The following is a 57671-nucleotide window of genomic DNA, read 5'->3' on the forward strand; positions in this document are numbered from 1 at the left end:
GGACATCGTTGGCTTCTAGCGGTAGGCGCTCATCCTGCCTCGCCTTCTGCTGCGATCGCCTCGGCTGCGGATTCGGCGGTATCGGGGTCCAGGTAGTGACCTCCGCTGTGTTTGGACGTCAACATCTCGTCCAGGTCGTAGCAGAGCGGAATCCCGGTTGGGATATTGAGGCCAGCTACCTGCGCCGGGGAGAGTTGGTCGAGGTGCATCACCAGAGCGCGCAGCGAATTTCCGTGAGCGACGACCAGTGGTGTCCCTCCGTGGCGAAGCTCGGCTGCGATCTCGTCAATCCAGTACGGCAGTAGCCGGGTTAGGACGTCGGCCAGGCTCTCGCAGGCAGGGATTGTTCGATGGGGGAGGTCCGCATAGCGTGGGTCTGCTCGAAGGTTCTCGAGTTCGTCGGGCGGCATAGGCGGTGGCGGTGCTTCGAACGAGCGTCGCCACAGCCGGTACTGGTGCGTGCCCACTTGGAGCCGGACATGTGATTTTTTGCGGGTCGTGAGTGCGCCGTAGTGGCGCTCGTTCAGACGCCAGCTCCGGTGAACGGGAAGCCAGGACCGGCCAAGATCGTCTGCCACAATCTGAGCGGTGTGGATGCTGCGCCATAGGACGGACGTGTGGATGCTGTCGGGCAGAAGATCGGCGGAGTGCAGGAGCCGGGCCGCCTTGTGGGCTTCCAACTGCCTGATCTCGGTCAGTGCCGCATCAGTCCAGCCGGTGAATTCGCCTGCCGCGTTCGCGGTGCTCTGCCCGTGACGAAGCAAGATCAGTTTGCTCACGAAGTCTCCTTCTGATAGAGAAATTATGATTACTGTGCGCAACTCAGACAGCAGCCGAGCGGCACACTGAGCACATGCAGACCAGGACATGCAGCAGGTGTGCGGTCACGTCGCCGGACGGGCAGACCGGCAGGATCAGCAACAGCTCGGAGAGCCGGACGACCGGCCCATACCGATGCCTTCGAAATGCGGGCGTAGCGGCCGCTTCGCGCTGCGTCATTCGGCGCAATGGTCTAACGCTCGTCGAACCTGGGCTACCGATCGGTACGGCGGCCGGCCCAACGCTACCCAGAGCGGCACTGCAGAAGTGACCAGCGAGCACCGCATTCGAGCCTTGCGCCCCCGTCTTTCACCGTCCCGCGGCGGCGATGTGCCACCGACGGGTCGTGCGGAAAGTCTGATCACGATTGGCACATCGAGGACGGCCACCAGGAAGGCGGTCAGGTGGGTCGGCGACAACGCTGAGAACTGCCCATGAAGCTTGGCCTCGTCGAGTGACGACACGCCAGCGTGAGATGGCGACAGCGCAGGCACGGCCAGAATCTGCCAACTCACCGCTACTGCCATCGGTCGCTCCGCTCAGCGTGGTTTCGCACCGGAAGGTAGAAGCCATCAGCCGAGTCAGTCCTGCTCCCAGCGTTACGCGAGCCTCATCGCGAGTCTTACAGCAAGGACGCTACACGACGCCGCGACCGGCGACGACGGCCCCCGGATCCTCTGATTGTCTGGCAGAGCTTGTTCTGGCAGAGCTCGGTAACTCCGCCCTGCTTGATAACTCCGCATGGCGGTGGGAGACAATAGGCCCAATGGCGATGGGGCTCGCCCAGACCGCCGACGCCGTATTGGGTCGCGCTGATGGCTCCTTGGATCCAATCCTGCCGTGGGTCAGGACGGGGAAGAGGAGCAGACTTGTCATTGCAGGATTTCGCTGGACGGTCGCGATGACGGCTGCAGCTACACCATCAGATCTGCGGGACTACCAACATCGTCGACTGGCGTTGGCTGACATGATTCGAGCAGCGCTGTACGTGGCTCGCTCGCGTGCTGACGACTCGGTCGAGAGACATGCCCGAGCACTCTTGGCGCGGCTGGCCGAGGATCGCCTTCGGCTGGCTGTTGCCGGTCAGTTCAGCCGAGGGAAGACGACACTCATGAACGCCATCCTCGGCGCGGAATACCTGCCAACTGGAGCACTGCCGATGACATCGGTCGTGACGACCGTGACCTATGGCAGCGCCGCTCGCGCGACCGTCCGCCGCAGGGACGCAGCGCTACCGATCGATGTTCCACTAGATGAACTCGCCGACTATGTTGCGCGATCGGGCAGCCGCCGTTCCGTGCTGGAGGTGGTGAGCGCCGACGTTGAGGTACCGGCGAATTTGCTACGACTGGGATTCGCGTTTGTGGACACCCCCGGTGTCGGCTCAGAGGACGAGCTGAGCACGGCCACCACCCGACAGTACCTTCCGCAAGCTGATGCTGCGGTGTTCGTCACAGGGTTCGATTCACCGCTGACCGCTACGGAGCTGTCATTCGTATCCGAACTGCAGCAGCGCGTAGGACGCCTGTTCGTTGTGATCAATAAGCGCGACCTGGTGTCGTCAGATCAGGTCGCAGAAGTCGAGAGCTACGTCTCCGAGCGTCTGGCCGAACGGGACGTGAGCGGTCAGTCGGTCCACTCAGTGTCGGCCCTGAAAGCTCTGCAAGCCCGGACAGCCGGCGACCATCAAATGTTGGCAGAGAGCGGACTCCCGGCGCTCGAAAAGGACCTTCTTGGGTTCTTGACGCGGGAGAAGGCGCAGCTGTTGTTGGACCGTGCCGCACAGCGCGCCGAAGAGCTTGTCGCTGACCTTCAGCGGGATCTGCGACTAGGCGAGCTTGGGTCGGACGTCGAGACCGCGAACGAGATCACGCATCGGGTAGAGACCGAGGTCGCCGGGTTGAGGGCACAAGTGGCCGACACAGTCGTCCGGCTGGATCAGACAGCCTCCCAGGCACTGTCACGGCTACTGCGGGCCCGCCGAGCATCGTGGCGTGCCGAGTTGCACAGCGAACTGTCTCGGACAACAGATGACATGATCCGGATTGTGGATGAAGGTTCTCCAGAAGGCCGTGAGGGTAGTGATGTCAGCTCTGCAGACATCGCAACCCTGTTGACGCGTTCCACCCAACCGACCTATGAGGCCTGGTGGAACAAGCACGTGGCCGCGACACGAGAGGCGCTGACCACCGCCGCCGCGGAGCTGATCGGAGACCTCACCGGGACCGATGGCGCAGTGGTCGCAATGGGGCGGCGGGCGGCTGAACTGTCTGGCGATCGACCGTCGGACGACCAAGGGTGGTCGGTTGCCGATGTTCCGTGCTTCAGTATTGCGCCAGCCACCTGGACGATCCCAGTTGACTTCGGCCGCCGTGCACGTCGGCGCGGACCGACGACGGAGGAATTTCAGGCTGCGACAGCAACCGGCATCGAGCTGGCTTCTGATCGCGCTCTCGCCGAGCTACATGACCGGCTCGTTGCAGCCATCCCGCGCTGGGTCGAGCGGTTTGCCGATGTTGCCAGACATGACGTCGACCAAGCGGTAACCCGCTTCAGGCACCAACTCACCGTCCCTCCGAGCGACACTGACCGACAAGCTGTGGCGGATCTGGCGACTGGACTTCCCACGTTCCGCACGGGCCTCCGTGATCTTGTCGACGACACATCCCCCGTCGCGGTCGAGGCTGTTGATCCCAGAGGAGCGATGCCATCGCCTGCGACAACCAGGCAACTGCCCACCAACGGGGCGCTGACGTGTGTGATCTGCAGCCGCTTACAGCGCGCGCTGTCTGAGGTGCTGAGCCACGAACAATTTCGACTCGCGACGATGCAGCGAGCGCAGGCTGAACATGCGAGCGAAGGAGGGTTTTGCCGCCTTCACACCTGGGAGTACGCGGCGATGGCTTCCCCGGTCGGGATCTCGGCCGGCTACGCCCGCCTAGCGGAGACCCTCGCCGCGGCCCTCGATGAGGTGGCCGCGCAGCGGCCAGCAAGCCTGGATGTGCCGACAACCGGCAGGGAATTCGCGCCGGATCTTGCGAGGGCGGTCGGAGAGCAGGTCACGCGGACCGATAGCTGCCGTGTCTGCATCGAGCTCGCACGGGTCGAGGCCGAGCAAGCGGCAATCGTCGCGCACAGTCCGAACCCCGTGCAGGAAGCAGCAATGACGGGTGGTGATAGGACGCCGGTACTGTGCCTGCACCATCTTGCGGCGGTTCTTGCCGCCCGGCCTGATACCCACCGGGCGAGGACACTGACACGTGCGCTGGCCGCACAGCTCCATCGAGCCTCCGAAGACATGAGATCGTTCGTGCTGGCCCGAGAAGCAATCCGCCGTGGCCTCATCACCACCGAAGAGAACAAGGCCTACGAGGACGTGCTCCGGCTCATAGCGGGCCTACCAGCCCTGGCCCGCCCCTGGAAACAGTCCGAGGACTGAACTGATCGCCGCCGCGCTGCGAAGCCTCGCATCAGACTCGCCACCAGCGCGAGGAAAACTTATGTCGTGCGGCCCCTGTCTGACTGCGGTGTGCCGAGCGGGTGCTATCGGGCATTTCACGAGCGTCCGAAGCCGCTAGCAGACCCACACAAGGTCACGAAGTCTGCGGGCCGTGGACGAGCCGCACCCGGCCGGCACTGTCAGGGACCAGCAGCGATGGGATCGGCAGTGCGGGGTATGGCAGACGGAATCGTGATCCACGACGAACAGCAGCCCCGTGAATGCAGTGCCTGTCAGCGGCACCACGTCGATTGCTATCATGATCAACGACGGCGATGGAGTTCGCCTGGCACGCTCCAGGATCCAAGTTGAGATCTGAAGTGGCTCGCCGAACCGCAGCTTGCTGATAACTCCTACCTGGATAGACGCGTCACTGAACGTGTCAGCAGGAGGAGAAGTGCTGGGCGCAAAGAAAGCACGAGCATCCCGCCGACTTCACCGGTTGCTTTCTACCCCTCGTAGCGGCAGTGGCAGTCCTCGCGCTGACTCAGGAGCGATTGGCAACAGCCATCCCAATCGCCATGCCGGCAGTATTCGGCGCTGCATCTGCCATGTTCATCGCTTGCCGCCGGTAGGTCTGGGCGAGCGAGCTGTCGATCAGCGGACAAGCGCCTGCGGGCTCAGGCGTGTGGCTGTGGCTCAAGATCGTCTAGCGTCGTGTCACGCCAACCACCAGCCAGGGCCATGCCGCCTTCCGATCCGCTGAGCGACTACCGGATAGTCGTGCAACTCCAAGCGGGATCGGGCGAGGTCGCGAATATGCGCCTGCTGCTGGTGGCCGACCTACTTCGACGGTCGATCGAAGGCATCCGACGGCGCAACACAGCCTTGGTTCTCCTAACCAATGACAGACCTCCCACGACGCGGCGGTCTGAGCAGGGGATCTACCTCCCGCCTGGAGGATTCCAAGTCAAGTCCGCCCAGTTGTCCACCGGATCGGCCGAAGTTGCCATGGCATTCTCCAGTGGCTCCTTCGACACCATCATCACCTCGAGCCGGCCGGCCGACCAGCTGGCTGGACGACGAATACTTCGAGTCGGGGCAGTCTCGAGCCATGCCGGTTCCGCCCTCCACGAAATCGTGGCCGACCTCATCAACGAGGATCCGCTCGCTTTGAAACTTGCCCTCCTGCGGTTTCACCACGAAAGCCCGGCTGAACTGTCGAGAGCTCGTGCACACCGTGCCATCGAAACGTTGCAGCGCTGGCGGTTCAAAGTCGCCGGATGGCACGACATGCCCCGCACCAAACCGGCCCAGCAGCTCCTCACCATGCAGCGAGCGCTAGCTACCAATCTCGACAGCGCGACAGTTCTCAATCTGATGCACAGAATCGAAACCGACCCGAGACAACCATCCGGCTACAAGTACGCCGCCTTCCGCGACATCGACCGCATCCTCGCCCTCAATCTCGGCTACCTCATCGGCAAGCGGCGAGGCTAGCGATGCGACTGCACCAGTCAAAGCACTCAACTACATGGGGCCAACTACACTGGACATACATTGGCGATGGGACTCGCCAGGCCGGAACAGGCCGAATGCCACCTTGGCTGATGGTTCCTGCGAACAGGCAGGCGACAACCATGAGCAATAGCACCCAGTCCAGCTGTTTGAGGGTGCACGTGCAGGGTCTCGGGCGGCCGATCTGGCTACCACCGACCGGCCACGGCAACCACGTTCCCGACACTGCGTGGATAGCAATTCTCGACCTCAGTTGTGCCGAGGCGGCCGACGATCTGCTAGCCGAGTTTGCGCAGAGACGGGTCCCCGCCTACACCGCTCCGGTGCGGCCCACACGACCCGATACCCACCGGGTTTGGGTCGGCGCCGGCTCGTACGGAACGGCGGTCAATCTACTCGTCCAGATCCTGCCGGGACTCATCAGCCGGCGAGGACAGTCGGTGATCCGCTAATGGCTGTTGCAGAGCGCCGCCGACGCGGTTCAGTGGTGTTGAAGGTGTCCGGTCTGCGGCGCGCCTTCGGACCGGTGACCATTCTGGACAAGTTCAATCTCGAGGTGCGCGAGGGCGAGGCCGTCGCGCTCACCGGACGTAACGGCGCCGGCAAGTCCACCTTGCTGCGCTGCCTGGTGGGCGCCGACAAGCCCGACGACGGCACCATCGAGGTCAACGGAACCAAGCTCACCGAGTCCGCGGTCGAGATCCGCCGCGACATGGCCACCGTCATCGACGACCTGGACTTCTTCCCCGACCTGAGCGTCGTCGAGCACCTCGACCTGCTCGCGCGGGCGCACGGGCTGACCGATCCGGAGCCGGTCGTGGACGAGATCCTGCATGAGGTGCAGTTGATCCCGCAGTCCGGCCAGCTGCCGGGCACCCTGTCAACTGGCCAGCAACAGCGACTCGCCCTGGCGACCGCATTCGTACGCCCCCGCAAGCTGCTCATTCTCGACGAGCCCGAGGCCCGACTCGACAGCGAAGGCATCCGATGGCTTACAACCCGCCTACGACAGGAACGAAACAACGGGCTGGCAATCGTGTTCGCCAGTCACGATCTGTCGCTCGTCGACGGCGTCGCCACCCGGACTGTGCACCTGAGCGTGATTGGAGCGGAAGATGGCCACGAAGCGCTCGAGGGCCTGACCCAGTCCGGTCCGGGTCAGCCCACCGATTTCGCGAAGAAGGATCTGCGGCAACCGGTCAACAATCAACAGGCGAAGAAGCCAAAGCCAAGTCACGGTCGCCGTCCTAAAGGATCGCAGAGCCATCGCCGTCACCGGGGATGACGCGGCTCCGCGGAGATCCCCGCACCCGGAGTGACGTTCCGGCGGTGCGATCGACGGCCAGTGAGGTATTTTCCTGTCGGTGGTTTCGACGTCGCCTGCGGCGCGGAGATTGATCTCGTGATACCGCGTGGACGCCGACGGTGTGAATTGTGTCTTCGCCGATGATCACTCTCCGACGCGGCCTTCTGATCATCGACGGCGGTCTCTCATCCAGCACCCGAGACCGCAGCCATATTCGACCTGTGGCTCCTCAACGAACGACGCCGCCTCTCTGTGTGGAATGACTCTTTATGGGGCGTCGGCAGCCGGCGAGCTGCGCACGTTGACCCGACGCCATATCAGTGCCGGGCTCACCCCACAGACAGCAGCCAGCTCCCGGTAGGTTTCGCCTGCCGCGTGGCGATCACACAGCTCCACATCGGACAGGGGCAGCGCACGGGGGCGGTTTCTTCGCCGACCGGTCAGCTCGCCGTCGCGGAAATGCCTGAGGATAGGCTCCGGATCCAGATCTGAATCTGCTGCGATTTCGATCGCCATCTTGCGGCACGCGAACATGTCGGCCGGAGGTTGCCCAGACTCTTGGATACCGCCAGAGCGACACAGTGGTGCAGGGGTCGCGTTGGCGTGATGGCGTTGGGCCGTCGTCGAGGAAGCGCCGATGATCTCTGCAATCTCGGCCCAACTCAGATCGAGGTCATCGCGAAGCCGGAGGATTGCTAGCTCACGCTTCGGATCCGGTTGTCGGGTGGGACGACGCGCAATGCCTTCTTTAGCGAGTGCACGACGGACCAATGGCCTGGACACCTGATGCTTGTCGGCCACCTCCTTGATGGATAGTCCGGCCAGGTAGTCGCGCGCCAACGGTGCCGTTGGTTTGGCCGGTCGGCCGGTCCTCATCGACCTGTCGGGTCGGGACCGACTGGATGAAGCCCTCGGTGATCACCACGATCAGGTTGGCCCACACAGATTCTGTCGTTCTGGTTGCCCACCACCGTGCTCGAGCGCCAGCTATTACCCGGCCGCGCATGGTTGTGCGGGAACTCTCGCAGAGAACGAAATCCTCGCCAATATCGACTCAGCCTGGGCATCGTCTTCCTCGTCAGTCGCAGCACATTAGGTCTGCGCGACGACACGACGTGCGACGAGTTGTCGGGAGGGAGCCCGTCAACTCATGCCCCTACTCGTCGCGTCGCCGCGCAGGTAGGGACTGTTGGCCCAACGGCCACGTCGCTGTGGCCTTCGGACGGATATCGGCGAGCCCCACCGCCGTCTGCCCATCCTAAGCTGACCGGGCAACCGATCGCTAGGGTTCGGGGCCGATCCCGAGCGCGAGTTGAGGAAGCATTCACGTTGGGGAAGACGTGTGACAGGTGTTTGGGTGCCTGGAGGTCGGCCCAATTCTGCTGAGAACGACACTGTAGGAGTTCGAGCTGTTTCGCCGTCTGAAGCGTCACTGCTTGGGCCGTCATTGCGTTGAGCTATCCCGACCGTACAGCGGTCGGCAGAGGAAGGCCGAAACCCAGTGGTCCTCTGGATTTCGTGAGCGGGCCGTTGCCATGTACTCAGACGACGGGAGCTTTGGACCCGCCCGGGTGTCGACGACCCTCGGCGAGCCCCTGCGTGGACGTGCACGTGGGCGTGCATGTGGACGTGGACCTTGCAGTGGTTATGCCCAAGGCGTGGGCGGACAAGTTCTGTGCAGCCGCAGGTTCATAGGATGCTGCCGAGCCACAGGCCGGCTAATCCGACGAGGACCGTGGCCAAGATGACGCCGAAGCCGTTGACGACTGCCTGGGAGTATTCTCGCTGCTGGACAAGACGCATCGTCTCGACACTTGCGGTGCTGAACGTCGTATACCCGCCCATGATGCCGGTGCCGAGAATCAACTCCCAGCCCTGTGGCAGGACAGAGCCAAGCATGAGGCCGGTGAGCAGGCCGAGGATGAACGAGCCGGAGATGTTGATGATTGCGGTGCCGGCGGGAAACACTGTCCGGAAACGTGTCCGAACCAATCCGTCGACGACAAAACGCGATGCCGACCCGACGCCGCCAGCTGCGCATACCGCGAGGAATACGAGCGGCGTCATGATTCGTCTCGTTTCGGGGCGCGTCCCCACCGGTGTGCTTCAGCGGCGACTGCTATGCCAGCAAAACCGGCCGCGGCACCGGTTATGACTGAGACGAGAGCGTAGAAAGCTCCGATCCATGGATGCCCGCCGACGATCACCTGGGCAGTGCCGACGGCGAGGGTGCTGTAGGTGGTGTATCCGCCCATGAAGCCGGTGCCGATGAACAGGCGCAACCGGCGACGATGTCCTTCATCTGGGCCGAAATTGATCAGCAGCTCGAGGAGAACACCCAGGGCGAACGCACCGGTGACATTGATAACAAAAATTCCGAGCGGAAAGACATCTGACGGGATGATCATGCTGAGCGTGACTCGCGCAGCCGTCCCGATGGCACCGCCCAGGGCAACAAGGGCTACGTATCGCCACTGCAGATGGACCGGGCGTGGCGCCGTCGACGGTGTGATGTCGTCAACTTCGATGTCACTGTCGACTGGCAAGCTGCCATAGTTTGGGGATTCAACGGACGTCTCCTCTTTCTCTTCCAGTGCTCGAGCCTTTCTCCCTCGTGCAGTCTGGTAGGAGCCGTCAGCCATGCTGGCACTTCGAGCGCAGAGCACTCCGGCGGGATCCATCGCCTCTAGCCTGACGATACACCAGCGCCATGAGCGCGAATCACGCAGCCCCGGCGGGCGTGGGGTTCACTTCACAAGGTGGGGCAATCGCCTCTGGATCTTGGCGTGGCTGGCAGCTGGCGCCTGTGGGGAGTGGACGTGCAAGGCCTTGTTGTAAGGGATGCGCGTCGCGGAGGATCCGCAGCAAACCCAAACGAGGGACTGATGGGTTTGTTGGATCGAGCCGAGTTGCAGCGTGACTCGGCGAGGTCCACGGGCGACATTCACGAGAGGTTCATGAAGCCGACCGGCGGCGTCCCAGTATGCACGAGGCGAGCAGTAGCGCGTCGCGGCGGCAGAACCGGGCCGGCATGGCGTGGCGTCGTTTGCAGGCGACGGTCGAGGCTTGTGGCGTATTCCTTGAACGCAGACGGCCGCCGTGCAACGTATCAGCTTGATGAGACCTTGGTGATGGACCCCATATCAAGACCGATGCACGGTGGCCACTGCTGACGGTACCGCATACGACTATTCGATTCCATGCATCGATTCGATGCGCATGGCCGGGGGCGGGAACCCTGGACTGTTGCGCGGACCGCTTGGGTTGGCCGTTGGGTTGGCCGCTTGGGTTGGCCGCTTGTGTTGGCCGCTTGTGTGGGCACACAAAGGGAATGCCCGTCCAGTGCTGGGTGGCGAACTAACGGGTCTTCGGGCTCGCTCGTGGAGCCTTAGCGAGAACAACTCTGCCGTCGGCAACTTGGAGACTGCGGGCAGTCGACAGATTCGTCCCCGATTGGGACGTCAGGTTCCGGATTCCCAGGGCAGGGGGTGATCGGGGTGTGAGGGTGAGACGGGGACGACGACGACCGGACGCCATTGCCGGTGGGCGAGATGGACTGCTGGTGAGCCGCGGAAGAACTCTTGGATGCTGGTCCCGATCCCGCCGGTGCGGGTTCCGACGACGATGACTTCGGCGCCGAGTTTCTCAGCCTCTTCGGCGAGTGCGTGGGCAGTCTCGCCGGCAAGGTCACGGAAGACGACCGTGATACTGGGCGGAACGATGGAGGTGAGCTGCTCGCGCCACTGGCTGTCGAAGGCCGTGGTCGGATCCTCGACGATGTCGGGATCTAGCGGCTCCGATTGCATGGTGCCGTCGGCGTTGAGGCGCGTCTCGATGCGGCTTTCATCCACGTGGGCGCAGACCAGGGTGACGTTGAACAGTTCGGCAAGCTTGGCGGCGGTGGCGACCACGGCTTCTCGCTGGTTTGGTTTGACGCCGACCAGTACGCACGATGTGACAGGGCGGCCAGAGTCTTCGGGCATGACGTCTCCTCAACGCTGCTAGGTGTCATCAGCCCAATGCGGTTCGAGACAACGTTGTCTCCGGCGGACTCCATCGCCACGTCCGACCGTAGCATGATCACCTTGGCGAATGCGAGGATCGTTGGTGTGTGGAGTAGTGCTGATGTTGGGCCGGTGGGATTCATCGGAGCACGGCGATCGAGATGAGAATGATCAAGGCGCCGAGCATGTAGCCGAGGTAGGCGTCCAACCGTCCTGACTGGACACGGGTGACCGTGTGTGCCACCCGATCGAGCAATTTGAGCAGGGGCTGGTAACCGTAGCGGTCGAAGAGTTCGACGACATCGACTCGGTAGCCCAACCGCGGCGTCGGGTGCTCGTGAGCGCGAGGATCGATGTCGGTGCCGGCCTGCTCAGGGATGTTCTCCAGAGCCTGTACCGATGATCGGGTCAGCAGGACGCTGGCCAGCACCCGTCGGGTCGGGTTGGCGTAGCCGAAGGGCGTGTAGCGCATAGGGGTGGTCCGGCCGTCGGTTGCCGACCGCCAGGCCGGCACTCGCCGTACGTGGGCTAAGGTCCGACCGGACAGCAGCCAGGCGACGAACGCTGTTAGCACAGCGGCTGTGGGCAATTCGATCCACAGCCAGGTTGGTGACAGGACAGAGAAGTCCCGGAATACAGGCCCGAGCACCCATCCCGTCGACACTGCATGGTCGGTGATCATGGACGGCACTATTTCGGTCAGACCCCGGGCAAGATAATGGATCACCCAGGGTGCTGCGGCGGAAAGTGCCAGGCAGCTGCCGCCCAGCAGGATCAGCCCGATTCGGCCTGAGACGCCGGTGTCGCGGCGTTCCGCGGTCGGTTGGTCGGGGTCGGCTCCGAGAATGACCAGTCCGATGATCCGGACGAAGGCGACGGTCGCGAAGCCGGCGGTTAGTGCGAGTAAGGCGCCGGCGACTGCCAGCGCCAGCCGGAGGATCAGGCTGTCGACGCGGAACTGCTGGAGGAGGGCCTCGAGTAGGAACCACTCGGACACGAAGCCGGCGGTGGGCGGTAGCCCGGCCAGGGTGACGGCGCCGATGCCGAAGACGGCGCCCGATACGGGCATTCGACGCCCGAGTCCGCGTAGGTGGTCCAGCCACGTCGTTCCGGCACGGAGTTCGAAGGTGGCTGTCGCGCCGAACAGGGCCGACTTGGCGACCGCGTGGGTGATCATCTGCAGGGTGGCAGCGAGCATTCCCACCGCGGTGATCATGGGTGCGCCGACGAAGATGCCGGTCAAACCCACTCCGTAACCGGTGACGATCAGGCCTGCATTTTCGACGCTGGAGTAGCTGATCAGGCGGCGCAGGTCCTGTTGGATGGTGGTGTGCGCGATCCCCAGCAGGGCGGTGATTCCGGACATCACCAGGATGATCACGATCAGCCACAGTGGTGGCCGACCGAGGACCTGCGCGGTCCTCCAGAGACCGTAGAAGCCGACCAGGGTGGCAACTCCTGACATCAGCGCCCGGGCAGGGCCCGGCGCGGCGGCGTAGCCTTCCGGCATCCAGACGTGCAACGGCGCCAGGCCGACCTTCGCAGCGAAGGCGACGATCAACAGCAGGTATGGAAGGCCGTGTCGGGTGAAGCCTGAGGTTCCGCCCAGCTGCTGCCAACCAGTGGCGTGGTTGGTGGCGACCAGCAGCAACAAGCCCATCAGCAGTGCCGCGCCTCCGACCTTGCTGATCCCGACCGTCATCAGACTCGCGCGGGCCCGGCCAGGCCGATGCCGCGGATACCCCGCCAGCAGGTAGAACAGCAGTGTCAGGCCCTCCCAGCCGAGCACGAAGGTAAACACGTCGCGGGCCAGGACGATTGTGATCAAGACGGCAACGGTCGAGGCATGGAAGGTTGCCAGGCTTCGTCGCCGCAGCGCTCGGGTCATCCGCGCCCACGAGGCGAAGATCAGGGCGACCGGCACCTCGACGATCCCGATCAGGGTCAGAAACAAGCCCGACAGGTGATCCAGCCGGAGGCCCGAGCCCCATCCGGTGGACAGCCAGTCTGTTCCCCAGGACCATTGGTGTCCGCTGAGCACGGCCAGGATGCCTGCTACTACGCAGCAGGCTCCCGCCGCTGCGCAGAGCCAGTGTGGCAACGGGCGGCAGACACCATTGCGGACGCCGAGTATGAGATCGCTCAGCACGGCCAGCACGAGGCACACCGCCGCGACCAGGAGTGGTAACCAGGTCATGGTGTAGCCCCTGGATCGGAATGTGCCCCCAGCCGGCCGACCGCGAGCAAGAGGCCCGACAAGATCATGAACGGCGACGGCGGCGAGCCCGGAACCCACACGTCGACCGGGGCTAGTTCGCCGACACCGCCGACAACGGCATAACTTCCGTCTGGACCGGCAGCGATCATTCCGCCGCTGATCGCATCGGCGCCGACTGCCATGACCACGAACGGTCGGGCTATCGCCTCCAGCGTGCGTTGCAGCGGCCCGATCATGGAACGAGCTCCGGCCCCGGTGATCATCAACAGGTCCGCATGCCGTGGCGTCGTGGTGAAGAAGAGGCCCAACCGGTGGATGTCATAGACCGGATTGAGCAGGGCGGTAATCTCCCACTCCTCCGAGCCGTCCGAGCCGAGATCGATGTGGCGTAAATACAGTGAGCGTCGGAACCTGCGGGTCCGGGCGGACAGTGACCGGCGCAGCTCGTCCAGATCCCCGCCGGCGTTCCGGCCCGAATCCTGGCCGGGCCGCGGGACGAGGAGCTGACGCCGATCGACCACTGCGACCTCGGAACCCTGTCGCTGCGTGAAGCGGTCGGGCTGGTCTTCGACACAGCGGCCGCACAGTATGCACCGCCCGCGGTCGATCCGGGGCAGACTGTTGTCTCCCCAGCTGATCGCACCAGTCGGACACGGGGGGAGTGGCCGTTCGGCCAGCACCGTCTCCGAATCCGCCGGGACTGATCCCTGTGGATCATCTCTCGAGCCCGGTACAACAACGTCGACTGATCCCTGGAACTGGTCGGCGTACTCGTCCGGACGCCGCGGGTAGCGGGTGGTGAGGACTCCGTTGCGAAGGCCCCGGGTGATCCAGGCCATCGTGGTCCTTTCGGTGAGTGGGTTCGTTCGGGCCAATTCGGTGCTCATCAATTGTTCGAGCGGTTGTTCGAGCGGTTGTTCGAGCGGTTACTTAGGTGGCGGTGACGGACGAAGCGGAAGCATGCCTTACATGGCGACCCCTGCTGAGGACAGCCCGAAACTCGCTTCGATGAAGGGAAAATCGGTCAGGATGTCGGTGGTGAATACGGCATGGAACAGCGGCAGGTTGTGGAAGGAGGCCGTCCTGGGCTTGCACCGACGGATCCGGCCGCCGTCTAGTTGCAGCAGATAGATCAATTCGCCCTGGGGTGCCTCGACCCGGCCGATGCCGCTTCCTGTCAGATCGCGGGTGATCGGCACCGTCAACGGTCCATCGGGGTTACTGCGGTCCAGGTCGTGAATCGCTTCCAACAGATATCCCACTGACGTATTGATCTCCGACCATCGGATGGTCAATCTGGCCAGTGCGTCTCCGTCATCGGAACTGGGAACCTCCAGTAGGCCGACGTCCCGGTAAGGCGAATCGTCGACGTGCCGCACATCGTGCACCGACCCCGATGCGCGGCCGATTGGACCGATGGCCCCGTGCCGGTCGGCCAACTCAGGGTTCAGGATGCCGGTGCCGCGAAGTCGATCGAGAAAGGACGGGGTCAACATCAGCGCGTCGGCGTCGGATCGGATATCTGCGGCCAGCCGTCCGACTGCCGATCTGAGTCGGTCGGCTCCGACGGCCGGCAATGCCGTTACGCCTCCGGGCACGACGACGCCGCGGCCGAACCGGCTGCCCGAGCAATCAGACATCAGCCTCAGTACCCTCTCCTTGTGCCAGCTGAATCTCGCCGTGGCGACGGCCAGCGCGGCCGCATCGCAGAGCCGGGTCACTACATCAAGATGGTTGGCCATCCGTTCCAGCTCTGCATAGAACACCCGAACCGATGACGCCACCTGCGGGATGACCGTCAGGTGCACGGCCTCCACCGCGGTTGCGAATGCCGTGGCATGGGAGACGCTGGCGATACCCTCGACCCGCTCGGCGAGCAGCGCGCCGTCGTCGACGGTGAGCTGTTCGAATCGCTTCTCTAGCCCGCGATGCTTGTAATAGACGCGGATCTGCGGGTACGGAATGTCTTCACCAGGGGTCTCGATGTCGTACTCGATTGATTCCAACGCAGCCGATCGGACCGGCCCGTGCGGGTAGACGAACACCCCCTCGCCCGTGACCTGGGCATCGGTCCGCTCTACTGGACGGCTCCGGACGTCTGAGACGCGTCCCACTAAGCCTGGCCGGGGCCGTATCGCGGCGTCTTCGACCGGCAGGATCAGCGGATCGAGACGCGGATGTCCGATCGGGACGATTCCGAAGAGGTCGTGAATCTCCCGCTCGTACCACAGCGCCGCCGGCAGATCGTCTGTCAGGCTGGGAACTTCGATCTGGTCGCCCACCAGTGTCGTGCTGATCTGGGCGAGGGATTCCTGCTCATCTGCCACGATCGCGGTGACAACGACCGAGTCCGGCTGGGCGGTGGCCATCAGGACGGCCAGACGTCCACCCGCCGCTGAGGCCCTTTTCACGATGGAATCGCGCCACGAATCCAGATCCACCGAGGCGACGGCTCGAGTGTCCGGCATGTCACCGCTCCCCGAACTCGGTGACCGCTTGCCCGAGCAGGGCCATCACCTGATCGGGCGGATGGATGCCGAGAACGACCAGGGCCAGCGAACCGACCACGATCGGGACGACCATCCACGCGCTCGGCTCGGAACGCGGGAGTGCGGCAGCCGGCGTCCCCGGGCGGGCGGGAACGAACATCGTGGAGGTCGTTGCGCGGATCAGCCCGACGAACGCGATTGTGATCAGCACCAGCAGGGCCGCGACCACCATGACCGAACTCCTGGCGAGGCCACCGGCGATGATCATGAATTCCGACCGGAACAATCCGAACGGTGGGAAGGCGGACAGGGCGAGCACGGAGGCGACCAGCAGCGGCCCCGTCCAGGGCAGCTTGTCCAACCCTCCGCGGATCGAGCCGATGTCTTTCGTCCCGTACTTGTGCATGATCACCCCAGCACAGAAAAACGCGTTCCCCTTCGCTGCGGCGTGCGCAAGAATGTGCAATAGCACGCCGGTGAGCGCGATCGGCGCGCCGAAGCCGACGCCGAGGCACAACAATCCCATGTGCTCGATGCTCGAATAGGCGAGCAGTCGCTTGAGGTCACGCTGGACGAGCAGTGAGAACGCTGCGATGAACAGGGACAGCAGGCCGAACACGATCAGCACAGTATGGACGAACCCGGCGCCGACACTCAGCTGGGTGATCTGCACATAGCGGAGCACGGCATAGAACGACACCGCCAGCAAGGACCCGGACAACATCGCCGAGATCGGAGTCGGTGCCTCCGTGTGCGCATCTGGCAGCCAAGTGTGGACCGGCGCCAGGCCGACTTTGGTGCCATAACCCAGCACCGCAAGGACGAAAGCCAGCCGGGCGGCATGGGAGTCGAGCCGGCCGCCGGCAGCGATCATCTGGTTCAGGGTCAGGTCGTAGGAGAGCCCGTACACCGTTGTCCCCGCGTGGTAGATGATGATGGTCGCGAACAGCCCGATCCCCAGGCCGGCACTGGCGATCAACAGATACTTCCACGCGGCCTCCGCTGCTGCCCGAGTCCGGTCGACTGCGACCATCAGTGCGGACACTACGGTCGTTACCTCGATCGCGACCCAGAGCAACGCCAGACCATCGACCAGCGGCGCACAGATCATCGCCCAACCGAAGATGTTCAACCCGAACAGGAACCGCCGCTGGTAGCCGGCCGGCGCCGACCTGTTCACGTAGCCAATCGCATATACCGCCGCCGACGCATACAAGAATGCCGCCGTGAGGACGAACACGACAGAGAGCGAATCGGCGCGAAGGAACCCGAACCTGAGGGGACCGTGGGTGACGTCGGCGATCAGCGAAACGGCGAGCCCGAGCGAGATCACACCAGACGCCACGGTGGCAACGCGAGCCGCCCGCGGCGGCATCAGCAGGCAGGCAATCCCTACTAGACCGCCCAGCATCACAAGGATCAGCAGTTGCATCGTCAGCCTCGCAGGTCGGTGAGCTGGGCGGTGGACAACGTCGACTGTTCCTCGTGGTGGACCCGCATCAGTACTCCGAACACGACCACGGCGACGAGCAGATCGAACAGGAAGGCCACCTCCAGGATCAGCGGCATCCCGGCCGCGACCACCAGGCTGGCCACCGAGACCCCGTTCTCCAGCGAGAAGAAGCCCACCGCTTGGGAGACGACGTCGTTACGGATGATCATCAGGACGAATGCGACGGCGATGATCGCGACGGCCGAACCCAGAACGGTGGGAGACAGACCGTCGACCCGCAGTCCCGACCGGCCGACAGCGAAGAATCCGAAGCCGGCGACGGCAAGTGCGACCAGTGCGGCCCCGGCGGGCTTGAGAATGCCGCTACCCGTCGTAGCGGTACCTGACTGCCGCACCAGACGCAGCACCACAAGCGGCACGACGACTGTTTTCAACGCGATCGACAGGCCGGCCAGAATCAGCAGCTCCGGCTCGTGGCGTACGACCCCGAGGAACACCGCGAGCAATGACGCGATCAATGACTGGGCCGCGTACAGCCTGACCTGGGAACGCAGCAGGCCGGCACGGAGCATTCCGAACTCGACCAGCAGGACCAGAACGGCGATCGTGCTCGCGACACCGTTCACCGTGCTGGGCGCGACGACCTGCATCAGCCACCTCCGAGATAGATGGTCAGCACTGCCAGGACCGCCAGCAGGAACGCTGCGGCGACGAACTCGGTGATCTTGAACAAGCGGAGTTTGGCGAAGGAGTTGTCGATCACGGTGACGAAGAACCCTACTGCGCAACACTTGGCTACCAGCGTGACTATCGCCACCGCGACCAGCAGCGGCTTCCCGCTGGCGGCCAATCCCCACGGCGCGACGAAGACGTTGAGCAAAATGGTGTACAAGATCATCTGCTTCATGGCCGACCCCCACACCAGGAGGGCGGCGTACGGCCCGGAGTGCTCGAGCGACCGGGCCTGCTCGATCATCCCAAATTCGTTGGTTCCGCTGTGACTCTCCACCGGGATCCGGCTGGTCTCGGTCAGGATCACCAGGAACAGTGCGGCGGCTGCCAACAGGTGCGACGGCCGGACGACCTGGGACGCCGAGGAGGTGACGGTCGCGGCCAGCTTGTACGGCAGATCGGTGCCGGTCAGGAATCCGACGGTGAAGATCACGAACAGCATCACCGGCTCGGTGATGGCGGAGAACGTGGTCGTCCGGCTCGAGCCCATCTGTGCGTACGGGGCACCGGTATCAGCGGCAGCGACGGCGACGGCAAAAGCGGCCAGCGCCAGGATCAGACTGCCGCCCAGGATGTCGCCCATGGTGCCCAGCGGCAGCCCATAGGTTGTCAGGACCGGGATCAGCAGCGGCACCGTCAAATAGCAGGCGAACGCCACGATCGGCGCCAGCAGGAACGCTGCACTCGACCCGCTCGGTGCCAGCGATTCCTTACCGAACAGCTTGATCAAGTCGTAGTAGGGCTGCAGAATCCGAGGCCCGCGCCGGCCCTGGAACCGGGCCTCGATCTTGGCGATCACGCCACTGACGCCCGGCGAACACAACGCGATGGTGCCGACCTGGAACGCCTGAACTGCAACCGGCGAGAACTCCAAACCCGACACCTCCTACCGCACGCATCACTGCCATGGGGTAGAAGCCATCAGCGGAATCTCCGCGGTTTCGGCGGGCCTCATCACCTGTAACGGCCGGTCCGTCCGAGCCGTCCACGGATCCCGACTTCGGCACCCGGTCATCGTCGTTATCACTGGCGAACACCGCGAGCGTATCAGCAGCCGTCGAGTCTCCACGGCAATGGCCGCCGGACAATCCGAAAGTGATCAAGATCGCACTATCGGTATCGGTGATTCGTTCATAAGGACTTGTCGACCGTCGAAGCTCGATTGCTATGCTTTGATCGTGGGCGATGGGGTTCGCCCGGCAGGACCCAAAAAGAGGTCAGCTGCCGAACCGCAGTCGCTGATAACTCCTACCTGACCCGACGCGCTACCGGGCGTGTCAGCAGGGAGGAGTGTGGGCGATGAGTCCTCAGATCAGTGATGTTGAGCTCCAGGAGATCTTGGACTCCCGGGGAAACCCCACACTGCGGGTCAATCTTCACCTCGACACCGGCCTCACGGCCACCGCGGATGTTCCCTCCGGCGCATCGACCGGATCCGAGGAGGCAGTCGAGCGCCGAGACGGGGACCCAGCCCGCTATCAGGGCCGCGGAGTCGTGGGAGTCGCCGCCAGCGCCGGAGCCGCACTCTCCCGCCGACTGGTTGGGACCAGACTGGGCGCTGCAGAAGACCTCCGGCCGCTCGACGATCAACTACGAGACCTCGACGGAACCCCTAACTTCGCAAGCCTGGGCGGAAACGTGGCGATCGGTGTGTCGATGGCTGCGATCCGTGCGGTGGCCGACAATCTCCGGACCCCGCTCTGGCAACTCATCAACTGGTTGCTCAACGAACGATTGGAGCGGCCAGTCCAGCCGATCCTGCCCGTTCCGCATTTCAACGTGATCAATGGCGGTGCACACGCATCCAACGGGCTCGCCTTCCAGGAATTCATGATCGCGCCGCTAGGAATCTCTCGTCTCGCGGATCGGGTCAGGGCCGGAGCGGAGATTTACCACACCCTGCGACAGACCCTCGCCGACCACCAGTACGACGTGGGCTTGGGCGACGAGGGCGGCTTCGCCCCCGCGGTCCACAGGCCCGAGACCGCTCTGACGCTGCTGGTCGAGGCCATCAAGGCTGCGGGCTATGAGCCCGGTCCCGACGGGGTGGCGATCGCCCTCGATCCAGCCGCCAACTCGTTCGCCCAGCGGTCGACGATGCCATCCGGTCCGGCAACCTATGTCGTCGACAACACCAGCTACGAGGCCGATGAGCTGATCGACTACTACGAGCAGCTGATCGACCAGTTCCCGATCTGGAGCATCGAAGACGGACTCGACGAGAATGACTGGGACGCGTGGTCACTGATCCTGCACCGCCTTGGGGACCGGGTCCAAATCATGGGCGACGATCTCTTCGTCACCAACACCGGACGGATCCGACGCGGCATCCGCCAGTCCTGCGCCAACTCCGTCCTGATCAAACCGAACCAGGTAGGAACCGTCTCGCAAACCCTGGACGCCGTCGCGGTCGCCTACCGCGCCGGCTGGACGGCGATGGTGTCCCACCGGTCAGGCGAAACCGCGGACACCTTCGTGGCTGACCTCGCCGTCGGAATCGGCTGCGGACAGCTGAAGTCCGGTGCTCCGGCCCGCGGAGAACGCACCGCGAAATACAATCGGCTTCTGGAGATCGCTCACGATTCCGACGTCGCCGACCCCTACCCACTGCCCGGACGGCTCCGGCCGATCGGGGTGAGCGCGTGACGTCGCCGGATCGGCTGGGACAGGGTGCAGCTGATCAGCCGCTCATTTTCGATGTCACCGTTGAGATACCGAAGGGACAGAAGAACAAGTACGAAGTCGATCATGAGACTGGACGGATCCGGCTCGACCGGACACTGTTCACCTCGACCCAGTATCCAGCCGACTACGGTTTCATCGAGTCCACGCTGGGGCGCGACGGCGATCCGCTGGACGCGTTGGTTCTCGTCGAGGAACCCACCTTTCCCGGCTGTCTGGTTCGTTGCCGGGCAGTGGCGATGTTCCGCATGGTGGACGAGAACGGACCCGACGACAAAGTCTTATGCGTGCCGAGCGGCGACACACGCAGGGACAGCCTGCGCGATCTGACCGATGTCGATCCCCACCTGCTCCTGGAGATCGAGCACTTCTTCACTGTTTACAAAGATCTCGAGCCCGGAAAATCCGTCGAAGGCGCCAGTTGGGCCGATGTCACCGAAGCCGAAGCAGAAATCACCGCAGCCCGACGCCGGCTCGCGGCCCAGGACGTCCCGTGACAGCAGCCGGATCCGGCGAAGGCTCCGGAGCGGACAGCCAAAGTGAGGGCGACACTGAACGGTACGCCGCCGAGAGGAATGATCTGCAGTACGACGAGAACCACCAGGGCGATCCTCCGGCGCGATCGCGGTGGCTGACTCCGGGAGTTGTGAGTGTCGGAGCGACCAGCCTGTTCTCCGACACTGGCCACGAGATGGTCACCGCGCTGCTCCCCAGCTTTCTTACCTCGCTCGGTGGATCGGCAGCGGCTCTGGGGATCATTGAGGGGTTCAGTGACGCGCTTACTGGAGTGACGAAAGTTGCCGGTGGGCCGTTGGCTGACATGCCTGAGCGTCGCCGACGCATGGCGGGCGGCGGCTACCTGTTGACTGCGGTCGCAACCGGCGCCATCGGACTGACGGTCGCAACCTGGCAAGTTGGGATCCTGCGAGCGGTCGCTTGGTCGGCGCGAGGATTCCGCAGCCCCGCTCGGGACAGTCTGCTGGCATCCCTGGTGAACCGCCGCGCCCAAGGCCGAGCCTTCGGGGTCGAGCGCGCCGGTGACAACCTGGGCGCCGTCGTCGGCCCGTTGCTGGCCGGTGCCCTCATCCTCGCGATCGGCACTCGCCCCACCATGATCATCGCCGCCGTGCCAGGGCTGCTGGCGGCGGTCGCCATCGGCTTCGCAGCTCGAGAGGCTCGCAGACGCAGAACCGCGCACGACGGCGCCGCGGACAAAGAACAATCCGGTGGTCTCCTCAGCCGGTACGGCCAACTTCGCGGCAGCGGGCTGGGTCGGCGACTGATCCCCATCCTGTTGTTCGAGTGTGGCAATGTCGCCGCGACGATCCTTATCCTGCGTGGCACGGAGCTGCTCAATGGGCCCGGCTCGGTCACCGCGGCTGCCGCAACCGTCACGGCACTGTATGCCGCGCACAATCTCGCTGCCGCCATCACATCCGTCGGTGCCGGCGTGATCACGGATCGACGGGGCGCCCGGATCGTCTTCGCCATCGGTTCGGCGTGCTACCTGATCTCCTACCTCGGCTTCAGTTGGGGGCCGACGAACTGGATCGGCGTCGGCGCACTGTTTGTCCTGGGAGGCGTCGGGATCGGCTGCGCCGAGACGGCCGAATCAGTCCTCGTCTCGACAGCTCTACCCGACACACTGCGCGGATCTGGATTTGGAGCACTCGGCCTCACCCAAGCCGTCGGAGACCTCGTGGCCACCGTCGTCGCCGGAATCCTCTACACGGCCGTATCGGGTCCGGTGGCCTTCGGCTACGCAGCTGCCTGGATGCTGCTCGCACTGATCGCGAACGCTCTGCTGCTGCGAACCACCGGGTCCGGCAACGCAGCTCGAGCCCAGTCGTAACCGTCAACGCAGGAGGAACCATGGTCGATATCGGCGAAGTGCATGTCCCCCTGACCGGGGCCGTGATCATCGTCAGGCACGGACGGACCGCACTGAACATCGCCGGCCGGCTCCGTGGTCGCCTAGATCCGGACCTCGACATGGCTGGACGCCGCGAAGTCAATCAGCTCGCCCGCAGGCTAGCCTCATGCAACATCCGCAAGATCATCTCCAGCCCGCTGAAGCGGGCCCAGCAGACAGCTGTAGCGATCGACCAAATGCATCACGTCGGCGTGGCAACCGACAAACGCTTGATCGACCGCGACTACGGCGAACACGCCGGGGCGCTGCGGACCGACCTCGTCGCGAAATGGGGAACCGTTGACGACGCCCCCGGCGTCGAACCCGTCGAAGACGTCGTCGGACGAGCCGCCTCCGTACTCGAGGACCTCCAACCCGAGCTCGGCGGCGGGATCGTCGTGCTGGTCGCCCACGACGCCATAAACCAGGCGATGCTCGCCTGGCTCGGCGTTCCCGGCAAGGTCACGCAACACACCGCGTGCTGGAACCTCGTCACCTACGACGGCCTGTGGAACGTCAAGGCCATCGACCAGCGATGAATCTCCGCAGAGTCGTCCTCGACGTCGACAAGGCACTACACCGGCCCGAGCTGATCGAGATCGCCGAAGCCATTTCACAAGTACCGGGCGTCGAAAGCACCAACATCGCCGTCAACGAGATCGATGTCGAGACCGTCGGAACCAACATCACCGTCGAGGGAACAGAGATCGACTACGACGCGCTCCTCGAAGCGATCGAGCTATCCGGTGCCGTCGTCCACAGCATCGACGAACTCGTGGTGGGAGATCGCATCATCGAACACATTCCTCGGAAGCGATGAAGCTCCGCCGTATCCTCGCCCATCAGACGATCCGCGGCCCGGTACTTGGGTTCGTCGACGGCATCATCAACGCCCTGACGCTGGCCTCCGGCTCGATCGCCGGCTCCGGACCGGCAATGACTCTCGGTCTGGCGATCCGAATCTCCGCTTTCGCCTTCGGCACAGGATGTCTGGTCCTGTTCGTCTCCGGCTATGTGGACCTTCGCAGCGAACTGGTGCGCGCAACCCGGGAACTGAGCCTCGCCAGAGACAAGAATCTTGCGGTAACTCGTCTAGGTCATGCCGTGCTTCGCGACAGCGGCCTCGACGCGGCCGCCGGCGGGACCGCAAGCTTCCTTGGCTGCTTCCTGCCGCTCGTCGTCGCGGTGATCGTCCCCTCTCAAGCTTGGATCGGCATCGTCGTCGCGATCGCCATGCTCGCCGTGCTCGGCGCAGCGCTTGCCCGATCAATCGGAGGGCGCTGGCTCACCTGGTCGATCATCCTGGCAGCGAGCGGGATGGTCCTGACCGGCGTCGGGCTGTGGCTCCAGATCGCCTAGGACTTCAGGTTCTATGTGATGCCCAGCAGCGGCCCAACCTATTACTGCTGGTCGTGTTATGGCAGAAATGATCATGCATCCGGGCCATGTGACCACTGCGGCGACGAGATCGAGCCGCCGGCGGACGCCGACCTGACCACTCGCTTGGTCTGGGGCATCCGACACCCCAATCCAGATGTCGCCCTCATGAGTGTCCGTCGGCTGCCAATGGTCGGAGACTCGTCGGCGATCCCCGCCCTTCGGGCAGCCGTGATCGATCCGCCGGACCCGTACGTCGCCGCGGCCGCGCTCAAATCACTACTTTCCCTGTCCTCGGTCGCCGAAGAGGAGGAACTACTCCGCAGTTCGGTCTCTACAGGCCCACCTCTAGTTGCGAGCATCGCCCGCGAAGCCCTCAAGAACATGTAGCTCCTACGGCCGGAGGTCTTCCCGTACATGGGTCGGTGCATGCGCCGGATTCCTCGCGTGGTGCGACGCAACGATCGGCTGCATGAATATGAGTTCTCGATCATCGTTCTGTCGATTCCGAGGCAACTGTCAATGGCCCCAAGAAACAAGGTTTGATCGGCCATGGGGCGGGCCATCTTCAGGTCGCCGCCTACTCCGGGTTCGGGGATGATCATCATCCTGCGCATCCCGGCCCCCTTTCGAGAACGATGACAGGTGCCGACCGTCTAGCGCCGCCCCAAATGAAGACGGGATCTGCTTACCACCGGTGCCATCCGCGGTCCAACTTCGACTCAACGCGACCGCTGGACTCGACCATTTGGCAAACATGATCGACCAGCGCCACGATGGCAGGCATGCGAAGCCGAGTACAGAAGATCACGCCGGACAAGGCATCCGAGTTGCTGGAGTGCAACACCTCCAACCGACCGTTGTCTCGGTCAGTCGTTCAGTCGTTCGCGGAGGCGATGAAGCGTGGCGACTGGAAGGTCACCCATCAGGGCGTTGCCGTGGATACGAACGGGGTTCTGGTCGATGGCCAGCATCGGCTGGCAGCCGTCATCGAGGCGGGTGTGTCGGTTGAGATGACGGTCTTCATGGATGTGCCGGCCGATACGTTCGATGTGCTGGATACCGGTAAGAAACGCAATGCGGCGGATGTGCTGGCGATCGAGGGCGAGAAGTCGACGATGCAGCTGGCGTCGATGGTGCGCACGGTGTGGCTGTACGACAACCGCCCAGACCTGACCTGGGCCGGGGGCAATGCTTCGGTTACCAACCACCAGATCCTGGAGACGCTGGAGCGCAATCCGAAGATCCGGGACTTCGTAGTGCTCGGCGACCAGCTGTCCCAGGAGGTCGGCATGATCAAGAGCGCTGCCGGTGCAGCGAGCTATCTGGTGTCCCGGGTGAACTTGCCGAATAAGCTGCAGCCGTGGTTCGACGGGGTGATCGACGGTGCCGGTTTGAAGCGCGGTGATGCCCGGTTGAAGTTCCGGAACCTGATGTTGAACATGGCCCGGCGGCAAGCCGGCGAAGTCAGGCGTCGCCGTGACACCCGTGAACATGTCGGGCTCTACCTGACAGCCTTCAACGCGTGGGCGGCTAAGGAACCGGTGTCGCGGCTGCAATACTCGGCCCGGTCACCGATGCCAGCGATCGCGAAGGTCTAGGCCAACTCGGCTCTCAACGGCCGGGCTTGACGGCTACTCGGGTATCTCGTGATCCCGAGCGAGGGAAGAGACAGTCCAGGGACGTCGAGCGACGGCCTTCCGTGCGGGACACGAAGCGGGTAAGAAGGCTGGCGCGACTTCGCCGACATTTACGCTCTGATTGGTGTGCACCAAGTCGGAGCCGACGAGCTCTGGTCTCCCTAGCTGCAGTGGCCGCTTATCGGCAGGTTGAGCCGCGCCCGTCGGCCGGCAGTGTGGCGGGGATGCCAAGGCGGGCGCAGCCCAAGTGGTCGGCTCGGTGTCGCCACGTTTATCGGGAGCAGGAACTTCCGGGTATCCGCAGGTGTCTTGTCGGTGGTAGCCCGGTTCGCCGATCCGATTCTGAACCAAGACAACGTCGCGACATGGGATCCACTGGATGGAGGCTGGCGAAGCTAGGCCAGTTCCCTGATTGGTTGTCCGGCCGAGCGCCGGCTCCACATTGCCGACGGTCGCAGCTTCATTAGCGGCGAAGTGACGCATTCAGCACAGCGGAGCACTTGGCTCGTAGGATCACGCCCGACCCCTTGCTGTCCGCAGGTCTACGGCCCCGGCTGGAGGGTCCGGACTACGAGCGCCGTGCCGAGCCACCTGCTCGACGCTCTACGTCTATCCGTTTGGGAATGAGCCCACGACTCACACGAGCTATACGAAAACTAGAGGCGGGCCCGGATCGGTAAGAACCCTGCAGCCCAGACAGCTCGACCCGAAGATCAGGGTGCTGAACGACTTCAAAGTCCTTCGAATCCACCGGCCCGGACTGCGTGAAAGCCTCCGGCGCAATGGACTCATCCATCGCTCCGATCATGGCCCAGTCTCCTCTTCACGACCTGTTGGCTGTCAGCAAGGTCGATCGATCCCTTCGCAGTACTAGTTGAGGTTGATCCAGACATGAGACAGGTGGATCGGAACGTCACCGGACCTCGCGTGGTCGGATCTGTACCACGTGCCGTAGGAGGCTGCGTGGTCGTCACTGAGTTGGTGCGGATTCCCCATCGCCGTGTGGGCGGCGATGTATTTGTTTATGGAGGGCAGGCAGGCGTCGACCGTGACGTCCTGTAGATAACCGACCATGAGGCCGAGCGACTCGCCGGCACCATACGCGGAGGTTACGAATCGCTCCATACCCTTGTGTACATAGTCCTGGTGCCACACGGCCGGAGCAAGCAGCCGCTTGCATTCAAGCGACAGTCCGGTGTCGCTCGCGGTGAATCGAATGTCGGGACGCCGTGCGCTCGAGGGTGATACCAATCCTTCGATCATGTCAGGCGTTAGGAGCAGATGCTCAATGGAGACTTCGATCACCACCAGAGACCTGTTGGCACGGCGCGCTTCTTGCAGCCAGCGGTAGAGCTGCACGCTACAACTGATCTCAGAGTCGTCGAACCGGAACCATCCATTGTTCCTCCAGAGACTGATTCCCGCCTCAAGCAGCCTTATCGCAAGAACAGGAAGCCGGTTGGCGGCGCGCCGCTGCACTGCTGCAGATACCTCACCTGTGACTCGGTCGGTCAGCCGCTCAAGCATCGCCGCTCACGTTGCCAGTCGCGATGGCAGCCAGGATCCTGGCGGCTGTCTCCTGGCTGGAGCTGATCGCCCAGCAGCTGAGTCTGTCCGGCTTGATCAGGTGCACGGCGTCGCCGTCCAGCACTAGGGCTTCCGGTTCGATGATCGTGGCGGCCGAGGCGGATGCCTCCGGCCCCCTGCTCAGGAGGGCGGCAATCGAGAACTGCGTCTCCATCGGTGCTCGTTTGTCGGTTTCTCCGACCAACGAGCACGTCAGTGCTGCGAGGCCGCTCGACCGTTCAGACAGCTGCACACTCCAGCGACCGATTTCCAATGCGTCCAGGTCCGCAGCAAGCACCTTGACGAACTGCTCAAAGTGGGCTTCGGATGCAGGCTGATACGCGGGCGAGCGCCAACCCTGCCGTAGTTCAGAGTAGCGGATGTTCAGCGCGTCATCGATGACCTTGAGCTCTGACTCGGTCAGCCCGAAAGCCCTCCCCACGGTCGACTCAAGGTCATCGCGCCACAACCTTTCCGGCGCCCCTGACGCAGCCTTATCCACGATCCCCGCGAGTTGCTGCTGGACTACAAACGACCACGCTGGAATCGGCGCAGTCAACCACTCGTTTGGATGCAGTTGCTCCCGCTCGACCCCCCACGAACTGCTGGTCATGAGGAACCAATACCTCGCGACAGAAGAGTTGAGGACGGCAGCGACCGCCTTCAACAACACCGTGTCTCGTGAGGGCCCCGCCAGCCCGAACAGCGCGTCCGTGAATGTTGCATCGAACTGGACGAAAGCCGCTTCGGGGAAGTCGCTGAAACCCTTCCTCATCAGGACATGCGGTGCTAGGTAAACCTCTCGCCTGCGAGGGCGATGCATCGAGCTCGGATAGACAAACGTCTCGTCGACGATCGGCAAAGCCATCGCGCGAAGACCAGTGGGACCGATGAAGGGCAGGTCGTCGATGTGACTAGTGTCGTGACGGTCTCCGCCGCCCTTTTGGAACCCCTGGCTCGGCGTCCACTCACGGCTCGCCACTGTGTCACGCAAAGGTCGGAATGACTCTCGAAGGTGTCGCACCAGATCCATATCTGCTTCGCCGCCCCATAGCAGCGGCTTCCAGATGGACGGGTCCGTGGCTGCCTTGGACCGAGCGATCCCTCTGATGTTCTGTTGCGGGATGACGATCCCATCAACGAACTGAGCGATGGGAGTTCGACGGGGAGACACGTGCAGAATGGGGGCGTTCGCAAGCTCCGGTCGATTTCGGCCGTAGATCGTGATCGCGGCCGGGGCCGTAGCGTCGAACAACTCCTTACGAAGCGGCGATAGGTCGATAACCGTCTTCACGGACATCGAAGAGAAGAACCTCAACCTGAAACGGTCGGCGGTAGCTGCTCGGTTGTGCAGGACTGTCTTCGCAGGCAGGACAAGACCAACCAAACCATCGTCTCCCAGCATCTCCGCCGCTCGCCAGATGAACGCCGCCGCGAGCTGCTTGTCCGGAACCTTCGCTCCGGCCCTTATCAGGTACTGGCGCGCCGGGCGCGATAGTTTGCTCTTCCACGGCGGATTGCCCGCGATCGCGTCGAACCGCATCGCCGATAGCGCGTGGTCCTCGAAGAAATCCGCCGCAATAAGGTTCGTGCCGATGAGGTTCGGCAGGCGCGCTTCGAGCCAGATCGTTCTCGGATCAACATGCTCTAGTAGGGCCAGATAGAGGCCGAATGCAGTTACGCCGATCGCATCGCTATTGAGATCTACGCCGTAGATTGAGCGCACCAAGAGCGCCGACAGATCTTCAAAGGTCGGACCCTCGGCTTGCCCGAAGCTTGCGGCGTAGACGAGCCGCCTGAACGCCTCCGTGAGGAAGATCCCTGATCCGCATGCGGGATCGAGGATCGTCTTCGTCCCGTCACGTCCCCATCCAGGGTCCAGTAGCTCGTCGAGCACGAGATCGACCACGTGGCGTGGCGTGTAATACGCAGCATCGGTCTTCTGCTTTTCCTCAAGGAGTTGCTCGTAGATCGAACTGATGAGTTCGGGGGGAATGATCGAGAAGTCGTACGACCAGAACGTTCCCTGACCGGTGTCGAGGTCAGTGGCTTCGAAGAACTCGTTGAGGACGTCGAGTGCAGGCGGCGGGATCTCCTCAACGAGCACGTTACGACGGAAGACGTCGCCATTGAAGTGTTCGGACATCGCATCGAAAAAGGAACTGACCGAGTCCCAGCCGCCGTGGAGGGCTGACGAGAACGTGCCTGGCTGACCGAGCTTGACAAGGTCATCCGCACGGAGGATGCCTCGATCCTCCATGTATCGGATGAAGATCGAACGACCGACGAGTGGCTCGATATTGCTTTCGTCTACGCCGTGGGACAGAAGACGCGAGCGGAGAAGCCGGAGATTGCGCAGGAGACTCTGATCGATCCGGTTCTTCTTGTCGAGCCGGTCGGCATGCACTTGGTTCAGTCGACCGGTCTCGATGCTGAACCGCGTGAAGTCAGAGAAGACCTGTGCCAGCTCCTGTTCACTGTTCGCTCGCCCGAGCAACGCCGCGTCGAAGTCGTCCGAGGAGGCGATCGCGTTGCAACTCAAGGCGAGAACTTCCGACCCCGCCGTCGCGATCAGGACAGGGACACGCCCATAGTTCCAGAGGCGTCGCTGAATCTGGAGGACATCGGCGCGGGACTCCGTGGCGGCGAAAGCCACGACCGGCACCGCCCCTTTGAAGTATGCCGCGTTGACGTCACACTTCTGGTTGAGGTCGTTCCAGATGAAGTCGCGGGCGCCGGGCTCGGATGTGCCGCCGTCGACGAACCCAGTCGCATCCCGATACTCAAGGGATGCGACCACGTCATCGAGGAACGTCTGGCCGTTCATTGTCACCGATCTGCCGTAGTCAGGTCGGAAACACTCTAGTGAGGACCACCGACGGAACGGCGATGTGTACAAGCGAGTCTGTCAACCAAGAGTGGGGCACAGGTTGTAGGTTCCGAACCTGCGGGTGCCAGCGTCGCAACGGCGGCGGACCTGGTCTCAAGGCGCGTACTGTCGTTACGTTGATCCCGTACGGCTCAGCGAGCTCACGTTGAAGTGCTCCGGCGCGTCGTTGTGCAATCATGCAGAGGTCATGGACGACAGCCGCGATCACGGCGAGTAATCGATCATCAGCCGCAAAGGTGGAGGTGGCGATCTCGGCCGAAGGGGGACCTTTGCTGTCACCGTCACTGGCCACGCCCGCGGTGGTCGTGGCGGCTGATACTGATCTGAATCTGTGCGGGCGCCACGCTGCCGGCCTCCAGACGGTCGGGCATCACGCGGACTGGCCCTTTAGGATGCGGCGGATCGCACCGGCGCAGCGAGGCTCCGTGCTGCTTGGTTGGCGTGCTGGTGCGTTACGCGGAGAAGATGGGGCGAGTTGGGAGTCGTTGAGCGCCGCGTGCTGCTCGACCAGACGAAGCGCGTCGGACCTAGCCGTAATGAGTCCAGCATGGATGAAAACACCGGATGTGTGTCCAGCAATCTGCACACAGAATTGAGCTTTTACGCCGCCCTCGTGCGCCACGTGCACCGGCGGGCAGCGTAACGACGAGACACCGCACCCATGGACCAGCGGGTCAGCGCCGAGGCGCCGGATCTGGGCGAAGCGGAAGACCATCGATCAGGGTGAAGCCCGGAGAGCGCCGCGCCGCTGCGTGTGATCACTGAGCCTCCGTCTTAGTGCCCACTGAGGGGCAGCTCTTCGCGATCTCCCAAGTGCGTGAAGCCCCCATCGCAGAAGTCAGTGTCGTCCGCCAAGGCGTCAAGAAGGACACGTTTCCAGTGATTCAGCCCGTGACGTCGAAGAGCGCCTAGCGCATCGCGCTGCAAGTACCGCTGAACCAGTCCAGCTCCACCTTCGTCGTAGTACTCGTAGATCGGCGTCAGCTTCTCACCCATCAGTTCCGTGGCCAACTCGCCATAGAGATCCGCCAGGTCCAAACTCTCGAAGTGGTGCTGCAGGGTGGCAAATGCAGGGTCGGCAATCGACGGTGTTTGGACGACTCGAAAGTCAGCTGCGACCGTCACACTAATAGAGATGTCGGCTACGAGAAACGCTTCGGTTGTCGGCAGTGGATCCCGATATGCATGCAAGAACGCCGGGCCGCCATCGGATCGCCTGTAGAGCTCCCTCTTCTTGAAGTTGCAATCCGCACACACCGGAATGAGGTTGAACGTCAGCACCGAGAACTCGGGAAATGTCGTCTTCGGCAGGTGATGGTCGAGCTGCGCCGACGGCGCATGGCCACACAAACAGCACTTCCTGCTACGGCTGAGGAGCCGGGCACCCACCTCCTTCTCAACTCCCGATCGAATCTTCGGGTAGTTCCTCCGAAGGGCGGCCGCATTGAGTGCATCTGCTTTCGCCAGAACCGGCGTCAGATCGCTGGCCGCCCCAGAACCTGCGTAACTCGTGTACGCGGCACAGACATCTCTACGCAGCGTCGCGAGACGAACCGAGGTATCGCCGGACGCGTTGGCACGCGCGGCGTCAAAGACCGCCATCTCATACGCTGCATCGAAACCCTGTGGTCTCCACAGCATGACTACGAACTGCTCCGTTGTATTCGAAGAACAAGTGCCCGAGCCTGGTCACTTAACCCGTTGTTGAACAACTCCTCGATCTGATCGACAGACAATCGCTTGGCCAACGAAGCTAGAACACCCTGGTAGTCGGTTGCGCTGCTATCGAGCGAAAACACATACCGAGTGATCGACCCGACATTCTCACCAAAGGTCTCGATCTCTGGCTCTTCGACCTCGGCCACATCGCCGAATCGCGTGAGCACGCGGACGCAAGACGCTGGTACCTCCTGCAGAACCACAGGAGAGTGCGTAGCAATCACGACGAACGAGTCGTACGCGTCGAGCAAGTACTGAATTGCCTTGAGCAGGGCTGCAAGCAACGGAGGATGCAGGTGCGTCTCCGGTTCATCCAGAAGCACGAGCGAGCGCGGTCGTAGGTGCGCTGCCAGTTGAACGACGATGTTCAAGACGATCTTGTGTCCGGTGCTGAGTTGGCGAATCTGACCTCTGGCGTCGCCGTCGATGTCGATCAATGTCGATGGCATCACGCCGATTCGCCCGTAGGAAGGCTCCCGCTCGAGCATCTGCAGGGCCGGAAGCAAGACCTGCTTGCCATCCACCTGTCGATGTCGCGCTCGCTCCAACGCGTTCAAGAACTCTTGGTCGATCTCAGCGAGGCTCTTCAACTCGGGTCGCTGTGAATCTGTCTGCGCTGTGGCGGTCCCCTCTACTCGACGGAGCCCGCAGTATACGTAGCCGAACAGCTCTGTACGACCGATCTCGGTCTCGAAGACGTCCACGTCTTGGTTCCGAGTCCTGTTCTGGGGGAGTTCGAATTCGTCGAACGCGCTATATGACACTGCGACAACCGCGCCGAAGGTCACATCGTCGCCTGAAAGGCTCACCCCACGCGGCTCTTCGATCTGGCGCTCACTAGCGGCCCGGGCCAGATCCGCAAGCATGCGGGTCTTGCCGACGCCGTTGTAGCCGATGATGACGTTGCTACGCCCCGGGAGCTCGGCACGATCGTCAAATCCGAAGTACATCCGTAACGGGGAGTCACCAGCCCTCACATATTCGAAATTCGCAACCCCGGCCGTCTTCCGCGACCCACTGAAGGCATCGCGGCCAACTTCGAGCGCGTGCGACGCCTGCCCAAAGCGAGTCAACGACTCGCTCCAAGCTTGTGTCCCCAAGAATCGGCGACGGATCTCGCGGTCGTACGCCGCATCCCGGATACTCCGCAGAAAGTCGGTTCGAGTTGGCTCCGGTAGGGCTAGCAGCTTCTCGTAGTACTCGACGTCCTGCCCAAGTGAGCAGAAGTCGGCATCTAGGGCATCGAACGAGCGACCCGGCATTTGGGTGTACCCGCCCTCCTGGTTGAGGCGCATGATCTTCACGTTGCCGAGATCAACTTCCAGGCCGCCAGGCAAGTGCAGAACTACCCCGAACAGCGTCCTGAACCCGAAGTCGTCCCAGTTGCTCTCGCGCAACACAGCTACTGGGCGGCCGCTGACTTCGGGCGCGCCCTGCACACTTTGAATCTCGAACCGCATGCTCATCCTTGGGCCGGAATCGCACGAGCGTGGTGCTCGCAGGGGCTAATCGTGACAGATTGCGTGCGCGGCTGCTGGACCCTTTGGCCATCCTCCTGCGAACACCTACGATGGGCTGCAACGACAGCCAACTTGTGTGTCTCCGGTGTGGCGATTCAGCCTGCGTCTGAGTGGGCGAAGTGACGCGTTCCTCGTCTGCGACGTGCACGAGCCTGGGCGGTCAGTCGATGCATGCGCGTCCGATGCGCACCACTGGAGTTATGCGTTCGAACAGTGGCGCCAACAGTGGCACCACGGCGCTGTACTGACCTCGACGCTGGTGACCACTGGCGGATGCCCACACGCTTGGCGTTAGTCATGTTCGGCCCGTCGTGAAGCAATGGCATGGGAAAAGTCAAGAGTTCGAATCCTCTTAGCTCCACAGCGTAAAACCCCTAGTCAGAGCATACTCGATAGGGCGGCATATTGTTCGAATATGTGACCTTGTGCGGATTTCCCCTGGACCACGAAACTGCTGCCCAGGCATTGGTCGAGCCTGCCCGACGAATGGGCGCTGATTACAGCAGCGACGCCTTGGATGTGCTGATCGACGCCAGCCACGGCTACCCCTACTTCCTGCAGGAATACGGCGCCTCGATCTGGGACCTGGCGGCCTCGAGCACCTTCACGGTGTCCGATGCCAAAGCAGCGATCGAGGTCGGCCAAGCGCAACTCGATGCCGGCTTCTATCCGGGACGCTGGGACCGCGCCACGGGCACCGAACGCCGCTACACGATCGCGATGGCAGCACTCACCGATCCTGAACCCATGACCCGAGCCATCGCCGACCACCTCGAGACCACACTGAGCTCGGTCAGTGGCATCCGCGACGAGTTGATCAAGAAGCGCATGATTTACTCCCCCGAACGTGGCCGCGTCGCCTTCACCGTTCCCGGCATGTCCGAATACATCCGCCGCCAGACAGATACTCAGAGCCCTGGTCAAACCGGGCAACCACGTCATGCCGGACCATGATCAACACCAATCCGGTTACCTGCGATTCCCTTCATTATCGCCGGTAATGGAAATCAACAGGTTGCGGATTCTGATCGCTCGCCGTGCGAGGATCAGGCTCATGTCCCCAGCCGAGGTTGAATTTACGCATCACTCTGAGGTTCTGACCGTGGCTCAGCTGCGGGAGCCGGCCGGCCAATCGGACTTTGCACAGGAGCGGGTCCGGGTTGCGCTGGCCTCAGTCGCGGCAGAGAGTGGACATCGGGGTGAATCGGAGATCGACAGCTCGCGCCCCGGCGAGGTCGTCGCCACCTGGCACGCTGCCAATTTTCCTCTCTCCGACATCCTGGACCGGGCCCTCTCGGCAGTCCGCGCCGTAGACCCTTCCGCGAACCTCGAGTCCACTGACGAATCAGAGCAGTGAGAGCTGGTGGCGCGGGCGCGCGGGTCTAGATTTCCTTGGGGCATTCGGACCTGCAGCCATGAATACTCATGCGCGGGCTCAACATCTCGAGTCGCGCCGCACGTCTGAAAAACTGCCCCCCCGGGTTATCGTCTCCGTGTCCCGCCGGTGGTTGTCGGTGGCTTGGCCTGTCGTTGTAGCAGACGCCGGCGCATCCACCGGAATCCGATGACTGCCAGGGCGAAGAGGAAGGCGCCGAGCCATCCCCAGAGGGGGCCGATCGACCAGCCGCCGAGACCGAGTCCGATGCCTGCCATGAGGAGTAGGCCGAGGAAACCGCCGTAGCGTGCGAGTGATTGGCCGCCGAGCCAGGCGGCAACCACTAGCACGGCTGCCAGGATCAGCGAGAACACACCCAGTCCGCCGTAGGCGAGGTCCGAGTCGGCCAGGATCGCTCCGATGATGGCCAGCACTCCGCCGATCACAGCTCCGGCGGCGATGATCAACTCGAGTATGGTCGTCCAGCGGCGGATACGGCGTTCGCTGAAGCGGTAGTCGAGGTCGTTGGTTGATCGTCGACTGTGCCGGCGATTCTTCGATGATCGACTCATGTCCAGTGTCGTCCCGTGTGTGGATTCGCCGGGCTGATTCGCCCCGGGAAGTACATGCTGACATGTTGCCCAACGGAAGTCATGAACCCGTGCTCCCGGCCCTGGAACCGCTTAAGCGACGACACCATCGGGTGTGCCGCTGCGGCTTCGTGGTTTAAGTATCGCCGATCACCGATCGGCGGTGTTCAACGGTCGGTGCGATCGATGCGGAAGACAGCCCCGGGCACTCATCATTGATGAACGATCACCATTGACCCCGTCACAGAGCCTGCCGAACCTCGGGAACCGGGACACGCAGTGGGCTACCGCCACGAGCATTTGATACCTACCGGGGCGAGTGCGGCGTCGCCCGGGCTTCGTTCGGTTCTTCGATCCCCAATGCCGCGTAGTTGCTATCCGACTGGCCTCAAGTGCGCGGCCGCATTGCGTCCGACAGCATCGAGGCAACGGGTGCAGGCCTGCACGAGGACGCTACCGAGCCCCGAACGGGACGCCGGGACCGTGAGTTCGATCGATGTGGAGCCAGGGCGGCGCCGCTCGGTTCGCCGAAGGTCCGGTGGCACCTTACAGGCGAACCTGACCTGGCTAACCTGACCTGGCTAACCCTTTGGCACCGGGTTTAGTGGCTGCGGTGTTGTAGGCGCCAGTTGTTGACCACCAGCAGCATCAATGTGATGGCCAAACTTAGGAACAGGATCCGCATCACAACCAACTCCCCCCAAGACGGAATAGTCAAGATCAGGCAGCTCAAGATCAAGTGCTCAAGATCAAGTGCTCAAGATCAAGTGCTCAAGATCAGATATCCGCCGGTCAGGTGTCGGAGGGCAGTCGTCGAGTCGCCTGCCAGGCGTCCCCCGACAAGCCCAGGCGGGCGACTCAAACGACGTGCCATCCGCGGCGCGGACACCTGCCAAGCAGGTTCTGCACCATGCGAAGCAGGACTCCCCCAAGTCCTGACATCGGCCGCTCGGCCGGACCCGAGGCCTGGTCGAACACGCCAACATCAAGAACCTTAGCAGAGTCGTGTCCAAACTGGACATGTCCGGATTAGGAAATGGACTTTGGTCCCGGGTCGCCCGCCGATCTTCGATCGGTGCAACCAATCCACTCGGGGTCAGGCCCTTTCGTTCCATTGATGTCGCAGACACACGGCGGTTGCCCATCGTTTGGCCCGAAGCGGACCACCGGCGGGGTGGAGTGCCACCCGTGCTCGCAGGGCCGTTGTGCGTCGCTGTTGCTTGGATGTCTACGGGTTCTGGTCGCTCGGGATCGAGTACTCGCAGCACCGGCGGTCCTGGGAGCGGATCTGATCGCCGGTGAGCGGCCAACCACAGCCTGGGGCCGATCACAGCCCGGGGTCGCAACCGGCCCAACACCACCGATCGCCTTGTGGGGGTCGAGGGTGCTGGGCCGGCGTTGAGGATTGCCCGTTGATGATTGCCGTTGATGGTTACCGGGTGGGGTGTTTGCGTCGGCGGATGAGGGCGAGTCCGGCGAGGAGGGCGAGGAGTCCGGTTGCGGCGAGGGGTGCGAGTCCGGTGGGTGTTCCGGTTTCGGCTAGCCCTTCCCCGTTCGTGCCGGTGCCTGTGCCGGTTCCTGTGTTGTTGGTGGTGCAGGTGATGGTGAAGGTGATGGGGTTGGATGGGTCGGAGCTGATGATCAGGGTGTCGAGGGTGACTGCGGTGTTGGTGGTTTGAAGTTGGGTTTGGACGGCGTAGATGGTGTGGGTGCCGCAGTCGAGGGTGTTGGCGGTCAGCGTCCAGGTGCCGTCAGCTCCAACGGTGGCGGTGCCGATCTGGTTGTCACCGTCGAAGATGGCGATGGTCGATCCAGGAGTACCGGTCCCACTGATCGTGGGCGTGGTGTCGCCGATCGTGTTGCCGTTACCGGGGTCGGTGATGACCGGCGGTGTGAGGCCGGCGGCGTCGATCTCGGTGAACTGGGACTGTGTGGGATCGCTGGTGTTGCCGGCTGGGTCGGTTTGGACGGCGGTGATCGTGTGCCTTCCCGGGTCGAGGGGCTGGTCAACCGGGCGGGTCCAGCTGCCGTCCGAGCGGACGCGTGCGGTGCCGATCCGGTGTCCGTCGATCCGGACGCTGACGGTGGCGCCGGGTTCACCAGTGCCGGTGATGGTCGGTGTGGTGTCGGTGATGGCGGCCCCGTCAGCAGGGGTCACGATCGTGGGCGCTGCTGGTGGGGTCGCGTCGGTGGTGAAATCGACCGGATCGCTCGGGTCGGAGGTGTTGCCGGCTGGATCGGTCTGGGTTGCGGTGACGATGTGATCGCCGTCGCCGAGCGGCTGGGTGACACCGATGGTCCAACGTCGGTTGGTGTTGACGATGGTGGTGCCGATCTGATCGCCGTCGACGGTCACGGTCACGGTGGCGCCGGGTTCACCGGTGCCGCCGATCGTCGGGGTGTTGTCGGTGATCGTCGTCCCGTCCGCCGGATCGCTGATTACCGGCGGGGCTGGTGCGGTGGTGTCGATGGTGAAGCGATCCGGGTGGCTGCGTCCTGACCGGTTTCCTGATGGGTCGGTCGCGATCGCGGTGATCGTGTATCCGCCTGGGGTGAGGGCGATCGAGGTGAACGTCCAAGTCCCGTTGCTGTTGGTGGTGGCGGTGCCGAGCCGGGTTCCGTCCTGGTCGGTCACGACGACCGTGGCGCCGGGTTCGGCGGTACCGGAGATGGTCGGCGTGGTGTCGCGGGTTGACGATCCGTCGGCGGGCCGGGCGATCACCGGGGTTTGGGTGGTCGCATCGACGGTGAAGTCGACACTGTCAGCATCGGACGTGTTGCCGGCCGGATCGGTCTGGGTCGCTGACACAGTGTGGTCACCGTCAGCCAGCGGATCCGGAGTATTCAGCATCCAATCGCCGTCACCGTTGACTGTGGCGGTGCCGATCTGATCACCATCCACGGACACGGTCGCGGTCGCACCGGGTTCACCGGTGCCGGTGATGGTGGGTGTGTTGTCAGTGGTTGTCGACCCGTCGGCCGGCTGGGTGATCACAGGCGCGGCGGGTGCGGTGGTGTCGATGGTGAAGTCGACCGGGTCACTGGGGTCGGAGCTGTTTCCGGCCGCGTCGGTGGCGGTCGCGGTCGCGGTGTGACCGCCCGGGGCTAACGGGGTCAGGGGAACGAGTGTCCAGTTCCCGTCCCCGTCGGCGCGGGTGGTTCCGATCTGATTGCCGTCGACCGATACGGCGACGGTCGAACCGGGCTCAGCGGTGCCCGAGATAGGCGGTGTGGTGTCGTTGGTCGACGAACCGTCTGCCGGGTCGGTGATGACAGGTGGATTCGGTGCTGTGGTGTCGATGATCTGGAAACTGTCTGGATCCGATGCCGGTGAGGTGGCTTGGCCGTTGGCCTGGGTCGCGACGATCGTGTGACTACCCAGATCCAACGCAGTGTCCGGGACCAGCGACCAGGTGCCGTCGTTGTCCACGTCAGCAGTTCCGATCGTCGTGCCGGCCTCGGTCACGGTGACCGTGGCACCCGGTGTCCCGGTTCCACCGATCGTCGGGGTGGTGTCGCCGGTGGTCGACCCGTCCGCTGGCCGGCTGATCACCGGCGCGGCGAGGCTGTCACACTCGACACCGCCGGTCGGTGCGGTCGCGGCGGCGGTCAAAGGCAGCAATCCCAAATCCACGGTCACCGCATTAGCGCCGAGGAGATCGATCGTGCCCGTGATCGTGATGAAGGACATGTTGCCCTCACCGGTCGCTCCGGCCGAGGCGTCGTTGAGGTTTCCGACGGTCAACGTCAGATCGGTGGTCGCTACACCTGCAATGTTCAGGGTGATCGGTATCTGACCGCCGGCCTCGAGTCGGACGGCGGGCGCGTTGTCGACTGTGACGTCGACGGCGTAATTGTTGGAGGTGACTGTGCCGGTGGTTCCGTTCGACTGGGCTGTGATCTCCGGCTGGTTCACCACATGGATACCGACCAAACCGTTCAGCAAGCTGCTGTCGGCCAGATTGCCCGAGCTGGTAGCGACGACCGACCCGTCATTCAAGCTCGTCGAGCCCGTTGTGCTCACCGTGCCGAGATCCAGGATCTGCAAGCCAGGCAGGCCGAGTGTCGCGCCGGCCAGCGTGGTCGTCGACTGTGCGATGGGATCACCATCCGGCACACACGCCGAATCACTGGCCCAATGAGTCTGCCCGGTTCCGGAGACCAGGCCGGTATCCAGTACGCCGGGGACATCGACCTGGCCCAATGACTGGTTGTAGGTGTCGTCCGGGGTGGCGTTCGTCGACTCCGCAGCCGCCGTTTCTACTCCGACGCCGATCCCGACCGCGTTCGCGGCCACGTTGGCCGACTCTGCCCGGCTCCGTGGCGTCCCGGTGCTGTCCACGGTGGTCGCTGAATGACCGACAGCCGCATCCAACGTGTCCAAACCCACCGCGTTCAACCCGACCGACACCACGTCACCCGACGTGCTGGCTGAATAGTCAGCAGGCAGCGGGGCCGCGTGCGCCACTGAGGCGGCGACCGTCACCAACCCAGCCGCCAACACGACCGCGAGCAGCCGGGTCAGCACGCGAGACGAGCCACGAGATAGGACTGACCGGGCCGAACGCGCAGAACTGATCTGACGAAGGGCACGAAGGCTAGTAATTAGCACGAAAATGGCAGAACGGTACGCCGAACGATGCGACATGGCGCCTTTCGAGGGGGTCAAGGCGACGAGACCACCCAGCTGCTTGAGCGATCAATGCCCCTACCTTTGAGCAAACTTGACCTGGCACCGACCAATTTTGGAAATACCGTGACCAATCTGTGATCAAGCTGGCGGTTCTGTCAGCTGCAGGCAGCAGTTAAACCTTTGCGTCGGGGAATAGGGCGCCGAACGGCAAAGGATCCAAGGATTTCTTCCAATTCGGAGGGAAACGGTAGTTATCGTGGCAATTGGGCCTAGGGAGCCCAGCGAGGCACACAGAAGGTTCCCCCTTCACAGTTCCGATGCCTCGCACAGTCCCCGCCCGGCCGGCCTTGGTCCCCCGAACACGTGCCGGCCGGGCGGTGGACAACCATGAGTCTCTAAACCCTGCACCCCGGAACATGGTCTCAGACAAGGCCCGCGAGTCGCTGGCCACCAAACTTCAAAGCCCGTGCGGGATGAGGCTGGACGAAGAGACCCTGAACACAACGCACCGTCAGCCCCAACCCAGCCCGAGTCGTTCCCTGCCCGATGATCGTTCCCTCCCTGCTCCGATTCCGCTTGTGGGCCGGGGTGCAGGGCCGAACATCCTCGAACCGCGCTCAGGCAAATGCCATGTCCGCAAGGTCCCCCGTCGAAGAGCCCGACAGCGGGGTTGCTAACTGCAACACCGCGCCAGACTCGGGATTCTCCTATGTGGTTGTGAAGCTGCCGCGTGGTGCAGCCTGCGCTAGCGTTCGCAGGCCCCGGTTGATCGGCCCTGGACTGGAACGTTCGTTGAGCCGCTCACCCCAAGCCGAGCCGTTGAGAGTGCGCGCGGCCTCAGCGGCGAAGAGTTCGGGCTTGGCGTCGTCGGACCGTAGCTGGGAGACAAACCGGGTGACAACGAAGGCGACAATCGGCACCCACCAGTGCACGTTCGTGGACGAGTTGGAGCGCGGAACCACCTGAGCGCCGCGGTGTCCGGCGCCCTGATAAGGCAAAGGTCACTGGTTCAAGTCCAGTTAGGCCCACCCACCTGACAAGGGGAAACGCGCGGTTGTTCTTTCAACCGCCTGGCTCTTTGCCCGAATTTGTCTCTCAGTCGCGAGGTTCGCGGCATAGCCCGCTTGAGGCAAAGGTCAGCCGTTCAGCTCGACCCCGACCACCACGGGTGCTCCGCTGGCACGGTCCAGCGTCCGATCAGTGGGCGGAAAGGGCAACCTGCATGCGCCCGGTTTCATCGCCGCTTCGGTGTGCATCCATGACCGTTTATGCCACGTGTGGCGGGGTTAGAGCGCTGTGTCGGTTTGACCGCGCGTTGACCAAGACAAGCCATCCGGGTGCCGCCTGAGAATGCCCACAGTCCGCGGAACTGTGACGGTGAGGTCTACTCCCACGGTGGTTGGTCGTCCATCTTGGTGTAGTACTTCGCGAGGTGACTCTTGACTCGGGCGATGTCTTTGCTGGGGAGGTCAACGCCGCCCCTGGATCCCTGCATGATTGCGGCTGCGGCCATGACACCGCGCGGGACTGCTCGGAGATGGCCGTCGATGACGTCGGCGATGAGCAACTTGTAGGCGGTGAAGTTGTCCTTGTTGTTCGCGTCGTACCAGACGTGGGCGTTGCGGTAGGCCTCGTTGGGGCCGTCCTGCGCATCCGCCCACTTCCGGACTCGCTTCTCCGCAGCATCGCCGTCCCACGCGCGGTCGCGGTCGGCCAGAGCTAGGTCCTGGAAACTGGTAACAGCCATCATCTGATCCCTTCTTGATCGTCACGCCGATCGACATGTCTGTTCAAGGAGGTCTGTACCCCGTAGCCGAGCTGTGCGTGCGAGAACTAGGTCGGCGTTCCCGTGGTTTTGGTGTCCCGTCGGAACGGGGCGATGTTTTCACAGTCAGGGATCGGCTTGTGAACCCCACTTCGCGGTTTAGACGTCACCGGAGCATGGGCGCCGGGAGTTGGGCTGTGGGGCGCGGTAGGGCAATAGCCGGGTGTCGATCTGCGAATCGGCGGTTCGACCTCCGTGTGGGCTTGTGGTGCAGGATCGACGGCCGGGGGCTGAGATCAGGCCTATGGAGTGAGGCGCGAGTAGGGGAGTGATGAGCATGACGGTGGAGTTAGTCGTGGATCTGTTTGTTTCTGTCGATGGTTGGGCTGGCGGTGATGGTCTGCCTGCCTACTTTGGGTACTTCGGCTCCGATCTGCAGGAGTGGGTTGTGGCCGAGAAGTCGATACCGGAGCTGGTATTGCTGGGTCGGCGGACCTATGACACGTTTCGTACGCTTCCCGCGGGTGCGTGGGTTGATGATCATGCCCATCTGATGGGCCTGGACAAGGTGGTTTTCTCCCGCAAGCTCGAGTCGGTGGAATGGCCGAGGACGCAGGTCTGCCGTGACCTGATTGGGGATGTTCGGCAGTTGAAAGCAGAGGCGGCTACGAGGTTGCGGACCTGGGGGAGCATGTCTGTGGCGGGTCAGCTCCTGGCTGCTGGTCTTGTCGACAGACTGCGGCTGATGCGGTTTCCGCTGCTCGTCGGCCCAGTTGGGCGTCAGCGGGCTTTTGAGAGGGTTCCTCGGATTCCCCTGGAGTTGTTGAGGACTCGAGTTCTGGATGGCCGTCTGATCTTGGATGAGTATCGGCCCGTGGTTTCGGCAGCGCCGATGGCGTGACCGGCGGGACCGCCCCCGCGGAATGCCTCAGACCGTATGACACTCCACGGCATACACCGTAACGCCCACCAGGTGCACTGCCTGGCGTTGGTCATTTGCTTCCGATGAGCAACCCGCTACCAGCGAGCACGGAGCTGGCGCGACGGACTCATCGAGCCTGATCCGGCCGGATCAGCGGGAGGGGTCGTTCCTAGGTGCCGAATTGGTCATCAGTGCGTGTGAACTACCCGACATGAGGTCAATCATCGGTCAGTCGTTTCACTTCAATTGACTAGCCCTGGTGCCCCATGAACCAGCCCTGTCTTGTGCGCGAGTGATGTCTCTGCGCGAACAATTTGGCGGTCTGCGAGGTCCGTCTGTGATGGGGACGGACTGACCTCATGCTCAGGATCTAGAGGCCGTGCTGACTGGGCGCCGTGCGGCGATACGGGCGCGTGGTTAGGGCAGGACAATCGGTATCTCAGCAGCTGAAGGTCCGAGCCGTCCAAGCATTGCGCCCCCGCACCTCGGGATCGGACCGACCTGCCTGGAGAATGGTCAGAGCCGACAACCTACGCCGCGAAGGAGTCGAGATGATGACAGCACAGGGCCGTCGAGGCCGACGGCTCGCCGCAATCGCGGTGACCGTACCCGTCGCGGCGGTAGTCGCAGCCGCGGCAATTCTCCGACGCCTCATCAACGGCTACCGCGACCCGTGGAAGCAACGCGTATCCGAAGCGGGATTCGTGCTGAAGAGGACACTGATCGGCGAGCTCGATCTTAGCTACGCCGAAGGGCCCGATAACGGTCCACCGCTCGTGCTCCTGCATGCCCAGCACATGGATTGGTTCAGCTACAGCCGCGTCCTCCCCCGCCTCTCGCAGCGGTTCCACGTCTTCGACATCGACTACCCCGGCCACGGCGGCACCGTCGTCCCGCCGGACTATCCGATGACAGCAAGCCGGATCGGCGCCGATCTCGCGGCCTTCATCGAGAACGTGATCGGCGAGCCGGTCTTCGTCACCGGAAACTCCTCAGGCGGCCTGCTCACTGTGTGGTTGGCTGCGAACCGTCCCCAACTTGTTACCGCGATCGTGCTGGAAGACCCGCCGTTGTTCTCGTCCGAATACCCCCGGATCAAGACAACGATCGCCGACCGCTCCTTCGCCACCTGCGCCCAGGCCGTGAGTGACGGACTTACGGCCGCCGACGACTTCCTGCTCTATTGGATCGACAGCAACAAGAAGTTTTTCACCAACAACATCGCCCCTGGAGCCGCCAGACTGCTTGGTGCTGCCGTCAAGGCCTACCGGCGCGCCCACCCGGGCGAGCCCGTGGAAGTCGGCTTGTTGCCCAACGACACCGTCCGCCTCCTCCTGCGCGGCATGGACCGCTTCGACCCGCGATTCGGCGCCGCCTTCCACGACGGCACCTGGAACCAGCACTTCGACCATGCTGACGCTCTTACCAGGATCGGCTGCCCCGCGCTGCTGCTCCAGGCCGACTTCACGATGCTCCCTGACGGCACCCTCAATGGCGCCATGAGCCGCGACGACGCAGACAGAGCGCTCTCCCTGCTCCCGCTCCACAGCTACAGCAAGATCGACGCCACCCATGTCATCCACCTTGCCGAGCCGCAGCGATTCACCGACATCCTGGAGGGGTTCTTCCTGTGAGATGACCCGCGGCCGAGAGTCGGGTCGTATCGCCGCCGTCTCAGTCCGATGGGGACGGAGCCAACGGGAACGACCAGACTCTGCGCTGCCCCTCCGGACCCAACCGATACACCAGCGATGGCGCCCGTTGCCCGATCGTCGATCAAGTAGCTGATGCATGCGTGGCCGATCACCCGGATCACAAGGGGTCCGTGTCCGTCGTCCTTACAGTGTAGGCGCGGAGTGTCAGACGGGCCGAGGGCATTCGTCGCGGGACGGTCCGGGCGCCCGGCTATTCGACCGGTATATGCCACTGCGTGCTATGGGCGCCCGGTGTTTCGCGAAGCCGAGCCGTCGAGTAGTGCGCGCGGCTTCAGCGGTGAAGAGTTCCGTCGTCGGGTCGTAGCTGGGAGACAAACTGGTGACAACGGGGGCGACGGATCGACATGTCTGTTCAAGGAGTCTGTACCCCGCAGCCGCGCCGGGCATGCGACACAGCTGGGCGCTCGTACGCGCCGTCCCACCGACAGTCCCGCACCGCCTTCAGTCGCAATCACATCGCTTCCTTGACCCCGCGACGGATGAGCCACCGGTTGACCGGGTACGCGGTGAAGAAACCCAGGGTCATGGACAGCTGCATCAAGAACCAATACGTGGCGGTCGTCTTGGGTAGCGGGTTGGAGAAGAGGAACAGCTGGTAGATGATCATGCCCGCGAAAAGGCCGATCTGGAAGGCAATGATCGACAACGTGTCGGCCTTGATCGCTTCCTTGATTCCTTGGAGCGGGCGGAGTTCGCGCATCGGCACGATGGTGAAGTACTGGAAGATGATGCCGAGCAGCCAGGCAAGGACGAAGTCGAAGACGATATCGGCGTAGAGCGCCGTGCCGGCGATGGTGATGCCTAGAGCCAGGACCGACCACTCCGCGACGATGTCACCTAGCGTGCAGCCGGCGCCGCAGTGAGTTACGGCTTCGGCCGTCTGATCCCAGCTGACCCGTGGTAGACCTTCTTCTCCGCTCAGGCTGGTTTCTCCCGAGCCGGTGTGATGCTGATGCCGGTTATGTCCTCCGCTGCGTTCGTCCGGGCGTTCTGGGTGCCGGGTGGTCAATTTGGTCGATTTGCGACGTCCGTACTTGCGGTAGAACCAGACTGCGGCGGGACCGAGGTAGAGCGCGGTCGTTGGATAGACGACTTCCATGATCGTCATTTTCTGCCGGTACCGGTTTATGTAGATGTCGTAGAGGATGTACGCGGCACTGGCGAACGCGGCGATCAGCGAGATCCATCCGAGGACGTCCAGCCACTGAGGCGGGGTGCTGTGCGGTTCCATGGCGACTTCCGTACTCCTTCGGGCTCCCGGCGTGACGATCGTGTGTTCCCGATCGACTCATACCCGGGGTGGGTATATCGAACCGCTCGCGACGGGTCCTGGGACGTCTGCCCGTCGGCGCCCAAGAAGGTAGCTGAGGGATGCCAGGTCGCACCGTGCTCCGCCGTCAGGCCGCCACGGCGCCCGATGCCGGCAACGAATGCGTTGATCTGCGCCTGGTTCCTCTGGTCAATCGTCCGGAGTCGTAATCGATGTCCCCCCAGCGATCGCTGCCACGGCGAGCCCACGGCCATTGCGTTCTGTCGACCTGAGATCAGCTCACGATCGTTCGTTGCGTGGGGCGGCTGTTGGCTCAAGTACGAGTTGGACCAGCGGCAGGTTGCTGTTGTCCTCGGTGATCGGTGACCCGATGAGATTTTCGAAGACGGGTTTGAGTTGTCGCCAGGCACGGGGGTGCTGGTCGGCGTACCGGTGCAGGATGGGGCCGACTTGTCTTTGATCGAGGACGGTGGCCGCCGCTGGCCTCGGGCGGTGGCTGCCAATGACGACTCGGACGTGCGGGTCGTGTTGGATGTTGCGTAGCCATTGGGCGCGGTATCCGAATCCGGATGCCACGATGTATCGGTGGGGTGCCGGGTGGTCGATGACCTCCAGGACCACGTAGCGCCGAGCCCCGGTTTTGCGGCCGATGTGTTCGAGCATGAGTAGCCGTCGGCCGAATACCACGCCGAGCCGGGCGCGGTAGATCCAGATGGGTGCCCGGACGGCTCGGCGGTTGTGCAGCAGGGAGCCGGCCGCCGTTGCGGTTCGGCTGCGGAGATTCATGATCGGCCGTTTGGGGATGTTGGGGTTATGGAGCGGCGCGGTGGTCGTCGGGCGACGATCTGTCCTGCAGTCGGGTCGGTTTGTTGGGCTGTCAGGACCTTCTGGTGCGTGAGCCAACCGACCAGGTTGGCCCCGGCCTCGTCCAGGACCGGCACGGATACGTACGCGGTCTCCAGTGCTGACAATGCGTCCTGAAGTGTGTCCGTGGTCTTGACGGTCTCCGGATACTCGACGACGGATGTGAGGGCGTGCTGGTCGTGGTCGCCGTCTGCCAGTGCGTCCGCCACGGTGCGGGCGGTGACGACGCCGAGGTAGGCGCCTTCGGCGTCGATCACACCAAGTTGGCCGTGCGGTGAACTGGTGAGCTTGCCTGCCACCCCGATCAACGGTGTGCCGGCATCCAGCAGGGCTCCGACGGGCTCCATGACCTGGCCGACAGCGGTTTTGGCCATGGTCGGGTTGTGCGGTTGGTCGATGTCGACGCCACGGCGCAGCAGTTTGCGGGTGTAGATGGTGTCGTGGGAGAGCAGGTGGCTCAGTCCGGTGGCCAGGATGATTGCTGCCATCAGCGGCAGGATGATCGAATACTCGCCGGTCAGTTCGAACATGATCACGACGCCTGTGATCGGCGCTCTGGTGGCGCCGGCGAACACGGCTCCCATCGCGATGAGTCCGTACGCGCCTGCTGGCCCGGAGACTCCGGGAAGCAGGTGGTGGACGAGTTGGCCGTATGCGGAGCCGAGCATGGCGCCGACGAACAGGCTGGGGGCGAACACGCCGCCGGAGCCGCCGATTCCGATGGTCAGGCTGGTGGCGACGACCTTGCCGATCAGGAGGATCAGAAGCATGGCGATCCCGTACTCGCCGGCGATGCCAGCTCCGAGAACGGGGTAGCCGACGCCGTACATCTGTGGCAGGACGAGCAGCAGGCCGCCGAGCACCAGGCCGCCGGCCGCTGGTCGGGCCCATTCCGGTGCGCGGGTCCGGCGCCAGGCCGCGTCGCAGAGGTCCTCGATCCCGTACAGGGCTTTGCTGAATGCGACTCCGACGATCCCGGCGAGCAGTCCGAGCACGGCGAACAGTGGATATTGGGCCAGGTGGCTCACGGTGAACACCGGAAGAGTGAGGAACGGGCTGTTGCCGAGTGCCGCCCGGCCGATGACACTCGCGGTCACCGAGGAGGCGACGACCATGCCGAAGGCAGCGGCGGTGAAATCGCGCAGGATCAACTCCATCGCGAAGAAGACGCCGGCCAGTGGCGCGTTGAAGGTGGCCGCGATGCCACCCGCGGCACCGCACGCGACGAGCACCCGGAGCCGCGGCTCGGTGACCCGGATGATCCGGCCGAGGGTCGAGCCGAGTGCCGACCCGATCTGCACGATCGGTCCCTCCCGGCCGACCGATCCGCCTCCGCCGATGCACAGGGCGGAGGCGACCGCCTTGACGACGGCGACCTGTGGGGCGATCCGCCCGCCTCGGCGGGCGACAGCGAACATCACCTCAGGTACGCCATGCCCTCGCGCTTCGCGAGCAAAGCGTTGGACAAGTGGGCCGTAGATCAGCCCGGCAACGATCGGGGCGAGGATGACGAACCAGCGACCCAGCCCGGGCACGAGAGGATTGGCGGCGCCGGGAACGGCCGAATAGTCGGGATGCCCGGACAGGGCCAGGGTGAAGGTCTTGATCAACCAGCGGAAGGCGATCGCGCCACCACCGGCTCCGGCTCCGACCACCAGCGCCAGGAACAGCAGCCCGGCGTTGGCCGAGCGGATCCAGTTCAGTCCTCGGCCGACGCCGCGTTGGACCGGCACTGGTTGCTCGGAAGACCCGGGACTACCGCTGCCGGTGGTCGTCAGCAGGGCGGAGGAGGCGCAGCCGTTGGTCACTATTGCATTATGCAACGATTGCGGTGTGCTACGAAATTGGCGGCGGCGGCTCGCAGGTGTTGGGATGGGGAAGAGCGCGACACTATGAGCAACATCAGGAATGGAGAAACGTGCCAGGCACCCGCAGATCCGGAGCAGCCGCCAAGAAGGACGAATCCAACGATGAACTCGTCACGGCACTTCTTACAGCATCGCGCGCGCTCGTCGCGGTCGCTGCCCGGTCGCTGGCCGAGCACAACGAGTCGGTCACCATCGCACAGTTCCGGGCTCTCGTGGTGCTCGGGAACCAACCGGATCTGAGCCTCAACCAGCTGGCCGACCAACTCGGCGTGAACCCATCGACGGCGATGCGGATGATCAACCGCCTCCTCAGGTCAGAACTCGTAACCCGGCGGGACAATCCGGACGATCGCCGCGAGATCCTTCTGGCGCTCACGGCCGCCGGTCGGGAAATCGTCGACACGGTCACTCGCCGACGGCGATCCGAGATCAACCGCATTGTCGCCGCGATGCCGGCCCCGCACCGCGGCGAGTTGATCACGGTGCTGCACGCCTTCGCTGAGGCGGCCGGTGAACCCGAGGCGCAGGTCAGTGCGTTGGACTGGTAGACGGGCGTTCTACAATTTGTAGAATGAAGTCGCTTGCCGGCCCCCAGGCCCTCGCCGCAGGGTTGTTCGCCGCACTCCTGACGCTCGCCGGCTGCGGGGCCGTCAAAGCGCCAGGTGTCAATGTAGGCACGCGACTCGAAGCCGCAGTCCCGGAAGCGATTCTCGATCTGCCGCTGGACGACACCGCCGGCGTGGTACGGCACCTGTCGAGCTTCTCCGGCAGGATCTTGGTGATCTCCGATGGCATGACCTTGTGCCAGGAGACCTGTCCGCTGGACACGACGACCGTTGTGCAGACAGCGCGTCGACTGGACGCAGCGGGGCTCGGCAGCAAGGTTGAGTTCCTGACCATCACCGTTGACCCAGTCAGGGACACCGTTCCCCAAATCGCCGCTTATCGTCGGCTGTACACCCGGGCCGGTCAGGTGCCCGACTGGACCGTTCTGACCGGTTCGGCCGCCGACGTGGCACGGCTCTGGCGCTACTTCGGTGTGTACACCAAGAAGGTCCCGGCGGAGGATCCACCGCCCGTGAACTGGCGCACCGGCAAGCCGTTGACCTATGACATCGAGCACTCCGACGAGGTGTTCTTCATCGACGCGGCGGGCAGTGAGCGGTTTGTGCTCGAGGGGCCGCCAGTGGTGCGGGACCGCTCCGACATACCGAAGACGATCTATCACTTCCTGGACGAGGACGGACGCCATGATCTGGCTCATCCTCCCAGCACGGACTGGACCGAGGCGCAAGCACTGCAGGTCCTCAGTTGGCTGCTGGATCGCCATGTCAGTCCCGCCTGATTTCGTCCCGCTGGTGCAGCTTTCGATGTGGGGGAGGGGCCCATGGGTCGGGATCGGCTGACGCCGTGGACCTGGCATGCGGTCGTCAGTTCGTGGTCGTGGCGTCCTGGCTGGATCGTGGTGGCCGTGCTGCTGGCAGCCGGTTACGCGTTGGCCCTGTGGTGGTGTCGGCGAGCCGGCCGCCAGTCAGTCGGCCTGGCGCCGGCGATCACCTTCTTCTCCGCACTCCTGCTGCTGGTTCTCACGGTCTGCTCGGCTTTCGACACGTACTCCATGGCCCTCTTCTGGGTGCACATGATCGAACACCTGTTGTTGATCATGGTGGTGCCTGCGCTGCTGGTCCTCGGGCATCCGCTGACGCTGCTGCGAAACGCGATCGGGGCGAAGGCCGTCGACCGAGGGATGTCGGTGTGGCCGGTGGCGGTGTTGACGCATCCGTTGGTTGGTTTCGTGGTGTACGCCGCCGCGCTCGTCGGCACCCATCTGACCCACTTCATGGATCTGATGGCCGTTCATCCCTGGATGATGGGAGCCGAACGGGTGCTCTACGTCGTGGCCGGCTACCTTTTCCTGCTGCCATTGCTCGGCAACGAACCGATCCGGTGGCGGGTGCCACTGATGGCAAGACTGCTGCTGATTCTGGTGGCGATGGGGCCGGACACGATCGTCGGGATCGTACTCATGCAGTCCAACGACCCGTTTCCCGTGATGCTTGCGATGCGGCCTTCCTGGGCGCCATCGCCGGCGCAGGACGTACTCACCGGGGGCGGAATCATGTGGGTCGGTGGCGACGGTCTGATGATGGTGATCGGCCTGGCCACGATCGCGGCGATCCTGTTCACCCGCGACTCCGACAAGCTGCTCGGCGGTTGGCTCGAGCGTACGCGGCGATCGGTCCTTGCACAGGAATTGGGCAGCGGGGGCGAGCCCGTCGACAGTGCGATGCTGTCCGAGACGTCGGACGTCGATGACGACCAGGTGGTGCTGGACGCGTACAACCGGATGCTTTCGCGGCTCAAGGAGCGCGAGTAGCAACCGCTCGTGCAAGTGCGGCCGGACACCAGTCGTCACAGTGTGCCGCTGAGGTGTTGCACACCGAGGCTGGTCGCGGTGACAGCGACCCACAGCACGGCGCCGAGCAGGAGGGGCCGATGCCCCGTCCGCAGGAGACCGGCGACATCTGTCGCCAACCCGATTCCGGCCAATGCGATGGCGATCAAGAACGACGACACCCGGGCCAACGTGGGCTCTGCGACCGTTGGAATGAGCCCGCAGGAGTTGGCCATCGCCATCAGCATGAATCCAACCAGGAACCACGGGATCAAGCGCAATGCGCGCATCCGCCTGTGCTGCTGCTCCGTACGGACGGCATTCGACCCGGCCGGTACCCCGCCGCGCCGACGATGGATGACAGCAAGACCCACGGTGACGGGGATGATCATCAGAGTTCGGACCAGTTTCACCACGATCGCGTGATTGGCTGCCTGGGCCCCGTAGGTCGTCGCCGCTGCGACAACGGAGGACGTGTCGTTCACCGCAGTGCCGGCGAAGAGTCCGAACGACTGCTGGCTGAGATGCAGGAGATGCCCGAGGATCGGGAAGCTCACCACTGCACAGATGTTGAACAGAAAGATCGTCGATACCGCGTAGGCGATGTCAGCGCTCGCGGCTCCGATAACTGGCGCAACAGCAGCGATGGCCGACGCTCCACAGATTCCCGTACCAGCACCGATCAGCGCCTGGAGAGTTCCGTTGACGTGAAGCAACCGTCCCACGACGCGTGCCAGCACAAGACACACCATCAGGGTAGTCAGCATCACCGGAAGCGATGTAGCTCCGATGTGCACGACAGTTCCGAAGGACAGTTGGGTACCGAGGATCACCACAGCAAGCTGGAGAAAGAACCTGCCCGCGAACTTGATACCCGGCTGCAGCCGACGACCCGGGCGAATGACTGCACCCAGGACTGCGCCGAAGACGATCGCCGGCACCGCGCTTCCGACGACAGGGACGAGGTTGCCGACACCCGTGGCGATGGCCGCGATGGCCAAACAGACCGCGATGCCGGGAAGGGTCGCCCGGTCGCTGGCGAGGTTTCGTGGCGGGCGAGATGGAAAGTGCATTCTGCTGCCATGGTGCATCCTTCGGCGTCGTCAGGGCACCCGCCCTGATCTTGTACCAGCACAAGCCCAGGTTGTATCGGATGTCAGGGACTGGCGGAATGTCATACGCTTGCAGTACGCAACGATTGCACTATGCTATAAAATCTGCGAGTCTGAGTGTTGTCGGGACATGCCAGGCACGCGGGAGGGGCGAAGACTCGTGGCGTCAAGTAACACACGACCGCCTTTGCGCATCAGCAAAGCGCGGCCGAAGGTCCGGCACGACAGATCCGTCCGCGGGAATGTCCCGGTGCGTCGCTCGGGACCAGCGGAGTGATGCGTCCACTCCATAGCTATGTGATCCGGGTGAGCCTCGCTCCCAATCACGACGGTTGGGAAGTGCAGGTCCCCGGGCTCCCATCCGCCCGTGCGTCGACTGCCCAGCAGGCCATGAAGTTGGCGCTTGCAAGACATATCGAACGCGTCGGCCACACAGCTGCGCAGGAAGCCAGAGTCTTCGTGACGTTCGAGATCGAGCCGGACCAGATCGACGACGTTATCGCCGGCGTCGTTGCCTGACTGGCTGCCAGACGCCCCGAACCCACAACGGAGTGGATTCGGGGTCCCAGGCCCAGCTACCCGATGCAGCGTCACGATCCTGCAACATCGTAACGCCGATGCTGACATCTGGCACGAGAAACCTGGCAAGGTCGACCACACCTGATCCGCAGCCACCGCGACAGTCGGATCAGCTACAAGATCAACAGGGGGCGAGATGTTGTCACGGCCAGCAAGTTGGATCGCGATTGGTTCACAATTGACGAACGGTCGGACAACGATCGGCTAGAGCATTGCGACCCACCTACAGCTACGTGATCAAGGTCAGTCGTACCGAATACGGAAGGGAGTGGGACATCCAGGTCCCGGGACTTCCGGTCGAGTCCGCACCGGCGATCCCCGAGGCGCTGAAGACAGCACTTGTCCAACTGGCCGAGCGTATTCGCGCGATGGACGCCAAACGTGCAAGGGTACTCGTGACAGTCGAAGTGCAGCCGGAACAGATGAACGACGTGATCACCGGTGCAATCAACTAGTGTCGCCATCGGACGGCCGCGAGACCATCCGGTCGAGGTGATCATGATCGACGCTCTACCCGACCAGCGATTTCCCTTATGGAACAACAACCGCGGAAACGAAACCCAAGACGCGGCTGGCCCCACTGTGAGCGGCGACATGTAGGGCATCGCAGAGTCAATGGCGTCTGGCGATCATCGGCTCGGCCCGAGAATCTATTCCAGACGGGGGATCATCGGTTGCTCATAGGCGCATCGCGGGTCACTCCTCGCGCCGTCGGCTCGTCCATGATCACCAGAGCAGCCTTCGCCGCGAGAACCTTCGGACGCCGTCGTAGATGTTGCTGCCGACGGGCCGCGAATCGACGATCGCCGCGACAGCGGCGATCAACTGCTCGCGCGCGGAAACCGACAGACATGGCAGCAGACATAGCCGCCGACGACCACCCGCGGCGCCGTACTTGCCGAGCAGCTATGCAACGGCGGCAACTCCAGCCGTTGAACCTTCGACGGCACGATCGACGTTGCCGACGACCAGGAGGTCCTCGATGCATACCACCGGATGCTCTCCGACTCAACGATCACAAGTAGTGCCGACGCCTGCGGCTGGCGTCATGATGGTCACTTGGGTCGCTGATCGCCAGCCACGGCGGACGTCTGTGCGTACGTCCGACGCTCATCCGACCCGGTGAGTAAGTCGCTGTCCAGCTGTGAACCGGGGGAGGGGTGTCGTGGATGTCCTCGAGATGACGACCGCGGAGCGGACTGATCTGGCTGACCTTTTGGAGCATCTCACACCCGAACAATGGCAGGTCCAGTCGTTGTGCGCCGCCTGGCGCGTCCGCGATGTCGTGGCGCATGTGATGAGCTTCGACGGCGTGAGCCTCTGGGGCCTGGCCCGAAGAGCTGTCCGGGGACGCATTGTCCACATCAACCAGGCAGGTGTCGACGAGCTGGCCCCGCTCGACCCTGCCGAGCTCCTTGCTCGGCTCCGTTCCCGCCTACAGCCGACAGGGCTGGCGGCAAGCTTCGGCGGCCGGCTTGCTCTGCTGGACGTCACTATCCATCATCAAGACATCCGCCGGCCGCTCGGCTTGTCACGTCAGATTCCGGCCGAGCGGCTGCGTGAGGTTCTGGACGGTGTGGTGTGCAGCCCCGAACTGCCAGGTCGACGACTCGCACGGGGGATACGGTTGATCACCACAGATCTCGATTGGAGTCACGGCTCGGGATCGGAGGTTCGCGGACCTGCCGAAGCGGTGCTGATGGCCGTCGCCGGCCGGCCGGTCGCGGTGAAGGAATTGTCAGGTCCAGGACAGGCGCTTCTTGCCGGGCGCCTGGCCCGGTGACGAGTCGACGGCCCCGGCAGGCAGTGTGATCTCCTGGCAATCCGAATCCCGTTCGGCTCCGAATCCTGGATAGATCCGGTATTCGATACACCGGATTCTCGGCCTGGGAACAGGCGTGGTGCGTTCGAACGCCGACGGTGGTCTACGGGTCGATCAAGGCTGGGAACGGGGTCTCCCGGTTCCGGGAGGCGGACCCGCACCGTTTCGAGGCGCACCAGACTGACGCGGCGATGCGCCCACCATCAGTCCGCGCTGTCCTCCGGTCGAGGGCCGTCGCATCGCTGGACCCGGGCGTCCCCGATGCGGCGGCCCATACGCCGAGACGACGACATCGCCGGCGCTGACGGCGGTGTTGGGAGGGTGTGGTTGTGGTGGAGCATACTTCTGGCGGAATTGCGGGGAGAACGGGGACCGGGGCGTTGCGGTGGCTCGCGGTCGTTGTCGCCTTCTCGAATCTTGGGATTCATGTCTATCTGGCGCCGATGCACCTGGATGAGAAATTCTATATCGGGGTGCTGTTCTTGGCTGGGTCGGGAGCATTGGCGGTGGCGATCGTCGGTCTGGCTACTGATCGGGATCGGCTGCGGACGGCGGCGTGGTTGTTGGGCACGGCTACCTCTGTTGTCATGTTCTTGGCCTTCGTGGCCAGCCGGACCGTTGGACTTCCTGGCGGCTATCTGGAGACATGGGCGCAGGGCCCGGAAGATGTCATGGGACTGGCGTCGTTGGGTCTGGAAGTTGTGTTTGTCGGATGTTGCCTCGCGTCGATCACCATCCGCGACACGACGGTGCCGGACAACGGCCAGGCACGACGTGGGGTGTTCGGCCGGATCCCGCTCCATGATCGGACTGCCCCGTTGGCCTGAGGCGTTGCCACCGAGTCGGTGGAGCGGAGTCTCACAGCTGCTGGATCGCAAATGGGGTTGTGGTCGGTGTCTTGGAGCCGCCGTCGGGTTCGATGGTGATGGCGATTGCTGCGGCGTTGGTGATGTTGCCGGTGAGCCATACCGATCGGTCTGGTTGAGCAGTGAAGGTTTGGTCTGCTTCGGCGACGGTTCGTCCATCGTTGGTGTGCATGGTCCAGAGCTGGAAGACGTGGCCGGCTTGGAGACCGGGGCGGCCGGACAGGACGGCCATTGCGGCGTTCTGGCTGGCGGAGGTGATGTAGGTGACCCGGCCACCACCTGGCATCGGTTGATGGTAGATCCGGGTGTCGGGTGCACTCAGTAGCTGGTGTTGGGCGGCTTGATCGGCCTGTGTGGTCTGGACCTGTTGGTGTCGACCGACTGTCCACCCGCCCACTGCGAGGACGACTGCCAGGACTGCTGCCACGCCAATGCGGGCGATTCGGTGCCAGCGCGCCGGACGGAGTACGACCGTCTCTGGGTCGCGACCTCGCGCGGGCGGCCTGTCCGGAAGGTGTCCGGCTTCGCGGTCGGCGGCGGGACTGCTCGCTGGGCGCGGTTCAGGGCCGAGCTGCGGAACATTCCTGATAGCTGCGAGGACTTCGGTTCGGAGCGCGGGCGGGGGAGCGGTTTGGGTCAGGACGGCAGTTTCGGCCAAGGTCTCGCGGAGTTCGACTACTTCGGTCTGGCAGGCGGCGCAGGTGCTCAGGTGGGCCTGGAATGCCCTCCGCTCAGCCGGGGTCAGAGCATCGAGCACGTAGGCACCTACCGGTGCGTGCGGATCCGTGTCGTCACCCGGTGCCGCGGCGCGACTGAGGTTGCCGTGATCGGGGTCGATGCCGTGGCGCGGGTCGGTCACTGTGATGCCCCCCGTTCGGTGCGTAGTTCGTCTCGGAGACGGCTCAGGCCGTCTCTTATTCTCGTCTTCACGGTGCCGATCGGTATCTGCAGCAGCCGGGCGATCTGGCTTTGGGTATAACCGCCGAAGTAGGCCAAGGTAAGCGCTTGTTGTTGCGATTCGGTCAGCTTTTCCAGGCTGGTCTGGATCCGGTCGGCATCGAAGTGTTCCCGGGTGGCTTCCCACACCTCATCTCCGCGATGGTCACCGGCTCGTGGTTCCTGCCTGGCGTACAGGTCGTCCCGGGCAGTCTGAGCAGCTGTGGCCCGTACTCGGTCGATGGCGCGTCGACGGGCGATGGTCAGCGCCCAGGCCATCACGCTGCCGCTCGATTTGTTGTACCGGCTGGATTGCTGCCAGATCTCGACGTACACCTCTTGGGTGACTTCGGCTGCCAGGTCGGGCGCCTGCAGGACGCGCAGGACGATGCCGTGGACGCGGGCCGCGGTGAGGTCGTACAACTCGGCAAAGGCGTCCTCCTGACCGCAGCCGGCGCGACGAATCAACTCGCTGAGCCGGTCATTCTCCATCCGAGTCTTGCCTCTCCCTACCCACGACGGCACTGTCTCGGGCACTGGAGTCTCCAGTATCGACCTGCCCGTAACCCGGCCACTGACGCCCAACCGCCCGGCGGGGTGAGTCTCCTGCCGCACGCTTCTGCGCGCTCGACGCATCGTCGTCGGTCGAATCCTCCGACTCTCTGTACCCAGAGAATGATCGGTATCGACAGGATGGTCAGTGTCGAACTTCGAGCAGCTGCCGTGATGGTGTGCGAGCCGGTATGGAATGGACATCGCGACACTGAACCTCCCCTCAGGGTTTCGACTGCATGCTTGTCAAACCTGGGGGCCGCTCGCGATGCCGGACAAGGTGCTCGCGCGATCCGCGGCCGGTTACGTGTGCTGCGCGTGGGCGTAGATGATCAGGTTGCCGCGGTAGTGACCGATGGAGTGATCGAAGTTGCTGCACGTCACCAGCCGAAGATCGGCCTCAGCCGGGTCGCCGCCGTAGAGCTCTTTGATCGGAAGGTTCGTCCGATCGGGGTATTGACGGACGCCATCGACGACAAAGGTGATCCTCAGATGGTCCTTCCGACGAATGACGATCGTGTCACCCGGATGGAGTGCGCCCAGGTTGTAGAAGACAGATGGTCCGTGGATGGTGTCGATGTGACCGACAATCACTGACGCGCCGAACTGGCCCGGAGTTGGCGAATCACGAAACCAGGCAGCCTCATTCTGCTGGTCCCCACTCGGGACTCCCAGGGCCCCGCCGCTGGTCACTCCGACAGACGTGACTGCGGTATCCACCTTGATCGCCGGAATCGACAGATGCAGCGGAGGCGAGGCAACCCGAGCCCGCGGCGCCTCCTGCGGCGACGGTTCCGCAGAGGACGGGTCATTTGACCGCTTGGGTGACTGCGCGGAGCCAGCTGTCGTGGGCGGCCAATCAGATGGGGTTGCCGCTGCACGGGACGTGGAAGTCATCGCTGGCGATGAGGTCAACGGCTGACCGGTGGCGGAAGGTTGGACGCTTCCGGCCGCGGCCGCGTCGAGCTTGGGTGGCGACTGCTGTTCAGCTATCCCAACGACGATCAAGATCACGCCGATCACGCCAGCAATCACTACCAGCAGCCAGCTCGGCTGCTGTCCGCGCAGCCGTCCATGTCTGGCAGGGTTGCCTGCCGATGGCAGCTGTCTTGCGATAGTCGTC

Annotated in this window: 45 protein-coding genes, 1 pseudogene and 5 riboswitches; of the genes and pseudogenes, 21 read left to right on the forward strand and 25 right to left on the reverse strand. The window is 63.6% G+C overall.

Annotated features, from left to right (window positions below; all coding sequences use genetic code 11):
* Window positions 1–29: 29 nt before the first annotated feature.
* Window positions 30–779: a 2,3-bisphosphoglycerate-dependent phosphoglycerate mutase gene (locus IEY07_RS20930; RefSeq protein ID WP_229670441.1), complete on the reverse strand. Its 750-nt coding sequence runs from the start codon at window positions 777–779 to the stop codon at window positions 30–32.
* A gap of 806 nt (window positions 780–1585) precedes the next feature.
* Here IEY07_RS20930 and IEY07_RS20935 point away from each other — a divergent pair.
* From IEY07_RS20935 to IEY07_RS20945, 3 genes and pseudogenes are all read left to right on the forward strand, one after another.
* Complete coding sequence (locus IEY07_RS20935) at window positions 1586–4258, forward strand: dynamin family protein (RefSeq protein WP_188897538.1); 2673 nt, start codon at window positions 1586–1588, stop codon at window positions 4256–4258.
* A gap of 322 nt (window positions 4259–4580) precedes the next feature.
* Window positions 4581–4681: riboswitch (Fluoride riboswitch) on the forward strand.
* Window positions 4682–5077: 396 nt separating this feature from the next.
* On the forward strand, window positions 5078–5758 hold the full coding sequence (locus IEY07_RS20940) for a hypothetical protein (protein WP_188897541.1): 681 nt from the start codon (window positions 5078–5080) through the stop codon (window positions 5756–5758).
* A gap of 53 nt (window positions 5759–5811) precedes the next feature.
* Window positions 5812–5885: riboswitch (Fluoride riboswitch) on the forward strand.
* Between the two features lie 342 nt (window positions 5886–6227).
* Window positions 6228–6872, forward strand: a pseudogene (locus IEY07_RS20945) (ABC transporter ATP-binding protein); the annotation flags it as partial.
* Window positions 6873–7349: 477 nt separating this feature from the next.
* On the opposite strand, the gene IEY07_RS20950 reads toward IEY07_RS20945, so the two are convergent.
* From IEY07_RS20950 to IEY07_RS20995, 10 genes are all read right to left on the reverse strand, one after another.
* Window positions 7350–7922, reverse strand: a complete 573-nt coding sequence (locus IEY07_RS20950) for an RNA polymerase sigma factor sigma-70 region 4 domain-containing protein (RefSeq protein WP_188897544.1) — start codon at window positions 7920–7922, stop codon at window positions 7350–7352.
* A gap of 849 nt (window positions 7923–8771) precedes the next feature.
* Window positions 8772–9149 carry a fluoride efflux transporter CrcB gene (gene crcB, locus IEY07_RS20955; RefSeq protein WP_188897546.1) on the reverse strand — a complete coding sequence of 126 codons (378 nt, stop codon included), beginning with the start codon at window positions 9147–9149 and terminating at the stop codon, window positions 8772–8774.
* Window positions 9146–9724 (reverse strand): fluoride efflux transporter FluC, encoded by a 579-nt coding sequence (locus IEY07_RS20960; RefSeq protein WP_188897548.1) that lies wholly within the window; start codon window positions 9722–9724, stop codon window positions 9146–9148. Before IEY07_RS20960 ends, crcB begins: the two co-directional genes overlap by 4 nt.
* 819 nt (window positions 9725–10543) lie before the next feature.
* Complete coding sequence (locus IEY07_RS20965; RefSeq protein WP_188897550.1) at window positions 10544–11065, reverse strand: universal stress protein; 522 nt, start codon at window positions 11063–11065, stop codon at window positions 10544–10546.
* 12 nt (window positions 11066–11077) lie between these two features.
* Window positions 11078–11152, reverse strand: a riboswitch (Fluoride riboswitch).
* A 73-nt stretch (window positions 11153–11225) separates the two neighbouring features.
* Complete coding sequence (locus tag IEY07_RS20970; protein WP_188897552.1) at window positions 11226–13283, reverse strand: proton-conducting transporter transmembrane domain-containing protein; 2058 nt, start codon at window positions 13281–13283, stop codon at window positions 11226–11228.
* Entirely contained in the window at window positions 13280–13825 is a 546-nt protein-coding gene (locus IEY07_RS24370; RefSeq protein WP_229670443.1) for an NADH-quinone oxidoreductase subunit B family protein, read from the reverse strand. The genes IEY07_RS20970 and IEY07_RS24370 overlap by 4 nt, the downstream gene beginning before the upstream one ends.
* A gap of 444 nt (window positions 13826–14269) precedes the next feature.
* Window positions 14270–15772 (reverse strand): hydrogenase large subunit, encoded by a 1503-nt coding sequence (locus IEY07_RS20980; RefSeq protein WP_188897556.1) that lies wholly within the window; start codon window positions 15770–15772, stop codon window positions 14270–14272.
* A gap of 1 nt (window position 15773) precedes the next feature.
* Entirely contained in the window at window positions 15774–17138 is a 1365-nt protein-coding gene (locus IEY07_RS20985) for a proton-conducting transporter transmembrane domain-containing protein (RefSeq protein ID WP_229670445.1), read from the reverse strand.
* Between the two features lie 89 nt (window positions 17139–17227).
* The gene (locus IEY07_RS20990; RefSeq protein ID WP_188897560.1) at window positions 17228–17896 is read right to left on the reverse strand and encodes a hydrogenase; all 669 of its coding nucleotides are present in this window, start codon (window positions 17894–17896) and stop codon (window positions 17228–17230) included.
* A complete protein-coding gene (locus IEY07_RS20995) occupies window positions 17896–18852 on the reverse strand; it encodes a respiratory chain complex I subunit 1 family protein (protein ID WP_188897562.1) in 957 nt (318 codons plus the stop codon). Before IEY07_RS20995 ends, IEY07_RS20990 begins: the two co-directional genes overlap by 1 nt.
* 31 nt (window positions 18853–18883) lie before the next feature.
* Window positions 18884–18946: riboswitch (Fluoride riboswitch) on the reverse strand.
* A 204-nt stretch (window positions 18947–19150) separates the two neighbouring features.
* Window positions 19151–19236: riboswitch (Fluoride riboswitch) on the forward strand.
* Window positions 19237–19277: 41 nt separating this feature from the next.
* Here IEY07_RS20995 and eno point away from each other — a divergent pair.
* The 8 genes from eno to IEY07_RS21035 all read left to right on the forward strand — a co-directional run bounded on the left by eno (window position 19278) and on the right by IEY07_RS21035 (window position 25550).
* Window positions 19278–20624 carry a phosphopyruvate hydratase gene (gene eno / locus IEY07_RS21000; RefSeq protein ID WP_188897564.1) on the forward strand — a complete coding sequence of 449 codons (1347 nt, stop codon included), beginning with the start codon at window positions 19278–19280 and terminating at the stop codon, window positions 20622–20624.
* On the forward strand, window positions 20621–21157 hold the full coding sequence (locus IEY07_RS21005) for an inorganic diphosphatase (protein ID WP_188897566.1): 537 nt from the start codon (window positions 20621–20623) through the stop codon (window positions 21155–21157). Before eno ends, IEY07_RS21005 begins: the two co-directional genes overlap by 4 nt.
* Complete coding sequence (locus IEY07_RS21010) at window positions 21154–22512, forward strand: MFS transporter (protein ID WP_229670447.1); 1359 nt, start codon at window positions 21154–21156, stop codon at window positions 22510–22512. The genes IEY07_RS21005 and IEY07_RS21010 overlap by 4 nt, the downstream gene beginning before the upstream one ends.
* A gap of 20 nt (window positions 22513–22532) precedes the next feature.
* Window positions 22533–23111, forward strand: a complete 579-nt coding sequence (locus IEY07_RS21015; RefSeq protein WP_188897568.1) for a histidine phosphatase family protein — start codon at window positions 22533–22535, stop codon at window positions 23109–23111.
* Window positions 23108–23392: a DUF211 domain-containing protein gene (locus IEY07_RS21020; RefSeq protein ID WP_188897569.1), complete on the forward strand. Its 285-nt coding sequence runs from the start codon at window positions 23108–23110 to the stop codon at window positions 23390–23392. Before IEY07_RS21015 ends, IEY07_RS21020 begins: the two co-directional genes overlap by 4 nt.
* Window positions 23393–23508: 116 nt before the next feature.
* Window positions 23509–23931, forward strand: coding sequence for a hypothetical protein (locus IEY07_RS21025; protein ID WP_188897571.1), 423 nt, complete (start codon window positions 23509–23511; stop codon window positions 23929–23931).
* Between the two features lie 18 nt (window positions 23932–23949).
* Entirely contained in the window at window positions 23950–24339 is a 390-nt protein-coding gene (locus tag IEY07_RS24885) for a HEAT repeat domain-containing protein (RefSeq protein WP_188897573.1), read from the forward strand.
* 506 nt (window positions 24340–24845) lie between these two features.
* Window positions 24846–25550: a hypothetical protein gene (locus IEY07_RS21035; protein ID WP_229670449.1), complete on the forward strand. Its 705-nt coding sequence runs from the start codon at window positions 24846–24848 to the stop codon at window positions 25548–25550.
* A 909-nt stretch (window positions 25551–26459) separates the two neighbouring features.
* On the opposite strand, the gene IEY07_RS21040 is transcribed toward IEY07_RS21035, so the two are convergent.
* From IEY07_RS21040 to IEY07_RS21055, 4 genes are all read right to left on the reverse strand, one after another.
* Window positions 26460–27116 (reverse strand): hypothetical protein, encoded by a 657-nt coding sequence (locus tag IEY07_RS21040; RefSeq protein ID WP_188897577.1) that lies wholly within the window; start codon window positions 27114–27116, stop codon window positions 26460–26462.
* Window positions 27109–29982, reverse strand: coding sequence for an HsdM family class I SAM-dependent methyltransferase (locus tag IEY07_RS21045; RefSeq protein WP_229670468.1), 2874 nt, complete (start codon window positions 29980–29982; stop codon window positions 27109–27111). Before IEY07_RS21045 ends, IEY07_RS21040 begins: the two co-directional genes overlap by 8 nt.
* Window positions 29983–30819: 837 nt before the next feature.
* Window positions 30820–31647, reverse strand: a complete 828-nt coding sequence (locus IEY07_RS21050) for a hypothetical protein (protein ID WP_188897581.1) — start codon at window positions 31645–31647, stop codon at window positions 30820–30822.
* Window positions 31648–31688: 41 nt separating this feature from the next.
* Window positions 31689–33224 (reverse strand): AAA family ATPase, encoded by a 1536-nt coding sequence (locus IEY07_RS21055; RefSeq protein WP_188897583.1) that lies wholly within the window; start codon window positions 33222–33224, stop codon window positions 31689–31691.
* A 477-nt stretch (window positions 33225–33701) separates the two neighbouring features.
* Between IEY07_RS21055 and IEY07_RS21060 the strand changes: the two genes are divergently transcribed.
* Window positions 33702–34238: a DUF8462 domain-containing protein gene (locus IEY07_RS21060; protein ID WP_188897585.1), complete on the forward strand. Its 537-nt coding sequence runs from the start codon at window positions 33702–33704 to the stop codon at window positions 34236–34238.
* 528 nt (window positions 34239–34766) lie between these two features.
* Here IEY07_RS21060 and IEY07_RS21065 read toward each other — a convergent pair.
* From IEY07_RS21065 to IEY07_RS21075, 3 genes are all read right to left on the reverse strand, one after another.
* Window positions 34767–35231 carry a hypothetical protein gene (locus tag IEY07_RS21065; protein ID WP_188897587.1) on the reverse strand — a complete coding sequence of 155 codons (465 nt, stop codon included), beginning with the start codon at window positions 35229–35231 and terminating at the stop codon, window positions 34767–34769.
* 1450 nt (window positions 35232–36681) lie between these two features.
* Window positions 36682–39777 (reverse strand): Ig-like domain-containing protein, encoded by a 3096-nt coding sequence (locus tag IEY07_RS21070; RefSeq protein WP_188897589.1) that lies wholly within the window; start codon window positions 39775–39777, stop codon window positions 36682–36684.
* Window positions 39778–41266: 1489 nt separating this feature from the next.
* Entirely contained in the window at window positions 41267–41632 is a 366-nt protein-coding gene (locus tag IEY07_RS21075; protein WP_229670451.1) for a hypothetical protein, read from the reverse strand.
* A gap of 346 nt (window positions 41633–41978) precedes the next feature.
* Between IEY07_RS21075 and IEY07_RS21080 the strand changes: the two genes are divergently transcribed.
* On the forward strand, window positions 41979–42548 hold the full coding sequence (locus tag IEY07_RS21080) for a dihydrofolate reductase family protein (RefSeq protein WP_188897591.1): 570 nt from the start codon (window positions 41979–41981) through the stop codon (window positions 42546–42548).
* A 572-nt stretch (window positions 42549–43120) separates the two neighbouring features.
* Window positions 43121–44203, forward strand: coding sequence for an alpha/beta fold hydrolase (locus IEY07_RS21085; RefSeq protein WP_229670453.1), 1083 nt, complete (start codon window positions 43121–43123; stop codon window positions 44201–44203).
* Between the two features lie 532 nt (window positions 44204–44735).
* Here the strand turns inward: IEY07_RS21085 and IEY07_RS21090 are convergent.
* The 3 genes from IEY07_RS21090 to IEY07_RS21100 form a co-directional block, all read right to left on the reverse strand.
* Window positions 44736–45515, reverse strand: coding sequence for a DUF4396 domain-containing protein (locus IEY07_RS21090; RefSeq protein WP_188897593.1), 780 nt, complete (start codon window positions 45513–45515; stop codon window positions 44736–44738).
* A gap of 318 nt (window positions 45516–45833) precedes the next feature.
* Window positions 45834–46340: a nitroreductase family deazaflavin-dependent oxidoreductase gene (locus IEY07_RS24600; protein WP_188897595.1), complete on the reverse strand. Its 507-nt coding sequence runs from the start codon at window positions 46338–46340 to the stop codon at window positions 45834–45836.
* On the reverse strand, window positions 46337–48226 hold the full coding sequence (locus IEY07_RS21100) for a chloride channel protein (RefSeq protein ID WP_229670455.1): 1890 nt from the start codon (window positions 48224–48226) through the stop codon (window positions 46337–46339). Before IEY07_RS21100 ends, IEY07_RS24600 begins: the two co-directional genes overlap by 4 nt.
* Window positions 48227–48336: 110 nt before the next feature.
* On the opposite strand from IEY07_RS21100, the gene IEY07_RS21105 reads away from it, so the two are divergent.
* From IEY07_RS21105 to IEY07_RS21115, 3 genes are read left to right on the forward strand one after another with little or no spacing between them, the layout of a single operon-like run.
* Window positions 48337–48834, forward strand: coding sequence for a MarR family winged helix-turn-helix transcriptional regulator (locus IEY07_RS21105; protein WP_188897597.1), 498 nt, complete (start codon window positions 48337–48339; stop codon window positions 48832–48834).
* A 23-nt stretch (window positions 48835–48857) separates the two neighbouring features.
* Window positions 48858–49631 (forward strand): SCO family protein, encoded by a 774-nt coding sequence (locus tag IEY07_RS21110; RefSeq protein ID WP_188897599.1) that lies wholly within the window; start codon window positions 48858–48860, stop codon window positions 49629–49631.
* Window positions 49632–49673: 42 nt separating this feature from the next.
* Window positions 49674–50663, forward strand: a complete 990-nt coding sequence (locus IEY07_RS21115; RefSeq protein WP_188897601.1) for a cytochrome c oxidase assembly protein — start codon at window positions 49674–49676, stop codon at window positions 50661–50663.
* Window positions 50664–50698: 35 nt separating this feature from the next.
* Here the strand turns inward: IEY07_RS21115 and IEY07_RS21120 are convergent, their stop codons facing one another.
* The gene (locus IEY07_RS21120) at window positions 50699–51754 is read right to left on the reverse strand and encodes a YeiH family protein (RefSeq protein ID WP_188897603.1); all 1056 of its coding nucleotides are present in this window, start codon (window positions 51752–51754) and stop codon (window positions 50699–50701) included.
* Between the two features lie 345 nt (window positions 51755–52099).
* Here IEY07_RS21120 and IEY07_RS21125 point away from each other — a divergent pair, with 345 nt between their 5' ends.
* The 4 genes from IEY07_RS21125 to IEY07_RS21140 all read left to right on the forward strand — a co-directional run bounded on the left by IEY07_RS21125 (window position 52100) and on the right by IEY07_RS21140 (window position 55021).
* A complete protein-coding gene (locus IEY07_RS21125) occupies window positions 52100–52312 on the forward strand; it encodes a hypothetical protein (RefSeq protein ID WP_188897605.1) in 213 nt (70 codons plus the stop codon).
* A 293-nt stretch (window positions 52313–52605) separates the two neighbouring features.
* Window positions 52606–52827: a hypothetical protein gene (locus IEY07_RS21130; RefSeq protein ID WP_188897607.1), complete on the forward strand. Its 222-nt coding sequence runs from the start codon at window positions 52606–52608 to the stop codon at window positions 52825–52827.
* A gap of 710 nt (window positions 52828–53537) precedes the next feature.
* On the forward strand, window positions 53538–54155 hold the full coding sequence (locus IEY07_RS21135) for a maleylpyruvate isomerase family mycothiol-dependent enzyme (protein ID WP_188897609.1): 618 nt from the start codon (window positions 53538–53540) through the stop codon (window positions 54153–54155).
* A 368-nt stretch (window positions 54156–54523) separates the two neighbouring features.
* On the forward strand, window positions 54524–55021 hold the full coding sequence (locus IEY07_RS21140; RefSeq protein ID WP_188897611.1) for a hypothetical protein: 498 nt from the start codon (window positions 54524–54526) through the stop codon (window positions 55019–55021).
* A 31-nt stretch (window positions 55022–55052) separates the two neighbouring features.
* Here the strand turns inward: IEY07_RS21140 and IEY07_RS21145 are convergent, their stop codons facing one another.
* From IEY07_RS21145 to IEY07_RS21155, 3 genes are all read right to left on the reverse strand, one after another.
* On the reverse strand, window positions 55053–55919 hold the full coding sequence (locus tag IEY07_RS21145; RefSeq protein WP_188897613.1) for an anti-sigma factor: 867 nt from the start codon (window positions 55917–55919) through the stop codon (window positions 55053–55055).
* Window positions 55916–56752, reverse strand: coding sequence for a sigma-70 family RNA polymerase sigma factor (locus IEY07_RS21150; RefSeq protein WP_308422965.1), 837 nt, complete (start codon window positions 56750–56752; stop codon window positions 55916–55918). The genes IEY07_RS21145 and IEY07_RS21150 overlap by 4 nt, the downstream gene beginning before the upstream one ends.
* Before the next feature lie 99 nt (window positions 56753–56851).
* On the reverse strand, window positions 56852–57571 hold the full coding sequence (locus IEY07_RS21155; RefSeq protein WP_188897617.1) for a sortase domain-containing protein: 720 nt from the start codon (window positions 57569–57571) through the stop codon (window positions 56852–56854).
* Window positions 57572–57671 lie beyond the last annotated feature (100 nt).

This window comes from Microlunatus endophyticus (assembly GCF_014646195.1).
In the GTDB taxonomy this organism is placed as follows: domain Bacteria; phylum Actinomycetota; class Actinomycetes; order Propionibacteriales; family Propionibacteriaceae; genus Microlunatus; species Microlunatus endophyticus.

What these genes read in the sequence shown, in the direction of transcription:
- IEY07_RS20935 (WP_188897538.1), top strand. Translation starts at nt 1,586, where the DNA reads ATGGCGATGGGGCTCGCCCAGACCGCCGACGCCGTATTGGGTCGCGCT.
- IEY07_RS20940 (WP_188897541.1), top strand. Translation starts at nt 5,078, where the DNA reads ATGCGCCTGCTGCTGGTGGCCGACCTACTTCGACGGTCGATCGAAGGC.
- crcB (WP_188897546.1), bottom strand. Translation starts at nt 9,149, where the DNA reads ATGACGCCGCTCGTATTCCTCGCGGTATGCGCAGCTGGCGGCGTCGGG.
- IEY07_RS20960 (WP_188897548.1), bottom strand. Translation starts at nt 9,724, where the DNA reads ATGGCTGACGGCTCCTACCAGACTGCACGAGGGAGAAAGGCTCGAGCA.
- IEY07_RS20965 (WP_188897550.1), bottom strand. Translation starts at nt 11,065, where the DNA reads ATGCCCGAAGACTCTGGCCGCCCTGTCACATCGTGCGTACTGGTCGGC.
- IEY07_RS20970 (WP_188897552.1), bottom strand. Translation starts at nt 13,283, where the DNA reads ATGACCTGGTTACCACTCCTGGTCGCGGCGGTGTGCCTCGTGCTGGCC.
- IEY07_RS20980 (WP_188897556.1), bottom strand. Translation starts at nt 15,772, where the DNA reads ATGCCGGACACTCGAGCCGTCGCCTCGGTGGATCTGGATTCGTGGCGC.
- IEY07_RS20990 (WP_188897560.1), bottom strand. Translation starts at nt 17,896, where the DNA reads ATGCAGGTCGTCGCGCCCAGCACGGTGAACGGTGTCGCGAGCACGATC.
- eno (WP_188897564.1), top strand. Translation starts at nt 19,278, where the DNA reads ATGAGTCCTCAGATCAGTGATGTTGAGCTCCAGGAGATCTTGGACTCC.
- IEY07_RS21015 (WP_188897568.1), top strand. Translation starts at nt 22,533, where the DNA reads ATGGTCGATATCGGCGAAGTGCATGTCCCCCTGACCGGGGCCGTGATC.
- IEY07_RS21020 (WP_188897569.1), top strand. Translation starts at nt 23,108, where the DNA reads ATGAATCTCCGCAGAGTCGTCCTCGACGTCGACAAGGCACTACACCGG.
- IEY07_RS21025 (WP_188897571.1), top strand. Translation starts at nt 23,509, where the DNA reads ATGACTCTCGGTCTGGCGATCCGAATCTCCGCTTTCGCCTTCGGCACA.
- IEY07_RS24885 (WP_188897573.1), top strand. Translation starts at nt 23,950, where the DNA reads ATGCCCAGCAGCGGCCCAACCTATTACTGCTGGTCGTGTTATGGCAGA.
- IEY07_RS21035 (WP_229670449.1), top strand. Translation starts at nt 24,846, where the DNA reads ATGAAGCGTGGCGACTGGAAGGTCACCCATCAGGGCGTTGCCGTGGAT.
- IEY07_RS21040 (WP_188897577.1), bottom strand. Translation starts at nt 27,116, where the DNA reads ATGCTTGAGCGGCTGACCGACCGAGTCACAGGTGAGGTATCTGCAGCA.
- IEY07_RS21045 (WP_229670468.1), bottom strand. Translation starts at nt 29,982, where the DNA reads ATGAACGGCCAGACGTTCCTCGATGACGTGGTCGCATCCCTTGAGTAT.
- IEY07_RS21050 (WP_188897581.1), bottom strand. Translation starts at nt 31,647, where the DNA reads ATGGCGGTCTTTGACGCCGCGCGTGCCAACGCGTCCGGCGATACCTCG.
- IEY07_RS21055 (WP_188897583.1), bottom strand. Translation starts at nt 33,224, where the DNA reads ATGCGGTTCGAGATTCAAAGTGTGCAGGGCGCGCCCGAAGTCAGCGGC.
- IEY07_RS21065 (WP_188897587.1), bottom strand. Translation starts at nt 35,231, where the DNA reads ATGAGTCGATCATCGAAGAATCGCCGGCACAGTCGACGATCAACCAAC.
- IEY07_RS21075 (WP_229670451.1), bottom strand. Translation starts at nt 41,632, where the DNA reads ATGATGGCTGTTACCAGTTTCCAGGACCTAGCTCTGGCCGACCGCGAC.
- IEY07_RS21080 (WP_188897591.1), top strand. Translation starts at nt 41,979, where the DNA reads ATGAGCATGACGGTGGAGTTAGTCGTGGATCTGTTTGTTTCTGTCGAT.
- IEY07_RS21085 (WP_229670453.1), top strand. Translation starts at nt 43,121, where the DNA reads ATGATGACAGCACAGGGCCGTCGAGGCCGACGGCTCGCCGCAATCGCG.
- IEY07_RS21090 (WP_188897593.1), bottom strand. Translation starts at nt 45,515, where the DNA reads ATGGAACCGCACAGCACCCCGCCTCAGTGGCTGGACGTCCTCGGATGG.
- IEY07_RS24600 (WP_188897595.1), bottom strand. Translation starts at nt 46,340, where the DNA reads ATGAATCTCCGCAGCCGAACCGCAACGGCGGCCGGCTCCCTGCTGCAC.
- IEY07_RS21110 (WP_188897599.1), top strand. Translation starts at nt 48,858, where the DNA reads ATGAAGTCGCTTGCCGGCCCCCAGGCCCTCGCCGCAGGGTTGTTCGCC.
- IEY07_RS21115 (WP_188897601.1), top strand. Translation starts at nt 49,674, where the DNA reads ATGGGTCGGGATCGGCTGACGCCGTGGACCTGGCATGCGGTCGTCAGT.
- IEY07_RS21120 (WP_188897603.1), bottom strand. Translation starts at nt 51,754, where the DNA reads ATGCACTTTCCATCTCGCCCGCCACGAAACCTCGCCAGCGACCGGGCG.
- IEY07_RS21150 (WP_308422965.1), bottom strand. Translation starts at nt 56,752, where the DNA reads ATGTCCATTCCATACCGGCTCGCACACCATCACGGCAGCTGCTCGAAG.